This window comes from Naumannella huperziae (assembly GCF_054073625.1).
In genome coordinates, this window is sequence record NZ_JBSXPH010000001.1 from 3,397,104 (window position 1) to 3,446,886 (window position 49,783).

At 70.3% G+C, this 49,783-nt stretch carries 51 protein-coding genes, 1 tRNA gene and 1 pseudogene (1 of these 53 running past the window's edge); 28 read left to right on the plus strand and 25 right to left on the minus strand.

Annotation, left to right across the window (positions count from 1 at the left end):
• The 5 genes from ACXDC7_RS16245 to ACXDC7_RS16265 form a co-directional block, all read right to left on the minus strand.
• Window positions 1–958: the 5' portion of a hypothetical protein gene (locus tag ACXDC7_RS16245; RefSeq protein WP_459222756.1), read on the minus strand. The gene continues 497 nt to the left of window position 1, outside the view; only the first 958 of its 1,455 coding nucleotides appear in the window; it begins with the start codon at window positions 956–958; its stop codon lies beyond the left edge, outside the window.
• A gap of 230 nt (window positions 959–1,188) precedes the next feature.
• Window positions 1,189–4,614 (minus strand): pyruvate carboxylase, encoded by a 3,426-nt coding sequence (locus ACXDC7_RS16250; RefSeq protein ID WP_459222757.1) that lies wholly within the window; start codon window positions 4,612–4,614, stop codon window positions 1,189–1,191.
• A 126-nt stretch (window positions 4,615–4,740) separates the two neighbouring features.
• Window positions 4,741–6,018, minus strand: a complete 1,278-nt coding sequence (locus ACXDC7_RS16255; RefSeq protein WP_459222758.1) for an MFS transporter — start codon at window positions 6,016–6,018, stop codon at window positions 4,741–4,743.
• 7 nt (window positions 6,019–6,025) lie between these two features.
• Complete coding sequence (locus ACXDC7_RS16260) at window positions 6,026–6,481, minus strand: MarR family winged helix-turn-helix transcriptional regulator (protein WP_343045940.1); 456 nt, start codon at window positions 6,479–6,481, stop codon at window positions 6,026–6,028.
• Window positions 6,482–6,520: 39 nt separating this feature from the next.
• Window positions 6,521–6,817 (minus strand): YqeB family protein, encoded by a 297-nt coding sequence (locus ACXDC7_RS16265; RefSeq protein ID WP_459222759.1) that lies wholly within the window; start codon window positions 6,815–6,817, stop codon window positions 6,521–6,523.
• A 66-nt stretch (window positions 6,818–6,883) separates the two neighbouring features.
• Between ACXDC7_RS16265 and ACXDC7_RS16270 the strand changes: the two genes are divergently transcribed.
• Window positions 6,884–7,483 (plus strand): TetR/AcrR family transcriptional regulator, encoded by a 600-nt coding sequence (locus ACXDC7_RS16270; RefSeq protein WP_459222760.1) that lies wholly within the window; start codon window positions 6,884–6,886, stop codon window positions 7,481–7,483.
• Here the strand turns inward: ACXDC7_RS16270 and ACXDC7_RS16275 are convergent.
• Window positions 7,444–8,913, minus strand: coding sequence for an NCS2 family permease (locus ACXDC7_RS16275; protein WP_179445463.1), 1,470 nt, complete (start codon window positions 8,911–8,913; stop codon window positions 7,444–7,446). The genes ACXDC7_RS16270 and ACXDC7_RS16275 overlap by 40 nt on opposite strands.
• A 98-nt stretch (window positions 8,914–9,011) precedes the next feature.
• Between ACXDC7_RS16275 and ACXDC7_RS16280 the strand changes: the two genes are divergently transcribed.
• The gene (locus ACXDC7_RS16280) at window positions 9,012–9,233 is read left to right on the plus strand and encodes a DUF2530 domain-containing protein (RefSeq protein ID WP_179445462.1); all 222 of its coding nucleotides are present in this window, start codon (window positions 9,012–9,014) and stop codon (window positions 9,231–9,233) included.
• Window positions 9,234–9,239: 6 nt separating this feature from the next.
• Here ACXDC7_RS16280 and ACXDC7_RS16285 read toward each other — a convergent pair whose 3' ends face one another.
• The 3 genes from ACXDC7_RS16285 to ACXDC7_RS16295 form a co-directional block, all read right to left on the minus strand.
• Window positions 9,240–10,028, minus strand: a complete 789-nt coding sequence (locus ACXDC7_RS16285) for a DUF3027 domain-containing protein (protein WP_179445461.1) — start codon at window positions 10,026–10,028, stop codon at window positions 9,240–9,242.
• Entirely contained in the window at window positions 10,025–10,408 is a 384-nt protein-coding gene (locus tag ACXDC7_RS16290) for a cold shock domain-containing protein (RefSeq protein ID WP_179445460.1), read from the minus strand. Before ACXDC7_RS16290 ends, ACXDC7_RS16285 begins: the two co-directional genes overlap by 4 nt.
• 85 nt (window positions 10,409–10,493) lie before the next feature.
• Window positions 10,494–11,417 (minus strand): LysR family transcriptional regulator, encoded by a 924-nt coding sequence (locus tag ACXDC7_RS16295; RefSeq protein ID WP_179445459.1) that lies wholly within the window; start codon window positions 11,415–11,417, stop codon window positions 10,494–10,496.
• Window positions 11,418–11,574: 157 nt separating this feature from the next.
• Here ACXDC7_RS16295 and ACXDC7_RS16300 point away from each other — a divergent pair, with 157 nt between their 5' ends.
• Window positions 11,575–12,906 carry an MFS transporter gene (locus tag ACXDC7_RS16300; RefSeq protein WP_459222761.1) on the plus strand — a complete coding sequence of 444 codons (1,332 nt, stop codon included), beginning with the start codon at window positions 11,575–11,577 and terminating at the stop codon, window positions 12,904–12,906.
• 6 nt (window positions 12,907–12,912) lie between these two features.
• Here the strand turns inward: ACXDC7_RS16300 and ACXDC7_RS16305 are convergent, their stop codons facing one another.
• Together ACXDC7_RS16305 and nagB are read right to left on the minus strand one after the other, a co-directional pair.
• On the minus strand, window positions 12,913–13,542 hold the full coding sequence (locus tag ACXDC7_RS16305; RefSeq protein ID WP_459222762.1) for a DUF1345 domain-containing protein: 630 nt from the start codon (window positions 13,540–13,542) through the stop codon (window positions 12,913–12,915).
• Between the two features lie 88 nt (window positions 13,543–13,630).
• Window positions 13,631–14,425 (minus strand): glucosamine-6-phosphate deaminase, encoded by a 795-nt coding sequence (gene nagB, locus ACXDC7_RS16310; RefSeq protein ID WP_459222763.1) that lies wholly within the window; start codon window positions 14,423–14,425, stop codon window positions 13,631–13,633.
• 64 nt (window positions 14,426–14,489) lie between these two features.
• Between nagB and ACXDC7_RS16315 the strand changes: the two genes are divergently transcribed.
• The 4 genes from ACXDC7_RS16315 to ACXDC7_RS16330 are packed head-to-tail and all read left to right on the plus strand — an operon-like array spanning window position 14,490 to window position 19,771.
• Entirely contained in the window at window positions 14,490–15,335 is an 846-nt protein-coding gene (locus ACXDC7_RS16315; protein WP_179445455.1) for a YML083C domain-containing protein, read from the plus strand.
• A gap of 21 nt (window positions 15,336–15,356) precedes the next feature.
• Window positions 15,357–17,546: a helicase-associated domain-containing protein gene (locus tag ACXDC7_RS16320; protein ID WP_459222764.1), complete on the plus strand. Its 2,190-nt coding sequence runs from the start codon at window positions 15,357–15,359 to the stop codon at window positions 17,544–17,546.
• Window positions 17,543–19,180 carry a DNA repair helicase XPB gene (locus ACXDC7_RS16325; protein ID WP_179445453.1) on the plus strand — a complete coding sequence of 546 codons (1,638 nt, stop codon included), beginning with the start codon at window positions 17,543–17,545 and terminating at the stop codon, window positions 19,178–19,180. The genes ACXDC7_RS16320 and ACXDC7_RS16325 overlap by 4 nt, the downstream gene beginning before the upstream one ends.
• Before the next feature lie 18 nt (window positions 19,181–19,198).
• A complete protein-coding gene (locus ACXDC7_RS16330) occupies window positions 19,199–19,771 on the plus strand; it encodes a hypothetical protein (RefSeq protein WP_459222765.1) in 573 nt (190 codons plus the stop codon).
• Here the strand turns inward: ACXDC7_RS16330 and ACXDC7_RS16335 are convergent, their stop codons facing one another.
• A complete protein-coding gene (locus ACXDC7_RS16335; protein ID WP_459222766.1) occupies window positions 19,772–20,311 on the minus strand; it encodes an NUDIX hydrolase in 540 nt (179 codons plus the stop codon).
• A 97-nt stretch (window positions 20,312–20,408) separates the two neighbouring features.
• Here ACXDC7_RS16335 and ACXDC7_RS16340 point away from each other — a divergent pair, with 97 nt between their 5' ends.
• Both ACXDC7_RS16340 and ACXDC7_RS16345 read left to right on the plus strand, forming a co-directional pair.
• A complete protein-coding gene (locus tag ACXDC7_RS16340; RefSeq protein ID WP_459222767.1) occupies window positions 20,409–22,466 on the plus strand; it encodes a HelD family protein in 2,058 nt (685 codons plus the stop codon).
• 157 nt (window positions 22,467–22,623) lie between these two features.
• Window positions 22,624–23,658, plus strand: a complete 1,035-nt coding sequence (locus ACXDC7_RS16345) for a hypothetical protein (RefSeq protein WP_459222768.1) — start codon at window positions 22,624–22,626, stop codon at window positions 23,656–23,658.
• Between the two features lie 7 nt (window positions 23,659–23,665).
• Here ACXDC7_RS16345 and ACXDC7_RS16350 read toward each other — a convergent pair whose 3' ends face one another.
• From ACXDC7_RS16350 to groL, 3 genes are all read right to left on the minus strand, one after another.
• Complete coding sequence (locus tag ACXDC7_RS16350; RefSeq protein ID WP_459222769.1) at window positions 23,666–24,388, minus strand: copper homeostasis protein CutC; 723 nt, start codon at window positions 24,386–24,388, stop codon at window positions 23,666–23,668.
• Between the two features lie 4 nt (window positions 24,389–24,392).
• A complete protein-coding gene (locus ACXDC7_RS16355) occupies window positions 24,393–25,499 on the minus strand; it encodes a dipeptidase (protein WP_459222770.1) in 1,107 nt (368 codons plus the stop codon).
• 118 nt (window positions 25,500–25,617) lie between these two features.
• Window positions 25,618–27,249 (minus strand): chaperonin GroEL, encoded by a 1,632-nt coding sequence (gene groL, locus ACXDC7_RS16360; protein ID WP_179445447.1) that lies wholly within the window; start codon window positions 27,247–27,249, stop codon window positions 25,618–25,620.
• Between the two features lie 460 nt (window positions 27,250–27,709).
• On the opposite strand from groL, the gene ACXDC7_RS16365 reads away from it, so the two are divergent.
• Window positions 27,710–28,114: a hypothetical protein gene (locus tag ACXDC7_RS16365; protein WP_179445446.1), complete on the plus strand. Its 405-nt coding sequence runs from the start codon at window positions 27,710–27,712 to the stop codon at window positions 28,112–28,114.
• On the opposite strand, the gene ACXDC7_RS16370 is transcribed toward ACXDC7_RS16365, so the two are convergent.
• Window positions 28,111–28,410 carry a DUF3263 domain-containing protein gene (locus ACXDC7_RS16370; RefSeq protein WP_179445445.1) on the minus strand — a complete coding sequence of 100 codons (300 nt, stop codon included), beginning with the start codon at window positions 28,408–28,410 and terminating at the stop codon, window positions 28,111–28,113. The genes ACXDC7_RS16365 and ACXDC7_RS16370 overlap by 4 nt on opposite strands.
• Window positions 28,411–28,480: 70 nt before the next feature.
• On the opposite strand from ACXDC7_RS16370, the gene manA reads away from it, so the two are divergent.
• The gene (gene manA / locus ACXDC7_RS16375; protein ID WP_459222771.1) at window positions 28,481–29,629 is read left to right on the plus strand and encodes a mannose-6-phosphate isomerase, class I; all 1,149 of its coding nucleotides are present in this window, start codon (window positions 28,481–28,483) and stop codon (window positions 29,627–29,629) included.
• Between the two features lie 72 nt (window positions 29,630–29,701).
• Window positions 29,702–29,774, plus strand: a tRNA-Thr gene (locus ACXDC7_RS16380).
• A gap of 27 nt (window positions 29,775–29,801) precedes the next feature.
• On the opposite strand, the gene ACXDC7_RS16385 is transcribed toward ACXDC7_RS16380, so the two are convergent.
• Window positions 29,802–30,905: an oxidoreductase gene (locus ACXDC7_RS16385; RefSeq protein WP_459222772.1), complete on the minus strand. Its 1,104-nt coding sequence runs from the start codon at window positions 30,903–30,905 to the stop codon at window positions 29,802–29,804.
• A gap of 41 nt (window positions 30,906–30,946) precedes the next feature.
• Between ACXDC7_RS16385 and ACXDC7_RS16390 the strand changes: the two genes are divergently transcribed.
• A complete protein-coding gene (locus ACXDC7_RS16390; RefSeq protein ID WP_246292620.1) occupies window positions 30,947–31,318 on the plus strand; it encodes a MerR family transcriptional regulator in 372 nt (123 codons plus the stop codon).
• Here ACXDC7_RS16390 and ACXDC7_RS16395 read toward each other — a convergent pair.
• The gene (locus ACXDC7_RS16395) at window positions 31,315–32,013 is read right to left on the minus strand and encodes a DUF1345 domain-containing protein (protein ID WP_179445442.1); all 699 of its coding nucleotides are present in this window, start codon (window positions 32,011–32,013) and stop codon (window positions 31,315–31,317) included. The two genes, ACXDC7_RS16390 and ACXDC7_RS16395, sit on opposite strands and share 4 nt — an antisense overlap.
• A gap of 9 nt (window positions 32,014–32,022) precedes the next feature.
• Window positions 32,023–32,574, minus strand: a complete 552-nt coding sequence (locus ACXDC7_RS16400; RefSeq protein ID WP_179445441.1) for a TetR family transcriptional regulator — start codon at window positions 32,572–32,574, stop codon at window positions 32,023–32,025.
• A 77-nt stretch (window positions 32,575–32,651) separates the two neighbouring features.
• Between ACXDC7_RS16400 and ACXDC7_RS16405 the strand changes: the two genes are divergently transcribed.
• The gene (locus tag ACXDC7_RS16405; protein WP_459222773.1) at window positions 32,652–33,107 is read left to right on the plus strand and encodes a nuclear transport factor 2 family protein; all 456 of its coding nucleotides are present in this window, start codon (window positions 32,652–32,654) and stop codon (window positions 33,105–33,107) included.
• Here ACXDC7_RS16405 and ACXDC7_RS16410 read toward each other — a convergent pair whose 3' ends face one another.
• Entirely contained in the window at window positions 33,108–33,932 is an 825-nt protein-coding gene (locus tag ACXDC7_RS16410; RefSeq protein WP_459222774.1) for a DedA family protein, read from the minus strand. It lies immediately after the preceding gene.
• Window positions 33,933–33,980: 48 nt separating this feature from the next.
• Here ACXDC7_RS16410 and ACXDC7_RS16415 point away from each other — a divergent pair, with 48 nt between their 5' ends.
• Entirely contained in the window at window positions 33,981–34,523 is a 543-nt protein-coding gene (locus ACXDC7_RS16415) for an O-acetyl-ADP-ribose deacetylase (protein WP_459222775.1), read from the plus strand.
• Window positions 34,520–35,671, plus strand: coding sequence for a pyridoxal phosphate-dependent aminotransferase (locus ACXDC7_RS16420; protein ID WP_459222776.1), 1,152 nt, complete (start codon window positions 34,520–34,522; stop codon window positions 35,669–35,671). The genes ACXDC7_RS16415 and ACXDC7_RS16420 overlap by 4 nt, the downstream gene beginning before the upstream one ends.
• Window positions 35,672–35,674: 3 nt before the next feature.
• On the opposite strand, the gene ACXDC7_RS16425 is transcribed toward ACXDC7_RS16420, so the two are convergent.
• Together ACXDC7_RS16425 and ACXDC7_RS16430 are read right to left on the minus strand one after the other, a co-directional pair.
• A complete protein-coding gene (locus ACXDC7_RS16425) occupies window positions 35,675–36,847 on the minus strand; it encodes a glycine C-acetyltransferase (RefSeq protein ID WP_179445436.1) in 1,173 nt (390 codons plus the stop codon).
• Window positions 36,848–36,939: 92 nt separating this feature from the next.
• Window positions 36,940–37,836, minus strand: coding sequence for an NmrA family NAD(P)-binding protein (locus ACXDC7_RS16430; protein ID WP_179445435.1), 897 nt, complete (start codon window positions 37,834–37,836; stop codon window positions 36,940–36,942).
• 84 nt (window positions 37,837–37,920) lie between these two features.
• Between ACXDC7_RS16430 and ACXDC7_RS16435 the strand changes: the two genes are divergently transcribed.
• Window positions 37,921–38,898 (plus strand): AraC family transcriptional regulator, encoded by a 978-nt coding sequence (locus ACXDC7_RS16435; RefSeq protein ID WP_179445434.1) that lies wholly within the window; start codon window positions 37,921–37,923, stop codon window positions 38,896–38,898.
• 14 nt (window positions 38,899–38,912) lie between these two features.
• On the opposite strand, the gene ACXDC7_RS16440 is transcribed toward ACXDC7_RS16435, so the two are convergent.
• From ACXDC7_RS16440 to ACXDC7_RS16450, 3 genes are read right to left on the minus strand one after another with little or no spacing between them, the layout of a single operon-like run.
• Window positions 38,913–39,338, minus strand: coding sequence for an acyl-CoA thioesterase (locus ACXDC7_RS16440; protein WP_459222777.1), 426 nt, complete (start codon window positions 39,336–39,338; stop codon window positions 38,913–38,915).
• Window positions 39,339–39,347: 9 nt separating this feature from the next.
• Window positions 39,348–39,740: a YybH family protein gene (locus ACXDC7_RS16445; protein ID WP_179445432.1), complete on the minus strand. Its 393-nt coding sequence runs from the start codon at window positions 39,738–39,740 to the stop codon at window positions 39,348–39,350.
• Between the two features lie 35 nt (window positions 39,741–39,775).
• Window positions 39,776–41,197 (minus strand): FAD-binding protein, encoded by a 1,422-nt coding sequence (locus ACXDC7_RS16450; protein WP_459222778.1) that lies wholly within the window; start codon window positions 41,195–41,197, stop codon window positions 39,776–39,778.
• 178 nt (window positions 41,198–41,375) lie between these two features.
• Here ACXDC7_RS16450 and ACXDC7_RS16455 point away from each other — a divergent pair, with 178 nt between their 5' ends.
• From ACXDC7_RS16455 to ACXDC7_RS16505, 11 genes and pseudogenes are all read left to right on the plus strand, one after another.
• On the plus strand, window positions 41,376–42,899 hold the full coding sequence (locus ACXDC7_RS16455) for an AMP-binding protein (protein ID WP_459222779.1): 1,524 nt from the start codon (window positions 41,376–41,378) through the stop codon (window positions 42,897–42,899).
• A complete protein-coding gene (locus ACXDC7_RS16460) occupies window positions 42,896–43,156 on the plus strand; it encodes an acyl carrier protein (RefSeq protein WP_218843825.1) in 261 nt (86 codons plus the stop codon). Before ACXDC7_RS16455 ends, ACXDC7_RS16460 begins: the two co-directional genes overlap by 4 nt.
• Window positions 43,157–43,159: 3 nt before the next feature.
• A complete protein-coding gene (locus ACXDC7_RS16465; RefSeq protein WP_459222780.1) occupies window positions 43,160–44,242 on the plus strand; it encodes a hypothetical protein in 1,083 nt (360 codons plus the stop codon).
• Entirely contained in the window at window positions 44,242–45,129 is an 888-nt protein-coding gene (gene trpA / locus ACXDC7_RS16470) for a tryptophan synthase subunit alpha (protein ID WP_459222781.1), read from the plus strand. Before ACXDC7_RS16465 ends, trpA begins: the two co-directional genes overlap by 1 nt.
• On the plus strand, window positions 45,126–45,500 hold the full coding sequence (locus tag ACXDC7_RS16475; protein WP_179445428.1) for an ectoine synthase: 375 nt from the start codon (window positions 45,126–45,128) through the stop codon (window positions 45,498–45,500). The genes trpA and ACXDC7_RS16475 overlap by 4 nt, the downstream gene beginning before the upstream one ends.
• Window positions 45,501–45,503: 3 nt before the next feature.
• On the plus strand, window positions 45,504–46,643 hold the full coding sequence (locus tag ACXDC7_RS16480; protein ID WP_459222782.1) for an acyl-CoA dehydrogenase family protein: 1,140 nt from the start codon (window positions 45,504–45,506) through the stop codon (window positions 46,641–46,643).
• Between the two features lie 2 nt (window positions 46,644–46,645).
• On the plus strand, window positions 46,646–47,353 hold the full coding sequence (locus tag ACXDC7_RS16485) for a phosphoribosylanthranilate isomerase (protein ID WP_459222783.1): 708 nt from the start codon (window positions 46,646–46,648) through the stop codon (window positions 47,351–47,353).
• 174 nt (window positions 47,354–47,527) lie between these two features.
• A complete protein-coding gene (locus ACXDC7_RS16490; protein ID WP_179445426.1) occupies window positions 47,528–47,794 on the plus strand; it encodes a hypothetical protein in 267 nt (88 codons plus the stop codon).
• Entirely contained in the window at window positions 47,787–48,806 is a 1,020-nt protein-coding gene (locus ACXDC7_RS16495; RefSeq protein WP_459222859.1) for a 3-oxoacyl-ACP synthase III family protein, read from the plus strand. Before ACXDC7_RS16490 ends, ACXDC7_RS16495 begins: the two co-directional genes overlap by 8 nt.
• Window positions 48,803–49,573 carry an SDR family NAD(P)-dependent oxidoreductase gene (locus ACXDC7_RS16500; RefSeq protein ID WP_459222784.1) on the plus strand — a complete coding sequence of 257 codons (771 nt, stop codon included), beginning with the start codon at window positions 48,803–48,805 and terminating at the stop codon, window positions 49,571–49,573. The genes ACXDC7_RS16495 and ACXDC7_RS16500 overlap by 4 nt, the downstream gene beginning before the upstream one ends.
• Before the next feature lie 24 nt (window positions 49,574–49,597).
• Window positions 49,598–49,783 (plus strand): annotated as a pseudogene (locus ACXDC7_RS16505) (acyl carrier protein); the annotation flags it as partial.

Sequence of the window (49,783 nt, forward strand, 5' to 3'; positions counted from 1 at the left end):
TCAGCGTCCCGGTGCGATCCTCGCCGACCGGGCCGGTGTCGCGACCCTCCCCGCCCTCGCCGGGGCCGGGCGCGGGCTGCTGCTCGCCGCTCTGCTCGGGCGATGCGGGCGGCTCCGGCGACGGCGGGGGCGTCGCCGGCGCCTCCGGCACCTCGGTCAGCCCCTCCGGCAGCGCGGCCCGGAGGAAGTCGGCGCGCTCGCCGGCATTGCCGAGCAGGATCGATTCGCCGTCGGTGTCACGGGTGATCATCTCGCCGGCGCTCTGCCAAGGTGTCGGTCCGCTCGCCACCCGGGCACCCTCGCCGTTCAGCACGATCACCGAGGTGTAGGTGCGCAGCGCCACCCGCCCGTCGGACAAGGTGACGGCGTCGGTGACATTGGCCGGGGCGTCGCCGAGGCGTTCCAGCCGGTTCACCCCCTGCCGGGTGGGCTCGCCCGCGGTCGAGTAGATGCCGGGGTTGTCGCCCCAGGTGACGATGAAGACCCGGCCGTCCCGGACGAACATCGCCCGCGCGTCCTGGGGGCCCTCGGGATAGGAGAAGTCATAGGACCGGTAGTTGCCGCTGCCGCCCTCGGGACTGGGCTCGTTCAGGAAATAGACGGTGACGAACTCGCGCTGGCGGCTCTCGTCGCCGATGTCGCCGACGAACACCCGGCCGGCGTCGTAGGCGAGCGCGCGTACCTGTTCGGTCTGCGCGCCGAACTGCGCCGAGCCCTGGGCCTCGCCGGAGTCGTTGACGGCGATGATCTGGCCCGGCCCGGAGGCTCGCGCCATCCAGTAGCGCCGGGCGTCGGTGTCCAGGGCGGCGGCGGCCGGCGGCGCCAGGTCGGAGCTGTTCACGGTGAAGGCGACCGTGTCCTCCGCGTGCGCGGACGGCAGCCCGACCAGACACCCGAGCCCGATCAGGGCAGCGACGAGCGTCGCGACCATTGCCCCCGATCGCGGCCTGACCTGCATTGCGTCCATTTCTTCCCGGCGATCCCTGCGATCGCGCCTGCTCCTCGACTGGTGGCCGCGCCTCGTCGGCGGGCACGGCGCGGGCCAGCGTACGCGATCGGTGGACTCACCGCCCCGTGGCCGCGCCCTGCACAAATGCGCCGATGACGACGAGCAGCAGCAGGGCGACCAGAACGCCGGTCACGACGGCGCGGCGGGTCCGCGGATTCACCCGGCAACCCTAGTCGCGCTCAGTCGCCCTTGATCACCAGCACCAGGTCGCCGCCCTCGACCGACTGGACGCCGTTCAGCGCGATCCGATCGACCTTGCCGGCGATCGGCGTGGTGATCGCCGCCTCCATCTTCATCGCCTCGATCGTCGCGACGGCCTGGCCGGCCTCCACCGTGTCGCCCGGTTCCACGGCCACGCTGACCACGCCGGCGAACGGCGCGGCCACGTGACCGGGCTGGCCGGGATCGGCACGCTCCGCGCTCGGCAGGTCGACATCGATCGAGCGGTCCCGGACCCGCATCGGGCGAAGCTGGCCGTTCATCAGGCACATCACGGTACGCACACCGCGCTCGTCGGGCTCCCCGATCGCCTCGAGGGCGACGATCACCGACACGCCCCGGTCCAGGCCGATCACGTGTTCCTCGCCCGCCCGCAGGCCGTAGAGATAGTCCAGCGTCGGCAGCGTGGACAGATCGCCGTAGGTGTCGCGGTTGTTCTCGAACTCCTTGGTCGGTCCGGGGAACAGCAGCCGGTTCAGGGTCTGCCGGCGGACCGGTCCGGGTTCGGCCAGCCGCTGCGCATCCTCGGCCGGGACGTGCTCGGTGCGTACCGGCACCTTGCGTCCCTGCAGCGCCTTACTGGCAAAGGGTTCGGGGAATCCGTTCACCGGCTGGCCGAGCTCCCCGGAGAGGAAACCGATCACCGAGTCGGGGATGTCGAACCGGCTCGGGTTCTCGGCGAACTCCGCCGGGTCGGCGCCGACCGCGACCAGGTGCAGGGCAAGATCACCGACCACCTTGGAGCTCGGCGTGACCTTGGTCGGGCGGCCGAGGATCTTGTCCGCGGCGGCATAGGTGTCCTCGATCGCCTCGAACCGGTCGGCCAGCCCGAGCGCGATCGCCTGCTGGCGAAGGTTGGAAAGCTGTCCGCCGGGGATTTCATGATCATAGACGCGTCCCGTCGGGCTGGGCAGCCCGGACTCGAACGGCCGATAGACCTTGCGTACCGCCTCCCAATAGGGCTCGAGGTCCATCACCGCGCGAAGATCATTCTCGCCGTCGGGTCCGGTCAGGGTGGTGTGCCGCGGCGTGTGGTCGAGCGCGGCCACCAGCGCCGAGGCGGGCGGCTGGGAGGTGGTTGCGGCCATCGGCGCGCTCGCCACATCCACGGCATCGACGCCGGCGTCGATCGCCGCCAGCAGCGTGGCGAGCTGGCCGCCCGCGGTGTCGTGGGTGTGCAGGTGCACCGGCAGGTCGAAGCGCTCGCGCAGCGCCGTGACCAGCGTGCGCGCCGCCGGCGCGCGGAGCAGGCCCGCCATGTCCTTGATCGCCAGCACGTGGGCGCCGGCGTCGACGATCTGGTCGGCCAGCCGCAGGTAGTAGTCGAGGGTGTAGATGTCCTCGGCCGGGTCGGACAGGTCTCCGCTGTAGCACAGGGCCACCTCGGCGATGGTCGAGTCGGTCGCCCGCACGGCCTCGATCGCCGGGCGCATCTGCTCGATGTCGTTCAGCGCGTCGAAGATCCGGAAGATGTCGATGCCGGTCTCGGCCGCCTCGGCCACGAACGCGTGCGTCACCTCGGTCGGATACGGGGTGTAGCCGACGGTGTTGCGGCCGCGCAGCAGCATCTGCAGGCACAGGTTCGGCATCGCCTCGCGCAGCGCCGCGAGCCGCTCCCACGGATCCTCGGCGAGGAAGCGCAGCGCGACGTCGTAGGTCGCGCCGCCCCAGCACTCGACGGAGAACAGGCCCGGCAGCATCCGCGCCTCGTACGGCGCGACCGTGAGCAGGTCGCGCGTGCGTACCCGCGTCGCCAGCAGCGACTGGTGCGCATCGCGCATCGTGGTGTCGGTGACCTGGACCGCCTCGACCCGGCGCAGCTCGGCGGCGAACCGGTCCGGTCCCATGTCGAGCAGGCGCTGCCGCGAGCCGGCCGGCGGCTCGGCGTCGAGATCGGCCTGCGGCAGCTTGCGGGCCGGATCGAGCTGGGTCGGCGCCGGCCCGTTCGGCTCGTTGACGGTGACATCGGCCAGCCACCGCAGCAGCTTGGTGCCGCGGTCGGCGGGCGTCCGGGCGGTGAGCAGTTCCGGCCGCTCGTCGATGAAGGCCGTCGAGAGGTCGCCGGCCACGAAGTCGGGATCGGACAACACCGCCTGCAGGAACGGGATGTTGGTGGACACGCCCCGGATCCGGAACTCCGCCAGGGCCCGCTTGGCGCGGGCGACCGCCGCGGTGAAGGTCCTGGCGCGGGCGGTCAGCTTGACCAGCATCGAGTCGAAATGGGCACCGATCTGCGCGCCGGTCGCCGCGGTGCCGCCGTCGAGCCGGATGCCGGCGCCGCCGGCCGAACGGTACGCCGTGATCGTGCCGACATCGGGGCGGAAGCCGTTGGCCGGATCCTCGGTGGTGATCCGGCACTGCAGGGCCGCGCCGTTGATGCGTACCGTCTCCTGCGACAGCCCGAGGTCGGCAAGGCTCTCCCCCGACGCGATCCGCATCTGCGCCTGGACGAGATCGACATCGGTGATCTCCTCGGTGACCGTGTGCTCGACCTGGATGCGGGGGTTCATCTCGATGAACACGTGCTCGCCGGCCCGCTCGCCCTCGGTCTCGACCAGGAACTCGACGGTGCCGGCACAGGAGTAGTCCAGGGCGCGGGCGAACTTCACCGCATCCGCGCACAGCGACGCGCGCAACTCGTCGGAGATGTGCGGCGCCGGCGCGATCTCGACCACCTTCTGGTGCCGACGCTGGATGGAGCAGTCCCGCTCGAACAGGTGCATCACGCTGCCCTGGGAGTCGGCGAGGATCTGCACCTCGATGTGCCGGGGCCGGGCGACCGCCTGCTCGACGAAGACGGTGCCGTCGCCGAACGCGGCCTCGGCCTCCCGCATCGCCGCCTCGATCGACTCGCGCAGTTGCTCGGGCTCGTCGACCCGGCGCATGCCGCGACCACCGCCGCCGGCGACCGCCTTCACGAAGACGGGAAAGCCGATCTCCTCCGCGCCGGCGACGAGCGCGTCGACGTCGGTGGACGGATCGGTGGAGCGCAGCGTCGGGATGCCCGCCTCGCGCGCCTTGGCGAGGGCGCGGACCTTGTTGCCGGCCAGCTCCAGCACCGGCGCCGGCGGCCCGATGAAGGTCAGCCCGGCCTCGGCGCAGGCGCGCGCCAGGTCGGGATTCTCCGACAAGAAGCCATACCCCGGATAGACCGCATCGGCGCCGGACTCGCGGGCGACGCGGATGATCTCGTCGACATCGAGGTACGCCCGGACCGGGTGCCCCTCCTCGCCGATCAGGTACGCCTCATCGGCCTTGATCCGGTGCACCGCGTTGCGATCCTCGTAGGGGAACACCGCCACCGTGCGGGCGCCCAGCTCATAGGCCGCGCGCAACGCGCGGACCGCGATCTCGCCCCGGTTGGCCACCAGCACCTTGGAGAACATGGCGGCAATGTAGCGGGGCGAGCCGGCGTCGGCGCCCGCGTCCGTTCCACTCGGCCGGGGAGCTCGGCACGGACCGGTCGCGTTTGCCGCAGATCTCCGCATCCGCGGCGGGCGGGCACCGACTCGTCAGGCGCTCGACCGGTCGGCGACCACGAACCCCGGGCGCGGGCGCAGGTGCGCCTCGACATCGAGATGCTTGAACCGCACGACAACCCAGATGCTGACCAGCACCCCGATGATCGTCAGCGCGCCGCCGCCGAGCAGCGTGGCGCGCGGGCCGAGCTGTTGCGCCAGCGCGCCGAGCAGCGGGGCGCCGATCGGCGTACCGCCCATCAGCACCATCGTGTAGAGCGCCATCACCCGCCCGCGCATCCCGGCCGCGGTGCCCATCTGCACCGCCGCATTGGCCGCGGTCAGCGTGAGCAGCGACGCCAGACCCGCCAGCGGCAGCCCCACCGCGAACCATTCATAGGTCGGCAACAGCCCGAGCACGATCTCGACCGCGCCGAAGACGAGCGCGGTCGCCACCACCGCACGCGTCCGGGGGGCGCGGGTACGCCGGGCCGCGATCAGCGCGCCGACCAGCGAGCCGACGGCCATGAAGGAGCTGAGGATTCCGTACTGCTCGGCGGTCCGGTTGAACTCCAGCGAGGCCATCAGCGCGATGGTCATCTGGAAGTTCATCCCGAAGGTGCCGACGAAGAACGCCACCATCAGCACGAGCAGCAGGTCGGCGCGGCTGCGTACGTAGCGGATGCCCTCCAGGATCTGGCCCTTGGCGCGCTGCACGACCTCGGCCGGCCGTAGTTGCGTCGTGTCGAGCGTGGCGACCGCGAACAGGAACGCCAGATAGGTCACCGCATTCGCCGCGATCGCCCAGCCCGAGCCGAACGAGGCGATCACCAGCCCGGCGATCGCGGGCCCGATGATCCGGCCGAGGTGGAACGTCGCCGAGTTCAGCCCGATCGCATTGGTCAGGTTCTCCCGGCCGACGACCTCGGAGACGAAGGACTGCCGGGCCGGCACGTCGACCGCCGACCCGACGCCGAACAGCAGCGCGAGCACGTAGACCGTCCAGGTGCTCGCCGTCCCGGTGATCGCGAGCACGCCGAGCACCGCCGCGCACAGCGCCATCCAGCCCTGGCTGAAGAAGAGCACCTTGCGCTTGTCGAACCGGTCGGCGATCAGCCCGCCGTAGGGCGAGATGATCAAGGTCGGCAGCAACTGCAGCGCGGTCGTGACGCCGACCGCGAGCGCGGATCCGCCGGACAGCTCCAGCACCAGCCAGTCCTGGGCGACCCGCTGCATCCAGGTCCCGATGTTGGACAGGAAGGATCCCCCGAGGTACCTGCGGAAGTTCGGGTTCTGCAGCGCGCTGAAGGTGCGCGAGTCGGCGAGATTCACGGTCGCCTCACTCGGCCAGCCTCTGCAGGACCGGCTGGGCGGCGCGCAGGATCTCCCGCTCGCCGGCGGTGAGCTTGGCCACGCGCTGGGCGAGCCAGGCATCGCGGCGGCGGCGCTCGGCCAGAATGATCTCGCGGCCGGCCGCGCTCAGGCGTACCCGCTGCTGGCGGCGGTCGCTCGCACTCGCCCGGCGCTCCACCATCCCGGCCGCGACGAGCGAGGCGACGGTACGCGTCATCGACGGCGGCTGGACCTTCTCGAGCTCGGCGAGCTCGCGCATGCCGAGCTCACCGTCGCGCATCAGGACGCTCATCGTCGACAACTGGTTGGCCGACAGATCGTGTCCCTTGGCATGCACCTGGCGCAGTCGCCGGGACAGCCTCATCACCGTCAGCCGCAGCGCGGAGGCGAGCTCCGGGGTGGTACGCACGCTGGGCCGGGGCGGGGCAGGATTCGAACTCACTCCCCCGAGAGTAATACTTAGCGTGGCTAATTACAACGGCTAAGCTTTTACTTTCCAGCCCCGGGATTCCGCGGCGCCGAGGATCTCGGCAGGCGCCCCGTGGAACTCGGAGCGAAACAGCTCGACATCGGCATCGTCGCGCAGGACCAGCCGCTCGTCCTCGATCGCGACCTCGACCACCTGGGATCTCGCGAAGCGGTGGCGCGCGTCACCGGCCCGCACGATGATCTCCCGCTCGCTGATCGACAGCCGGGGCGCATGGGACACCACCAGCAGGCCGCCGAGCACCCCCGCTATCGCACCGATCGCGATCATCGCCACCAGCCCACCAGTCATAGCCATATTGGAACATGTAAGTTCCATTATGGCAAACCTCAGTTCCACCCGGGTACGCTGGGAGTCATGCCCCAGTTCGACACCCCCACCGTGCGACGCACCCGGGGTGCCCTCGTTGATGCCGCCATCGAGATTTGGTCGCGCAACGGCGCCGCCGGTCTCGGCGAGATCGCCGCGCGAGCCGGGGTCGGACGGACGACTCTGCACCGGCATTTCACCGACCGCGCCACCCTGCTGGCGGCCGTGGACGCCGAGTGCCGCGCCCGCTTCGCCGCCGCGGCCCGGCGTGCCCGCCCCCAGGAGGACACCGGCCTGGCCGCCTATGGCCGCATCCTCGGCGAGCTGCTTCCCCTGGGCGACGTGCTCGGACTGATCTTCGCCGACAACGCGCTGATCGACCCCGATACCTGGGCCGAGACCGACGATCAGGGCTATGGTTCCGTCGTCGCGCGCGGCCAGGCGGATCGGTCGATCAACCCAGCGCTGCCACCAGCATGGATATCGACGCTGTTCTGGACCACGCTGCTCGGCGGGTACCTCTATCTGCGCGACAGCCCGGCAACCGTGCGCGAGGCCACCGATCTCGCGACCGATGCGCTGACCCGGGCGATCGCCACAGACATCGATCAACCGATCAGCGCACCGATCGGCCCCTGCAGGAAGTAGACGACGAAGGCGGCCGCGACGACCCACATGATCGGATGCACCTCGCGGGCCCGGCCCAGCACCACCCGCAGCAGCACCCAGAAGATGAACCCGGCGCCGATCCCGGTGGTGATCGAGTAGGTGAACGGCATCAGGGCGAGGGTGAGGAACGCCGGCAGCCCGTCCTCCACCTTGGACCAGTCGATCTCGGTCACCTGCTGCAGCATCAGGAAGCCCACGAAGACCAGGACCGGGGTCGCTGCCTCGGACGGGACGACGTTGATCACCGGGGACAGGACGATCGCCACCGCGAACGCCAGGCCGGTGACGATCGAGGCGATGCCGGTACGCGCGCCCTCCGCGACGCCGGTCGCCGACTCGATGTAGGAGGTGTTGGACGAGACCGAGCCGAGGCCGCCCAGGGCCGCGGCGCCGGAGTCCACCAGCAGGATCGAGCGCAGATGGGGCGGGTTGCCCTCGGCGTCCAACAGGTCGCCCTCCGCGCCGACCGCGACGATCGTGCCCATGGTGTCGAAGAAGTCGGCCAGCATCAGGGTGAAGATCAACAAGGCGACGGCGAGGACCGGGAGGCTGCCGGAGGTGAACGCGCCGACCGGGTCGACGCGACCGAGCAGCGAGAGGTCCGGAGCGGCCACGAGCTGCTCGATCGACGGCACGTTCAGCGACCAGCCCGTCGGGTCGTCGGGTTTCGATCCCGCCGGGGCCACCGCCTGGATGATCACCGCGGCGATCGTGGCCAGGATGATCGCGATCAGCATTGCGCCCGGCACCTTCCGGGCGTACAGCACGCTCACCAGGACCAGCCCCAGCACGAAGACGGCCATCGGCCAGCCGGTCAGCGAGCCGTTCAGGCCGAGCTGCACCGGCACCGTGCCGTCGCCCGGGATCTTGGTCACGATCCCGGACTCGACCAGGCCGACCAGCGTCAGGAACAGACCGATGCCGACGGCGATGCCGGCCCGCAGCGAGCGCGGCACCGCCCGGAACACGGCGGTGCGGAAGCCGGTCAGGGCGAGGACACCGATCAGCACGCCCTCGATCAGGACCAGGCCCATCGCCTGCGGCCAGGTCATCTGCGGGGCGATCACGTAGGCGAGCAGCGCGTTCAGGCCGAGGCCCGTCGCCAGCGCGACCGGGTAGCGGGCGATCGCGCCCATCGCGATCGTGCAGATCGCGGCGATCAGCGCCGTCGCGGCGGCGACCATGCCGATGGTCGGCGCCACGTTCTCCGGGGTGTTCGGCAGCCCGCTGATCAGGTTGTCGTTGATATCCGGCGCCGTGCCGATGATCAGCGGATTGAGGGCGACGATGTAGGCCATCGTGAAGAACGTGACCAGACCGCCGCGTACCTCGCGGGCCATCGTCGAACCGCGCTTGCTCAACTCGAACCAGCGATCGAGCCCGGACTGGGTGGGGGTGGAGGACGCCATGGCGATGATTCAAGCGCATGCGGGCACGTGCGGGCGCGCGACCCTGGCGCGCGAAACGCAACTGTCACGTGCGCCGGGCCGGGCAATATCCTCACCGCATGGCACGCAACCCGGCCCCGGTCCGGCCGCTCGACGTCGACGGGATCGGCGCGGCGGTGGTCGGTACGCTGGCCTGGCTCGCCGCGCTCGTCGCTTGCCTGGTCTTCCGGGCCGAGCTGGCCGCGCGGGACAGCGAGTGGTGGATCGGCGTCTGCGTCGCGGGCGCCGCGCTCGGCGTGATCGGGTTCGGTTACGCGACCTGGCGCAGGCGCCGCCGCTGACCCGGGTCAGTCGAAGAGGCCCTCGTCGACATTGATCGTGTCCCAGACCGGGCTCGGCAGCTCCACACCGCGCTCGGGCTCGGTGACCAGCGAATGCGCCCCGCAGCCATGATCGATGCTGACCACCCGGGAGTCCGAGGGCGAGAACTCATTCGTGCAGGCGCCGAACAACAGCCCGAGCCGGCCCTGCAGGCGTACCAGATAGCCGCAGGTCCCGCACGGTTCCGGCGCCTGGCGGCTGAGCTCGTTGTTCGGGCCCGGATCGCCGTGCAGCCAGCGCTCGGCCGCCAGATCCCGACCTTGCAGCGACAGCACCCGCTCCCGGCCCAGCCCCAGCTCGGCGACGACGGCACGCGCGCCGCTCGCCTCCTCCGGGTCCAGATCGAGCGAGCCCGCCACATAACCCGGTTCGAGCCGGGGGTCGTTGTCGGGGGTGGCCAGCAGCATCCCCGGGCCGACATCGCCCGGGCGGATCCGCTCCTCCCACGGCACCCACTGCGGCGCCTCGACGGCCCGCGGTGCGGGCAGCAGCACCACCTCGTTGACGGTCACGGCCCGCGCCCGCGAGGCCCGGCTGAGGGTGACGGCCCAGCGCCAGCCGGGGTAGCCGGGATGCGGGCAGGCGAACCAGTGGGTGACGACCCGCTCGGCCTCGGCGTCCACGCCGAGATGCTCGCCGACGCCGAACACCCCGGCGGCGTCCTCGGCCGCGGCGCGGGCCTCGTCGACGGCGGCCGCGCCCTGGGCATCCAGCTTCGGGCGGCGGTAACGCTCGACCGCGGTGGTCACGCTCACAGCTCCAGCTCGTCCGCGACGGCGCGCAGCACGCTCGCGACCTTCCCGGCGGTACGCCCGTCCGGGTGCCGGCCGCGGCGATAGCCGCCGCCGATGCCGTCCAGCATCTTCACCAGGTCCTCGACGATCACCGCCATCTGCTCCGGCGACTTGCGGGTGGCCTTGGACAGCGACGGCGGGGCCTCGAGCAGGCGTACCGACAGCGCCTGCTCGCCCTTGCGGCCGTCGATCACGCCGAACTCGACCTTCTGGCCGGGCTTCAGGCTGTCCACGCCCGCGGGCAGCGCCGAGGAGCGGACATAGACATCCCCACCCTCGTCCTTGGTGAGGAAGCCAAAGCCCTTCTCCGCGTCGAAGAAGCGCACCTTGCCAACCGCCACGACTCATCCCCTTCTCGTCTCGGGCATGCCTCTCCTGCCAAGACATGCGGCCAGGGCGCCGATCAGCGCCCCGGACCGGTCAAGCCTACCCGTCGCCGCCACGCTTGCGCAGCCGAGAAGGCGCGAGGTTGGCGATGGCCCGGGCCAGCGCATCCGCCGGGCCGGGCGCCGCCCGGCGCCCGGTGAGCAGGACCATCTCGACATCGGGCAGCGTCGGCAGATCGGCATCGACGATCCTGAGGTCGGGTGGGATCCGGCTGGCGGCCAGCACACACAGCCCGAGCCCGGCACGAGTAGCGGCCAGGATGCCGTTCACCTCGCGGGTGTTGCAGGTGATCCGCCACGCCCGGCCCGCATTGTCCAGCGCCGCCAGCGCCGCGGACCGCGACCAGCTCGGCGCCGCGTAGGTGACGATCGGCAGCGGCTGCCCGCCGTCCACGACGGTGCCCGGCGGGGCGACCCAGACCAGCCGGTCGCGTCCGACGACCCGACCGTCGGCGGCGTCGGCACCGTCGGCCCGGTTGACGAAGATCAGGTCGAGCTGGCCGGAGTCCAGCCGGCGGCGCAGCGTGCCGCTCTGGGTGACGGTCAGCTCCAGCGACAGTTGCGGATGACTCTGCCGGAACTCGCGCAGCACGCTCGGCAGTTCCCCCAGCGCGAGCTCGTCGGCCGCGCCGAACCGCAGCCGTCCGCGCATCGCCGACCCGGAGAAGTAGCGAACCGCCTCGTCCTGCGCCGCGAGGATCGTCCGCGCGAACCCGGCCATCGCCTCGCCGTTGTCGGTCAGTCGCACCGAGCGGGTGTCGCGCACCAGGAGCTGCCGGCCGGCCGCATCCTCGAGGCGGCGTACCTGCTGGGAGACCGCCGGCTGGCTCAGCCCGAGCCGGTTCGCCGCCCGGGTGAAGCTGCGCGAGCTCGCCACCGCCAGGAAGCTGCGCAACCAGACCGGGTTGAACGCGCCCTGGTCGAGACCTTCATGATCAACATCTCCGGGCGGCGTCGGCGTCATGCGGCCAGCCTTGCACGACCCATAACGAATCACAATCACACTAAGAGGGTCGATCGGCTTGGAGAATCATTCAGCATCTTCTAAGGTTGTGGGCAACGGATCGGCGCCGATCCCTTCCCCGATTCACAGCCCACATACCAAGCCTGGTGATCTCGTCATGTCCTCGGCGGCCCGTCCTGCCCATCCGTCCCCTTCGCATCCCGCCTCCCCCGAGGCCCGCCGCTGGCCGGCGCTGCTGTCCGCACTCTCCGCCCGCGGCTACCGCCGCTATCTGTTCTCCCTGCTGATCGGCAGCATGGGCTTCTGGATCGCACGGATCGCCCAGGACTGGTTGGTCCTGGAGCTGACCGGCAGCCCCAGCGCGGTCGGCCTGACCGTGGCACTGCAGTTCGCGCCGGTGTTGATCTTCGGCCTGACGGGCGGCGTGCTTGCCGACCGCTTCCCGGCGGGCGCGCTGGTCGCCCTGAGCCAGGCCGGCGTGGCGATGATCGCCCTCACCCTCGGCCTGCTCACCCTGACCGGCACGGTGCAGGCCTGGCATGTGTACGCCGGCGCGCTCACCTTCGGCTTCCTGGCCGTGATCGAGCAACCCGCCCGGATGCGGGTGATCGCCGAGACGGCCGGCCAGCCACGGATCCGCAATGCCCTCAGCCTCAACTCGACCGGTTTCCAGAGCGCCGCACTGGTGGGCCCGCTGCTCGCCGGCCTGATCATCGCCACCCTCGGCACCGGCTGGTGCTTCATGATCAACTTTGCGACGGCGGGCATCGCGGCCTATACGCTCACCCGCCTGGGCAGCAACTCCGAGAGCCGCCGGTCCGCCCCGGGCCAGAGCCCGCTGCGCCAGCTCCGCGAGGGCCTGTCGATCGTCCGGGGCACCAGCGAGATCGCCTGGGCGATCGCCCTGGCCGCGGTGCTGGCGATCTTCGGCCTCGGGATGCCCGCACTGCTGTCGGCCATGGCGCGCAACGACTTCGGCACCGGGGTGGCCGGCTACGGCATGCTCAGCGCGGCCCTGGCGCTCGGCTCGGTCGGCGGCGCGCTGCTCAGCGCCCGCGGCACCAAGGCGCTTCGGCTGCGGCACCTGGCCGCACTGCTCTGCGCGCTCGGCCTGTTGCTGGCCCTGGCGGCCAGCATCTCCCACCAGTTGATCTTCATGGGCGTGTTGTCACTGGCCGGCGTGGTCACCCTGACCCTGCTCGTCCAGGCGCCGGTGCTGATCCAGTTGTCCTGCCCGCTGACCGTGCGGGGCCGGGTGATGAGTTGCTACCAGCTCGCGGTGATCGGCGGCCAGGCGATCGGCAACCTGCTGGTCGGCCGGCTGGTCGAGTCGATCGGCGCCCGTCCCGCACTGCTCATCTGCGCCGCGGCGATCGTGCTGTTGTCGATCGGCATCGGCGTGGCGATGGGCCGCCAGTCACGGCTGCGGCTCGCCGTCGGGCGCCCGACCTTCTGGCCGCGGGTGCGGATCGTGCCCTCGGCGCGCTGACCCCGGTCAGGTCGCCGCGCTCGTCACCAGATTGATCACGGCGCCGAGGATGAGTGCCCCGAACAGGAACGACAGCAGGCCGTGCCGGAGCACGAGCCGGCGTACCGCGTTGTCGGTCACGCTGTCGTCGGACACCGCAAAGGTCATCCCGATGGTGAACGCGAAGTAGTAGAAGTCGCTGAACATCGGCGCCGCATCGTCGTTGAAGTCCAGGCCACCGTGCGGGTCGAGATAGTAGATCCGCGCATAGCACTCGGCATACATCGCGTGCAGCATCGCCCAACTGGCGAAGACCCCGATCAACCCGACGACGGATGCGATGTGGCGGCCCGGGAGCTGGTTCAGCACCAGCAGGGCGAGAATGCCCGCAAACGAACCGATGGCGACGATCGCGATCAACAGCTCCTGCATCCCGGCATCGATCGGCTCGGCGCGCGCGACCTCCTTGGTCTGCTCCGAGTTCAGCCCCCACCGCTGCGCGAGCGACCAGATGATCATGCCGACCGACAACACCGAGACCCCGCAGAGCACCGCGACCGCGGGCGTGCGCACGATCAGCCAGCCCGCCAGGCCGACCACGATCCCGATCACCACCATGACCGCCAACCGCACCCCGAACCGCGTCGGCAGCCTCATCCCCGGCCTCGTCGCCTGTGTCATGGCCCGACCGTAGCGAACTGTGACCGGCGCCACACCGATTCCGCTCGCCCGGCGGGAGAAGGCCTCAGAACCGTTGCCAGGCCGGCTTGTCCGCATACACCTCGCGGTAGTAGTCCGCCAGCTCCAGCCGGCTGGCCGCCGCCGGGTCGATCACCACGATCGCCGCATTGTGGAACTGGAGCACCGATGCCGGGCAGTACGCCGCGACCGGGCCCTCGACCATCGCGGCGATTGCCGCCGCCTTCTGCTCGCCCTGGGCGACCAGCACGGCCCGGCGCGCGTCCATGATCGTGCCCAGGCCCTGGGTCAGGCAGTGCACCGGGACCTCGTCGGCGGAGGCGAAGAACCGCGTGTTGTCGGCCCGGGTGCGCGGGGCGAGGGTCTTGATCCGGGTCCGCGAGGCCAGCGACGAGCCCGGCTCGTTGAACCCGATGTGACCGTTGCCGCCGATCCCGAGGATCTGCACATCGATCCCACCGGCCGCCACGATCGCCGCCTCGTAGCGCTGCGCTGCCTCCGTCAGGTCGCTCGCGGCACCGTCGGGCACCGCGACCAGTGCCGGGTCCATGCCCAGCGGTTCGGTGACGGTACGCCGGATCACCTCCGCATAGCTCTGCTCGTGGCCGGGCGGCAGCCCGACGTATTCGTCGAGGGCGAATCCGCGCGCCCGGGACAGGTCCAGCTCGCCGGCCGCCACCATCCGCGCCAGTTCGGCATAGATGCTCAGCGGCGACGAGCCCGTGGCCAGGCCGAGCACCGGGTCGCCACCCCGGGCCTGTTTCGCCCGCGCGCTCTGCGCCACCGCGGCCGCCGCCACCCGGCCCACCTCGGCGTCGGTGTCGCAGATGATGACCTCCACGCAGGCAGCCTAGCCACGTTCGGCGCAGGCCGCGCCGAGCCCGCGGCCGCCTACCATGGGCGCCATGGCGACGTGGGAGGACGGGCCCGAGTACGCGCCCGCGCAGCGGCCGCGGGAGTTTGCCGCACCGCGCGTGGGGCCGTTGCAGCAGCATCCGATCGAGGCCAGCCCCGGCAGCCCCGGCGTACCGTCCGCGGCGCAGTTGCCGGCCGGCGTACCAGCCTTCTCCGATGCGCGCGGCGCCGCTCCCCTGCACGTGCTCGGACACACCCGCGAGGCCGGCCGCGACCCGCGCGAGGCCTATCGGTCGGCCTCGGCCGCCCTGACCCCCTTCGATGTCGACGGCGGGCCGCGGCGAGCCGCCGGGCCCGACCCGGCAGAGCCCGCGGCCGAACCGCCCCACGAGTTCGACCCGACGGCTCCCCTGGGACGGCCGCAGGCCGCGCCCGAGCAGGCCTTCGCCGGGCCGGCCGGTCCCGCCCCGGCGCCGCCGCCCGCATTCCCGGCGCCGGGCACCCCGCAGTGGTTCGGCCCCGGCGCCCCACCCGCGCCCCGTGCGCCCGCGCCGGGGCTGCCCCAATTGATCAGCGCCGTCACCCCCGCCGTCGCGATCATGCTCGCGCTGGCAGGCCTGATCCTGCCGCTGTCGCTCCCGCTCTACATCGTCGCGATGTTCGCCTCGACCCGGATCCGCTACCGCAAGCGGGCCGTGCGCAATGTCTTCCTCGGCGGGCTCGGGTTCACCCTGGTGCTGAGCCTGGTCCGGCTGATGGTCAGCGCCGACTCGTTCGGTTCCTGGTGGGGCGCGATGTCGCAGCTCAGCATGCTCGCGAGCTGGGGCGTGCTGATCGTTCTCGGCTTCGTGGTGGGCCGCGCCCTGCAGTCGCGCGAGCAGCCCGACCGCCCCTGAGCGGCGCGTAGGCTCGGGCCCATGCGCCCACCGCGAACCTTCGGCGAGGCCGTGCGTCGCCTCGACGAGGCCGGGCTCGCCCGGCTGCTCGCGCTGCGGCCCGATCTCGGCGTACCGGCGCCGGCCGATCTCGCCGAGCTGGCCACCCGCGCCGCCACCGCGACGTCGGTGCAGCGGGCCCTGGAGCGTCTCGACGTCGCCCAGCGACTGACCGCCGAGGCGCTCGCCGCCAGCGCCGACCCGGCCACGATCGCCGATCTCGCCGCGCTCACCGGCCGGGCGCCGGACTGGCTCGCCGCCCGCGCCGCCGAGCTCCGGGCGCGCGGCCTGCTCTGGGGCGCCGACGACGCCCTGCACCTGTTGCGCGAGGCGCGGCTCGCGTTCGGGCACTGGCCGGGCGGGCTGGCCGGGCCGTCCGAGCGACCCCTGCCCGACCCCGCCGCCGTGCTCGCCGACACCGATCCCGACGAGCGGGCCGTGCTGGAGCGCCTCGCCTGGGGCCCGCCGACCGGCGCGCTGCGCCAGGCCGACCGGCCGGTCACCCTCGCCTCGGCCCGGACGCCGGTCGAGCGGCTGCTCGCCCGCGGCCTGCTCCGCCCGCTGGACGCCGACACCGTGATCGTTCCCCGCGAGGTCGCGCTCGCCGTCCGGAGCGGCTTCGCCCGCCCGGAGGTACGCGACACCCCGCCCCCGGTCGAGGCCCCACCGGTCGAGCCCGCCCGGGCCCGCCGGGTCGACCGCGCCGCGCTCGGCGCCGCGTACGCCTGCGTGCAGGAGGTCGACGCGCTGATCGACGAGCTGGGCCGGATGCGCCCGGTGCTGCTCCGCGCGGGCGGGCTCGGCGCGTCCGACACGTCGGCGCTGGGCCGTCGGCTCGGGGTGGCGCCGGATGCGCTGGCGCGCGGGGTCGCCGTCGCCGAGCGGCTCGGGATGATCCGGGCCCACGGCGGCCGGGTCGAGGTGACCACCGCCTACGACGCGTGGCTCGCCCGGCCGGGCCGGGAGCGCTGGTTGGAGATCGTCGGCGCCTGGCGCGAGCAGGAGCGCTGGCCGCAACGCGAGCCGCGGCCGTTGCAGCACGAGCCGCATCCGCTGCACGGCCGGGCGCCGGAGCTGCGGGCGCTGGCGCTGGCCGAGCTGGTCGGCGTACCGGTCGGTGCGGAGGTCGACCGGGCCGCGCTGACCGCCCGCATCGGCTGGCAGCGGCCGGCCTGGCAGGCCCTCGGCCTGGCCGATGTCGTCGACGAGTTCGCCGCCGATGCCGCCTGGCTCGGACTGATCGCACTGGGCGGCCGGGGCCGGCTGGCCGGGGCGGCGATCGACGGACGCGTCCCGGACGACCTGGAGTTTCCCGAACCGGTGGACACGCTGATCCTGCAGGCCGACCTGACCGCCGTCGCGGCCGGGCCCGTGCAGCACGAAGTGCTGGAGGTGATCCGGTTGCTCGCCGATGTGGAGAGCCGGGGTGCCGCGACCGTCTTCCGGTTCAGCCCCGCGAGCGTGCGCCGCGGGCTGGACCGCGGCTGGTCGGCCGAACAGATCACCGACTGGCTGGCCACCCACTCCGAGACCGAGGTGCCGCAGCCGCTGCGCTATCTGATCACCGACGCCGCGCGTCGGCACGGCACGATCCGGGTCGCGAACGCCGGGAGTTGGCTGCGCGTCGACGATCCCGCCCAGGCCGCGCTGATCACCGCGCATCCGCGGGCGGCGGAGTTCGGGGTACGCCAGGTCGCGCCGGGCGTGATCATCGCCGCCGCCGAGGCCGACGAGCTGGTCGACTGGCTGCGCGATCTCGGGCTGTCGCCGGCCGCGGAAGGACCGGGTGGCACCGCGCTGCTGGCGCCCGCGCCGGTCCGCGCCCGCGCGCTCGCGGCCGCGCCCGCGCCCGCCGTGGACCCCGCACTGCTGGCCGAGCGGCTCACCGAACAGGCCGAACGCGCCGCACACGCCGAGCGCGGCGCCGCCCGGCTGCGGGAGTCGCTGAGCGCGGCCGCCCGGGCGGGCACCGGCGTGGACCTCACCTGGGTCGACGCCGGCGGGGCGCTGAGCCGGCGGACCGGCGTACCGCTGGAGCTCGCCGCGGGTCAGGTACGCGTCCGGCTGGACGAGCCGACCGACGCCGGAAGCCGGGAGATCTGGCTCGCGCTTGGCAGGATCCGTAACGTTGATGCGATCACCACCGCCCCGACCCGAGGGAGTACACATTGACCGGACCGCTGGTCGTCCAGTCCGACCGGACGCTGCTGCTCGAGGTGGACCATCCGCTCTCCGACGAGTGCCGGATCGCCATCGCGCCGTTCGCGGAGCTGGAGCGCGCGCCCGAGCACATCCACACCTATCGGCTGACGCCGCTGGGGCTGTGGAACGCGCGCGCCGCCGGGCACGACGCCGAGCAGGTCGTCGACACGCTGCTGAACTACAGCCGCTATCCGGTGCCGAGCAGCCTGCTGGTCGACGTGGCCGACACCATGGACCGCTACGGCCGGCTGCGGATCGAGAAGCACCCCGCGCACGGGCTCGTGCTCACCTCGACCGATGTGCCGGTACTGACCGAGGTGCTGCGCTCGGCGAAGCTGAAGGGACTGGTCGGCGCCAGGATCGATGAGCACACCGTCCAGGTGCACGCCTCCGAGCGCGGGCATCTCAAGCAGGTGCTGCTGACGCTCGGCTGGCCGGCCGACGATGTCGCGGGCTATGTGGACGGCGAGGCGCACCCGATCGAGCTGCGCCCCGACGGCTGGGAGCTGCGGCCCTACCAGCGCCACGCCTCGGAGGCCATCTGGCACGGCGGCTCGGGCGTGGTCGTGCTGCCCTGCGGGGCGGGCAAGACGCTGGTCGGCGCGGCGGCGATGGCGCACGCCAAGGCGACCACGCTGATCCTCGTCACCAACACGGTCTCGGCGCGGCAATGGCGCGCTGAGCTGCTGCGGCGTACCTCGCTGACGCCCGACGAGATCGGCGAGTACTCCGGGTCGCGCAAGGAGATCCGACCGGTGACCATCGCGACCTATCAGGTGGTCACGACCAAGCGCGGCGGCATCCACCCGCACCTGGAGCTGTTCGACGCCCGGGACTGGGGCCTGATCGTCTACGACGAGGTGCATCTGCTGCCGGCGCCGGTGTTCCGGATGACCGCGAGCCTGCAGGCGCGCCGACGGCTCGGGCTGACCGCGACGCTGGTCCGGGAGGACGGCCGCGAGGGGGATGTCTTCTCCCTGATCGGGCCGAAGCGCTATGACGCGCCGTGGAAGGAGATCGAGGCGCAGGGCTGGATCGCGCCGGCCGACTGTGTCGAGGTCCGGGTGACGCTGCGCTCCGACGAACGGATGGCGTACGCGATGGCCGATCCGGAGGCGCGCTACCGGCTGGCGTCCACCGCGCAGACCAAGACCGAGACCGTTGTCGATCTTGTGCAGGCCCATGCCGGGGTGCCGCGGCTGGTGATCGGCCAGTACGTTGATCAACTCACCGAGCTGGCGCAGCGGCTGGATGCCCCGTTGATCACCGGCGAGACCACGACCCGGCAGCGCGAGAAGCTGTACGAGCAGTTCCGCACCGGCGAGATCGATCTGCTGGTGGTGTCGAAGGTCGCCAACTTCTCCGTCGACCTGCCGACCGCCCAGGTGGCGATCCAGGTCTCCGGCGCGTTCGGGTCCCGGCAGGAGGAGGCGCAGCGGCTCGGCCGGCTGCTCCGGCCCAAGGAGGGCGGCACGACCGCCCGGTTCTACGCGGTGGTGGCGCGCGACACGGTGGACGCGGAGTTCGCCCAGCACCGGCAGCGCTTCCTCGCCGAGCAGGGGTACGCCTATCACGTCACCGACGCCGAGGACCTGACGAGCTGAACCGGGTTAGGGTGCCCCATGGAACGGGTGCGGACCCGACCCGGCGCGGGACTGCTGCTCGGCGGCGCCGGAGCGCTTGCCGTCCTGCTGGCGATCGCCCTCGGCGCGGGGGCGTTGTTGCCCGGCCGTCCGGTGAGCCCGCCCGTCCCGGCGCCGACGGCGACCCCGGAGCCGCTGCCGCCCGCGCCCGGTCGGGTCGGTGAGTGGGTCGCGTTCGTGGGCGATGCCGGGGAGTCCGGCGCGCTCCGGGTCAATTCCTTCCGGTGGACCCGCGACGGCGCGATCCCGCCCGGTCGCAGCTATCTGGTGGTGGACGTGTCATTGCGGGCCGCGGAACCATGGCGACCGGGCGAGCCGGCCGGTCCGCCGGTGCGCTACAACGCCTTCCGGTTCGTGGTCGACGACGGCAGCGCCACCCCGAACACGGTGGCCTTCAGCTCCGATGCCGCACCCCGGCTGACCCAGGGCACGCTGCGGGCGGGTGAGCAGGTACGCGGCTTCGTCGATTTCGACATCGAGCAGCAGCCCGTGGTGCAACTGTGGCTGGTCACCGAAGCGTGGGTACCGATCGCCGCGGTCGAGCTCTCGTGATCAGTCCGCGATCGGGACGGTGGATTCCGAGCGCACGATTCCGAGATCCAGCGGCGGTTGGCGCTGCCCGGTCTCGGCCCGGTTGATCAACTCCGCCAGCTCGCCGGGCCACACCCATTCCCCGGCGTCGGCCAGCTCGGCCCGCGGCCACCAGCGGTGGCCCTGCAGCGTGAGCTGTTCCTCGGGGGTGTGGCCAGCGATGTCGACCTCGAAGCGCGGCGTGCGTACCAGATAGAACGTCTCGGTCTGGTCGAGCACCTGGTCGCTGTAGCCGTGCTGGACGCGACGCCGCGCGAGCGGACCGACCAGGGCGTCCTCGGCGACCCGCAGGCCGGTCTCCTCGAACAGCTCCCGCACCCCCGTCTGCCGTTCGGTCTCCCCCGGATCGACGCCCCCGCCCGGGGTCACCCACCAATGCACGCCCGGGACACCCGGGTCGGTATCGGCGAACAACAACACATGATCATCATCGGTGACGACTATCACCCGGACCGCGGTCCGGGTCTTCCATGGCCGATCGGGTACGCCGGTGCTGCTCACTCCCCGCAGCGTAGCGATCGGCGGTGGACGAGCGACGGGGCGTGCGGGTAACGTCGCTCGTCTGCCCATCCACCCACCGGTCACCGGAGGTCTCGTCATGCCCGCAGCCAGCCCCGGCGATGCCGCGCACATCCTGGCCACCGAGCGGGCGCACCTGACCGCGTCGCGCGACGCCCTGGCCCGGATGCGCGAGCGCGCGGATGCGCTGTTCTCCGGGGCCGTGCTCGGCGGCGACGCCGTCTCGACGCAGTACCTGAAACAGAGCCTCTACCGGCGGATGCGATCACTGGAGGCCGATCCGGACACCCCGTTGTTCTTCGGCCGCCTGGACCGCGCGACCACCGCCGGTGCCGAGCACGACGAGTCGTTGTACATCGGACGCCGCCACGTCGCCGCCGAGTCCGGCGGCGAGCCGCTGGTGATCGACTGGCGCGCCCCGCTGTCGCTGCCCTTCTACCGGGCCCGGCCGGGCGAGCCGATGGGTGTCCGGGTACGCCGCCGCTTCGGCTTCGCCGCCGGCAGCCTGACCGCATTCGAGGACGAGGACCTGCTCGGCGGAACGCCCGGCGATGATCATTCTGCGATTCTCGAGGCCGAGATCGAACGGCCACGAACCGGCCCGATGCGCGACATCGTGGCCACCATCCAGCCCGAGCAGGACGTCCTGGTCCGCACCGATCTCGCCGCCTCGCTGTGCATCCAGGGCGCGCCCGGCACCGGCAAGACGGCCGTCGGCCTGCACCGCGCTGCGTACCTGCTGTACGCCTTCCGCGAGCAACTCGCCCGCTCCGGTGTGTTGGTGGTCGGCCCGAACGACAGCTTCTTGTCCTACATCGGCGATGTGCTGCCCGCCCTGGGTGAGATCGACGCCGGCCAGGCGACCGTGGATTCGCTGCTCGCCTCGGCCCACGACATCGCGATCACCGGTGTCGACGAGCCGGCCGCGGCGATGATCAAGACGGACCCGCGGATGGCCGAGGTGATCGAGACCGCCATCTGGTCGCGCCTCGGCGAGCCCGACGAGCCGCTCGTGGTGCCACGCGGATCGCGACAGTTCCGCGTCGGGGCGTACCTGATCGCGGAGACCGTGGCCGAATTGCGCGGGCGCGGTACCCGCTACGAGGCGGCGCGGGAGATGCTGCCGCAGCGCCTCGCCCACCAGGTTTTGTTGCGGATGGAGGCCGGCGGCGATTCCCCCGACGATCGGGTGCAGGCCGCGGTGGCCCGGTCTCGCCCGGTGAAGGAGTACGCCAAGCGCCTGTGGCCGGCCCAGCAAGCCCGGCAGGTGATCTTCGACCTGCTGGCGGATCCGACCGCATTGGCCGCTGCGGCCGAGGGGATCCTGACCCCCGAGGAGCAGCGCCTGATCTTGTGGTCCCGCCCGCCCCGCAGCGTGCGCTCGGCCCGCTGGACCGCCGCCGACCTGGCCCTGGTCGACGAGGCCGCCGACCGGCTGCACCGCACGCCGAGCCTCGGCCATCTCATCCTCGACGAGGCCCAGGACCTGTCGCCGATGCAGCTTCGCGCGGTGGGCCGGCGGGCCAGCACCGGGTCGGTCACGGTGCTCGGCGATCTTGCCCAGGCGACCACGCCATGGGCCAGCCGCGACTGGGCGAGCGCCCTTGGTCATCTCGGTCAGCCCACCGCGGCGGTCACCGAACTGGTCGCCGGTTTTCGCGTACCGGCCGCGGTGATCGACTTCGCCGCACGACTGCTGCCGACGATCGCTCCCGGGCTGCGACCGCCGCACGCGGTACGCCAGTCCGGTGGCCTGCTGCGGATCGAGCCGACCGACGACCCGGCCGGCCGGCTGGGCGGGCTGGTCGCGGAACTGGCCGAACTCCCCGGCACGATCGGCGTGATCGCCGCCGATGCCGACGCCGACGCGATCGGCGCCGCCCTGACCGCGGTCGGCATCGACCACCGCGGAGTCGGGGACGAGCGGGACTGGGAATCCCGGGTCGATCTGGTGCCGGCGGGACTGGCGAAGGGCCTCGAGTTCGACCAGGTGATCGTGATCGAACCGGCCGCGATCGTGGCCGGGGAGGCCGACCGGCCGACCGGCCTGCGCCGGCTCTACGTCACCCTCACCCGCGCCGTGTCCGCCCTGGTCGTCGTGCACAGGTTGCCATTGCCCGAGCAGTTGGTGGAGTGACGGTGAACGCGGGTGAACGGCCCTCGACCACACGTTGGCACCAATAGACATCAGACCATTGACCCATCGCGATCGGCGTCATTAGGCTCCGGAGCAAGTCAATGCTCGGGGTGTCAGGCCCCACTCGACTCCCGGGCTCCCCCTAAGAGAGGCCCACATGCGGAATCGACACATCACCGGCGCGGTAGGCGCATCGGCAGCACTGGCCGCCGCCGCCGCGACGTTCCTGATGGCACCCCCAGCCCAAGCCGCCCTCGTCACCTACTGCTCCGGCACGGCCGAGAACGTCACCGTTCCGGGCGATCTGGTCGTACGTTCCGGCCAGTCCTGCACCCTGACCGATGTCAACGTCAAGGGCACGGTGCGCGTCGCGAAGGACGCGAATCTCGTCGCCCAGGGCGGCGAGTTCACCGGCCGCGTCACCGTCCAGGCCAGCGGGTACCTCGATCTGACCGGCGCCAGCCTGGGCGAGAACGTCGTCTCGGCCGCCGGCTACGGCGTCTACCTGGACAGCACCAAGGTGGCCGGCAACTACACCGGCCGGACCGTCGACGGCGCGGCCGACCCCGGCTTCTTCTTCCTGGTGGGCTCACAGCAGTCGGGCAATGTCACCGTGTCGACCGGCGAGACCCTGATCGAGAACTCCACGGTCGGCGGCAACGTCGCCAGCAGCGACGGCGCCTACACCGATGTCTACAACTCGGTGCTGAACAAGAACCTGACCGTGACCGGCAACACCGACGGCGGTGTGGTCTGCGCCTCGGAGGTCTACGGCGATGCCCGCTACGACGGCAACGGCAAGGGCCTGCAGATCGGCGGCTCGGGCGACCTCGCCACCTGCGACGGGGCCAACTTCTTCGGCAAGAACCTGACCGTGTCCAATACTGACGGCCAGGCCGTGGTGAGCGACAACATCATCGCGGGCAAGCTGTCCGGAACCGGCAACGACCCGGCACCGGTCGGCGAGGGCAACCGCGCCCGCGGCGGCGTCGAGGGTCAGTTCGTCGACCTGGCGGCGCCCGATGCGTCGCGCGCGCCGAGCACGTCGCGGATGCTTCGCTCGGAGACCAGCGATTCCGTGGCCCAGACCGCGCCCGCGCAGACCGAGCGGTTGACCGAGGCCAAGTCGTCGGCCAAGGACCGCCGGGCCGAGGCGACCGCCGAGGCGAAGGCGGCCGGCAAGGCCTTCTGAGCAGTTCTCAACCGGACCGACCCTGGTCGGCGGCGCGGGTAACCGAGTCGTCGACCAGGGTTTTCCATGTCCTCACCAGATCGGCATCCACATAGGCCCGGTAGCTGCGGCCCGGCCGCGCCGGCGCGCCGATGTGGAACGCCTGCACCCCGGCCCGAGCCAGCCACGGCACGTGCTCCGGCGCCAGGCCGCCACCGGCCATGATCAACTTTGCGATCCGCGGGTCCGATCCGGCGAGCGCGATCAACTCGTCCAAGCCGTGCGCCACGCCGCGCGAGGACCCGGCGGTCAGCACCTGGTCCAGGTTCGGCAGGCCGAGCAGGGTACGCCAGGCACGCCGCGGATCGAGGGCCTGGTCGATCGCCCGGTGGAAGGTCCACGGCCAGTCACTGTCGGCGGTGATGGCCTCGACGACCGACGCATCGACCTCGCTGTGGCCGTTCAGGAAGCCGAGCACGAGCCCGTCGGCGCCCGCGTCCACGTAGCTGGCAGCGAGCCCGCGCAGGCGTACCGCCTCCGCGCCGTCGGTTCCGAAGCCCGGCCGCAGCCGCAACATCACCCGCAGTTGCACCCCGACCGCGTCGCGCACCTCCTCGACCAGCGACGGCTCCGGCGACATGCCGCCGTCGTCCAGGCTGCCGAGCAACTCGACCCGGTCCGCGCCGCCCTCCTCTGCCCGCCGCGCGTCGGCCGCGTGCAGGCAGATCACCTCGAGCAGCGCACCAGACATCGGATCAGCGTCCGGCCAGTTCGGTGGCGGCGCGGTAGACCCGGCGCAGGTTCCCGTGGGCGAGCTTGTTCAGGTCGGCCGCGGACCAACCCCGCTCGGCGAGCGCGGACAACAGGCGCGGGTAGCCGGACACGTCCTCGAGCCCACGCGGCAGTCGGTCCACGCCGTCGTAGTCGCCGCCCAGGCCGATGTGGTCGATCCCGGCCACCTCGCGGGCGTGTTCCAGGTGGGCGATCACATCGTCCAGCCCGGCCTCGGGCTGCGGCTCGGTCCAGGTCGCGCGGAAGGCATCCAGCGCCGACAGGTCCCGCGGGTCGACCCCGGCGGCGCGGGCGGCCTCGTTGCAGCGCAGCGACCAGGCACGGACCGTCGGCGAGATGAAGTAGGGCACGAAAGTGATCATGCACAGGCCGCCGTTGTCCGGCAGCCGGGCGAGGATCTCGTCGGGCACATTGCGCGGATGATCACAGACCGCGCGGGCCGAGGAATGGGAGAAGATCACCGGGGCGGTCGTGGCGTCGAGGGCGTCGCGCATGGTGTCGGGCGAGACGTGGGAGAGGTCGACCAACATGCCGAGGCGATTCATCTCCGCGACCACCTCGCGGCCGAAGTCGGTCAGTCCGCCGTGTGCGGGCTCGTCCGTGGCCGAATCCGCCCAGGCGGTGTTCTGGTTGTGGGTGAGGGTCAGGTAGCGCACACCGAGCCGGAACAGGTCGCGCAGCACGCCGAGCGAATTGGCGATGCTGTGGCCGCCCTCCGCGCCCATCAGCGATGCGATCGCCCCGCCGGGGCGCCAAGCGTCGATCGCGGCGTCGAGCTCGTCGGGGGTACGCACCAGCACAAGATCATCGGGATAGCGCGCTGCGAGGGCGTACACCGCGTCGATCTGTTCCAGCGTCTGGACCACCGCCTCGGGCTCGGGCAGCGTGCCCGACACGAAGACCGACCAGAACTGTGCGGCCAGGCCGCCGGCCCGGGCGCGCGGGAGATCGGTGTGCAGGTGCGGTTGCGGCCGCGAGATGTCGATCTTGTCGAGATCGTAGGAAACCTCGCGCAATTGCCACGGGAGATCGTTGTGGCCGTCGATGACCGGGTACGTCGGATCGCTCACCTGCTCATTGTGCCGCCCGGCTGGCGGCACGGCGGCACGGCCCACCGGCGGGGGTCGAGAACGCCCGAGGGCGGCCCCTGTCGGGACCGCCCTCGGTGGGATGTTCGGCAGACGGGACTCAGAAGTCCATGCCGCCCATGCCACCCATGCCGCCGTCGCCGCCGGGGGCCGCGGGGGCCTTCTCCGGCTTGTCGGCGATGACGGCCTCGGTGGTCAGGAACAGCCCGGCGATCGACGCCGCGTTCTGCAGCGCGGAGCGGGTCACCTTGGCCGGATCGATGATGCCGGCCTTGACCATGTCGACATAGGTGTCGTCGGCCGCGTTCAGGCCCTCGCCGACCGGCAGGTTGGCGACCTTGTCGGCAACCACGCCGCCCTCGAGGCCGGCATTGGCCGCGATCTGCTTGAGCGGGGCGGATGCCGCGCTCTTCACGATCGCCGCGCCGATCGCCTCGTCGCCGGTCAGGTCGGCGACGTCGACGGTCTTGGCCGCCTGCAGCAGCGCGACGCCGCCACCGGGGAGGATGCCCTCCTCGACGGCCGCCTTCGCGTTCCGGACGGCGTCCTCGATGCGGTGCTTGCGCTCCTTCAGCTCGACCTCGGTGGCCGCGCCGACCTTGATCACCGCGACGCCACCGGACAGCTTGGCCAGCCGCTCCTGCAGCTTCTCGCGGTCGTAGTCGGAGTCGCTGTTCTCGATCTCGGCGCGGATCTGGTTGACCCGGCCCTTGATCTGCTCGGCATCGCCGGCGCCGTCGATGATGGTGGTCTCGTCCTTGGTCACCACGACCTGGCGGGCGCGGCCGAGCATCTCGGTGGTCACGCCGTCCAGCTTGAGGCCGACCTCCTCGGAGATCACCTGGCCGCCGGTCAGGATGGCGATGTCGCCGAGCATGGCCTTGCGCCGGTCGCCGAAGCCCGGGGCCTTGACCGCGACGGACTTGAAGGTGCCGCGGATCTTGTTGACGATCAGGCCGGCCAGGGCCTCACCGTCGACGTCCTCGGCGATCACCAGCAGCGGCTTGGAGGTCTGCATGACGCCCTCGAGCACCGGCAGCAGGTCCTTCAGCGAGCTGACCTTGGAGTTGACGATCAGGATGTAGGGGTCGTCGAGGACGGCCTCCATGCGCTCGGGGTCGGTGACGAAGTAGGGCGAGATGTAGCCCTTGTCGAAGCGCATGCCCTCGGTGAACTCGAGCTCGAGCCCGAAGGTGTTCGACTCGTCGACCGTGATCACGCCCTCCTTGCCGACCTTGTCGATCGCCTCGGCGATCACCTCGCCGACGTGCGGGTCGCCCGCGGAGATCGAGGCGGTGGCCGCGATCTGTTCCTTGGAGTCGACCTCGATCGAATTGTCGGCCAGTTGGTCGGCGATCTTGGCGACGGCCTTGTCGATGCCGCGCTTCAGGCCGATCGGGTTGGCGCCCGCGGTGACGTTGCGCAGGCCCTCGCGCACCATGGCCTGGGCCAGCACGGTGGCGGTGGTGGTGCCGTCGCCCGCGACATCGTCGGTCTTCTTGGCGACTTCCTTGACCAGCTCGGCGCCGATCTTCTCGTAGGGGTCCTCCAGCTCGATCTCCTTGGCGATCGAGACGCCGTCGTTGGTGATGGTGGGGGCGCCCCACTTCTTCTCCAGCACGACATTGCGGCCCTTCGGGCCGAGGGTGACCTTCACCGCGTCGGCGAGGACATTCATGCCCCGCTCCAGGCCGCGGCGGGCCTCCGCGTCGAACTCAATGAGCTTTGCCATGTGTCTTCCGATTCCTCCCGGCCGAAGCCGTACGAATGGGTGTGTCAGGTTGACTGTGACAAGGCTGGTGCCCGCGACGGACGGGTCGGCGTACGCCTTCCCTCACCGGCTTGCCGGATGGCACTCTCGGTAGAGGAGTGCCAATGTCATGTTTAGCACTCGGCACCCGAGAGTGCAAACGACCTCGGGGCAGCCTCGCCCACCCCGTCCCACCCCGGCCACACCCCCGCGACTCCCGATCCGCGAACCCAACCGCCACCCACAAACTCAACCGGCACCCGCGAGCGATACTCAGCCCGCACCTGCCGATTCAGCCCGCGGATGGGAGCCAGACCCGCCCAAACGCGAACCCAACCGGCACCCGCGAGCGATACTCAGCCCGCACCTGCCGATTCAGCCCGCGGATGGGAGCCAGACCCGCCCAGGCCTGCCCATCTGGCTCTCCTGCCAGACTTCCGGCATGCACCTGTGGCAACTCCGCGAGCTGGGCAACCGGCTGAACGGCTCCACGCTGCTCGGGCTGGCGATCGCCCGGCTGGGCGGCGCGAACATGAAACGTGGGCCCCGGGGCATGTTCGTGGCGGAGGGCTACCGGCTGCCGTTCCCGCTGGCGGGAGCGTTCACGGTCGGCGATGTCGTGATCACGCCCACCGATGCCCCGACCCTCACCGGCCGGCACCGCGAGATGCTGGCGCACGAGGAGGCGCATGCGTGGCAGTGGTTCGCGCTGCTCGGCCTGCCGTTCCTCCCGGCGTACCTGCTGGCGATGGGCTGGTCGATGCTGCGCACCGGCGATCGGGCCAGCGCCAATCTGTTCGAGACGCTCGCGGGCCTGGAACGCGGCGGTTACCGCACCCGGGACTAGCTGTCCTGCGGATCGAAACCGAGCTGGCGCGCCGAGCGCGCCCGGCGACGGGACTCACGCAGCCGGCGCAGCCGCTTCACCAGCAGCGGGTCATAGGCCAGCGCCACCGGGCTGTCGATCAGGGCATTCAGCACCTGGTAGTAGCGCGTCGTCGACAACCCGAAACGGGCACGGATGCCCTCTTCCTTCGACCCCGCGAAGCTCCACCACTCGCGCTCGAAATCGAGGAGATCGCGATCGCGCTCGGACAGCGTCGGCGCCGCGACGGGGGAGGTCTGCTGGACGGGGTCGGCCATGCGGCAATGCTAGGTGCAAATCACACCGCTGTCATTACTCGCGTGTCGTGGCGTCTGTTTGACTGCGGCCATGCATCTGCTGACCGGCCGGATCCAGCACTACGCGTGGGGCACGACCGATGCGATCCCGCGCCTGCTCGGCGTACCCGACACCGGCGAGCCGCACGCCGAGTACTGGCTGGGCGCCCACACCTCGGCCCCCGCGACGCTGCCCGGCGGCGCCGGCCTGGATGCCGCGCTCGCCGAGCACCCGGACTGGCTGGGCGAGGATTCCCGGCGGGCATTCGGCGACCGGCTGCCCTACCTGCTCAAGGTGCTGTCGGCCGACCGGGCGCTGTCCCTGCAGGCGCACCCGACGCGCGAACAGGCACAGCAGGGGTACGCCGCGGAGCGCGCGGCGGGCGTCGATCCCGGCGCGCCGACGCGCAACTACGCCGACGACTGGCCGAAGCCGGAGGCGCTGATCGCGCGGACACCGTTCTCGGCGCTGTGCGGTTTCCGCACCGTCGATGACGCCCGGGACGCGCTGAACACGCTGAATGCCCCGCGCCCGCTGGTCGCCGAGCTGGACGGACCGGACCCGCTGCGCGCGGCGTTCTTCGCCGCACTCGGCGTGGCCGATTTCCAGGTACGCAAGGTGGTCGACACGGCCTGGGCCTATGCCGAGGCGGGCGGCCGACCGGGGGCGCTCGCGCGTACGGTCCTCGAACTCGACCGCGCGTTCGGCCTCGACCCCGGGATCGTGGCGTCGCTGCTGCTGAACCGGATCGAGCTCGAGCCCGACCAGGCGATCTTCCTGGGCGCCGGAAATCTGCACGCCTATCTGTCCGGCACCGGCATCGAGATCATGGCCAATTCGGACAATGTGTTGCGCGGCGGGCTGACCCGCAAGCACATCGACACTGCCGAGCTGGGCAGGATCGTCGACTTCACGCCGGGCGCGCCGACGATCATCACCGGCGTGGAGGAGGCGCCGGGACTGCTGCGTTACCCCACCCCGGCGCCCGAGTTCGCGATCTGGCGACTGGCCTCGCCCGCCGGCCTGGAGCTTCCGGCGGCCGGCGCAGCCAGGATCGTGCTGGTCGCCGACGGCGAGCTCACCCTGACCGGGGCATCGGAGTTGATCATCGACGCCGGCGCTGCGGCCTTCCTCCCCGCCGGCGAGGCGGTCACCGCGACCGGGACCGGGACCGCCTACCTGGCCGCGCCCGGCGGCTGAGCCGTCCTCCACGCGCGGGTCCGCCGTGGTCCCCCGGGAGCAGCGCACCGGCTAGACTGGCCCGCGCCCTTTGCCCCCATAGCTCAGAGGCCAGAGCAGCGCTCTTGTAAAGCGAAGGTCATCGGTTCGACTCCGATTGGGGGCTCGTCGTCCCGGTCGACCCGCTCTCCCCTCAGGCGAAGACCTCCTCCTGTTCCTTGCTGTAGTCGATCAGCGCGCCCAACTCGCCGCGGCGGACATGGTTGACCCAGCAGGGATTCGCCAGCAGCGGCCGGCCCAGCGCGAGCGCGTCGAACTCGCCCGCCTCGCGCAGCCGCGCCACCGCCGTCAGCGAGCGTTCCGGATCGGCGAGGCTGGCGGCGCTGAGCCCGAACGAGCCGACGGCGATCGCCGGCAGCCCCGTCAGGTCGCGGCCCCAGCCGGCCAGCGTGCGGGGCGATCCGTCGAACGCCGGTCGCCAGAATCGGCGCGCCGAGGCGTGCAGCAGCGTGACTCCCGCCTCGACCGCGGGCGTCAGGAGCGCGGCCAGTTCGTCCGGATGGTCGGCGATCACCGCATCGAAGTCACGCTCCTTGAACTGCGAGAAGCGCAGCCCGACCGGGAATCCCGCGCCGACCTCGGCCCGGATCGCGGCGACGATCTCGGCGACCAGCCGCGCGCGATTGCGCGGCGTACCCCCATAACGATCGGTACGCCGGTTGGTGGCCCGCCACAAGAACTCGTCCAGCAGATAGCCGTGCGCGGCGTGTACCTCGACCCCATCGAAGCCGGCTCGCCGGGCCGCGCCGGCCGCCGCCGCGTACCGGCTGATCAACTCGTCAAGATCGGCGATCGTCGCTGCCCGCCCGGCCGGCGAGCCGTCCTCGCGTACGCCCGAGGGCGTCCAGGCCACACCGCCGTCGAAGCCCTCCCGCTCACTGCCCTGGTGCCACAGTTGTGCGATGATCTTCGATCCGGCGGCATGCACCTGGTCGGCCACAATCCGCCAGCCGGCCTCGGCGGCCGGGCGCTCCAACCGCGGCGCCGCGTCCTCGGCGCCCGCGCTCGGATGATCAACCAGGATGCCCTCGGTGATGATCAAGCCGACGCCGCCTGCGGCGCGGCGCCGGTAGTAGGCCGCCACGTCCGGCCCGGGCACTCCGCCCGGGGAGCGGAAGCGGGTCATCGGCGCCATCGCGAAGGCGTTGCCGAGCGCGATTCCGGCGAGCTCGGTCGGTGCGAACAGGGCATCGACACCGGCGTCGGCGTGGGTGGGGGTTGGTTCGGTGAGCGTCATGCTGGCACGATAGAACCTGACATCAATGTCAGGGGCAAGCGATGACGACGACGAATTCGGTATCCGGGCTGCGGATCGGCGATCTGGCGGCGGCGACCGGCGCCAGCGCCCGGTCGCTGCGCTATTACGAGCAACAGGAGTTGATCACCAGCGAGCGCAGCCTCGGTGGCCAGCGCCACTACGACGACGCAACGGTCGAGCGGGTACGCCTGATCCGCCAGTTGCTCGCCGCGGGCCTCGGCACCGAGACCATCCGCGAGGTGCTGCCCTGTGTGCACGATCCAGCCGCGCGTACCCCCTGGCTGGCCGAGCGCCTCGCCGCCGAACTCGACAGGATCGACGATCGGATCGACTGCCTGCAGCGCACCCGCACGACGCTGGCCGCCGTGATCAAGGACTACCGTGCCGGCTAGGCGATACCGAGCAGCAGCGAGATGATCATGGCCACGATCACGGTGTTGAAGGCGAAGGCGAGCACGCCGTGGGTCATCGCGGCGCGTCGCATCCGGCGAGTGCGGATCTCGGCATCGGTGGTGCCGAAGGTGGTCTGGATCGCCATCGCCAGATAGAGATAGTCGTCGAAGCCGCGCTCCTCGGTGCCCGGGAAGGAGATTCCCGGCTCGCGCCGGTCCTCGCGCGCGTAGTGCAGGGCGTACGCCATCGCGACATTCACCCATGACGCAGCAATCATCACCAACGCTGCGCCGAGCAGGGCGGGCAGCGATCGCGCCCCGGGCAGGAACAGCAGCAGACACACCACGGCCAGTGCGAGCACCGACGCCTCCACCGACCACGAGGGCATCCGCCGACCCGTTCCGGCACCTCGTCGATCGGTGGCCGGGTCCGCGGCGAGCGCCTCGGCCAGCGCCGGGCCGCTGAGGCGACCGTGGGCCCGCCAGGTCAGAGCCGCGTTGATGGCAGCCAGGAAGGTCCAGGCGACGACGCAGCCGATGCCGACGGCATAGGGAAGGACCCGCCGGTCCAGCGAGATCCACACGGTGGTGATGATCGCGGTGCACACCGTCGCCGCGACCGTGCTGACCAGCGAGCGTCGCGTCTCCGACAGCAGCCACGACGGCCGCCGGATCGGCTCGCCGCTCGTGGTCATGGGCCGATCCTAGGGCGAGCGGGGTCGCCGGGGAGCCGCTTCGCCGCCGAGCAGTCGCCTGGCCGCACGGCCCGCGCGGGACGCGGCACCGACATCGCCGGTGATCCCGGCGGTCACGATCGCGCCCTCAGCCAACAGCCAGATCTCCTCGGCGATCTCGGGCCCCGCATCGGCGAACCAACCGAGCACCTGGTCGCGGAAGGCCACCTTGTGTGCCCGCACCTGCGCCAGCACCTCCGGATGATCACCGCCCAGCTCGCCGTGCACGTTCACCCACAGACAGCCGCGGAAGTCTGGCTCGGCGAACCACGCGCCGAGCCAGCCGAACAGCGCTTCCACCTTGTCCGGTGCGTCGTCGACCGCTCCCGCCAGCTCCTCCCGCCACCGCTCGTCGCGACGCGCGAGCGTGGCCGCGACCAGGCGCTGCTTGTTCGGATAGAGCCCGTAGATCCGCTTCAGCGACAATCCGGACGCCGCGCGTACCCGGTCCATGCCGACCGCCTGTACGCCGTGCGCGTTGATCAACTTCTCCACGGCATCGAGCAGCGGATCTGCGGTCACGGCGTACCCCCTTGACGTGAGAACGGTCGTTCTCTAGGTTACCGGAGAACGCTCGTTCTCCACGGACAGGACACCCGATGCCGGACCAACGCCCGCCACTGCCCCCGTTCGATGCCGATTCGGCCGCCCGCAAGGTGCTCGCCGCCGAGGCCGCGTGGAACACCCGCGATCCCGAGCGGGTCGCGCTGGCGTACACGCCGGACTCGGTGTGGCGCAATCGCGACCTGTTCCTGCAGGGCCGCGCCGAGATCATCGACTTCCTCACCGCGAAGTGGCAACGGGAGTTGGACTACGTCCTGCGCAAGAGCCTGTGGACCTTCGGCCCCGACCGGATCGCGGTGCGCTTCCAGTACGAATGGCACGACATCGGCGGCCAATGGTGGCGCAGCTACGGCAACGAGCTGTGGGAGTTCGACGCCGATGGCCTGATGTCGCGCCGCGAGGCGAGCATCAACGATGTCGCCATCACCGAGTCCGAGCGCCGGATCCGCGGCCCCCGGACCGAGACGGAGCCGGTCCTGCCGCTGCGCTGATCACTCCTTGGGTGAGGATTTGACCGTCACGTCGGCCTTGGAGGCGTTCCGGAAGGCGAAGAAGACGATCACCGCGACAAGGCCCAGGCCGATCCACAGCGACCACTTGTTCAGCTCCTCCAGGACCTCCAGCACGGGCAGTCCGATCCGGTAGCCCAGATACAGGTAGAGCGCGCGGTTGGCCAGCGAACAGAGGAAGTCGATGATCAGGAAGGTACGCAGCCGCATCCCGCCCATGCCGAGGGCACCGAAGACGATCGCCGACGGGATCGGCAGCACCGGAACATAGGTCAACAAGATCATCGGGATCGCCCAACGCTGCGCCAGCCGATGCGACCACAGTGCGATCTTGCGCCGGGTCCGGCTGAGCCAGCCCGCATTCTGCTTCGCTGCGCCGCCCAACAGCCAGTCGATCATGCCTTCGCCCCACAGTCGACCGGCCAACCAGAACAGCCAGTCGAACTTGATCGCACTCAGCGCGCCGATGATCGCCGCCAGCGGCCACCAGGTGTCGCCGATGTGGATCGCCGCACCGATGCCCACCAGGGCCGAGCCGGAACCGCTCAGCGCGACCAGCACGTAGGGCACATTCGTCAGCAGCCAGACCCGGAACGGGGTCAGCGCCAGCGAGTACACACCCGCGGCGATGATGCCGAACATGCAGATGTAGTCCAGCCGACCGGGCTTGGACCGGAACGGCAGGCCCGGATACTGCCACCACTCCAGCTCGGCCTCGGCCGCCTCGCCGGGCTCACTCCCCGCCGCGTCGGCGGCGTCGGCCGCGCTGCGTTCGGGGTCCTCGGGCTCGTCGGGGCGCTGGGTCACGCGGCCCGATGCTACGCGAGCGCGGGTCCCGCTGCGACAATGGCCGACATGACGCAGGTGACGGCAATCGAGGGCGACATCACCGCACAGACGACCGATGCGGTGGTGAACGCCGCGAGCTCCTCGCTGCTCGGCGGAGGCGGTGTCGACGGCGCGATCCACCGCCGCGGCGGACCCGCGATCCTGGCCGCCACGAAGGAACTTCGCGCCACCCACCTGCCGGACGGCCTGCCGGCCGGGGAGGCCGTCGCGACCACGGCCGGCGACCTGCCGGCGCGTTGGGTGATCCACACGGTCGGCCCGGTCTGGGCGAAATCCCACGACCGCACGGCGGTGCTGGCCTCGTGTTATCGCCGCAGCCTCGAGGTGGCCCGCGATCTGGGCGCGCGGTCGATCGCCTTCCCCGCGATCTCGGCCGGCGTCTACGGCTGGCCGATGGATGACGCGGCGCGGATCGCGGTGGGGACGGTACGCGAGGAGATCGCGGCCGGCCGCACCGGCGGCATCGACGAGGTGCGCTTCGTGCTGTTCTCCCCCGACGCCCACGCCGCCTTCGCCGCGCAACTCGGTACGGGCGGGACCGAGGCATGAGACGGGTCGCGAAGCGGGCGGACGTGCCGCCGTTCCGGGTGATGGAGGTGCTGGCGGCCGCGGCGGCGCGACAGCGTACCCACGGCGACGCGATCATGCTCTGCGCCGGGCAACCCTCGACGCCGGCACCGCTCGCGGCGCGCGAGGCCGCGGTGGCGGCGATCGACGGCGGCGTGCTCGGCTACACCGAGGCGACCGGCATCCTCGCGCTGCGGGAGGCCGTCGCGAGCTACCACCGCGACCGGATCGGCGCCGAGGTGGACGCCGATGAGGTGGTCATCACGACCGGGTCCTCGGGCGGCTTCGACGCGCTGTTCCTCGCCGCATTCGACCCCGGAGACGTGATCGCGATGGCCAGGCCGGGCTATCCGGCGTACCGGAACACGCTGCACGCGCTGGGGTGCGAGGTGCTCGACCTCCCGTGCGGCCCCGACACGCGATTCCAACCCACGCTGGAGATGCTGACCGCGCTGCCCGTACCGCCGGCCGGGCTGATCATCGCCTCGCCGTCGAATCCGACCGGAACGATCATCGACGCCGACGAGCTGGAGCGGATCGCTGCGTGGTGTGTCGATCATGACTGCTTGTTGATCAGCGATGAGATCTATCACGGCATCACGTTCGGCCGGGAGGCCGCGAGCGCGTGGCGGTTCACCCGCGATGCGGTGGTGGTCGGCTCGGTCAGCAAGTACTTCTCGATGACCGGCTGGCGGCTCGGTTGGATGCTGCTGCCCCGGTGGCTGCGGCGACCGGTGGACGTGCTCAGCGGCAACCTGTCGATCTGTCCGCCGGTGCCGTCGCAGTACGCCGCGATCGGTGCGCTGTCGTCGGCGGCGGCGCCGGAGCTGGCCGGGCATGTCCAGCGGTACGCCGAGAACCGCGAGTTGTTGATCAACCGGCTGCCGGAGCTCGGGATCACCAGCTACGCCCCGCCGGACGGCGCGTTCTATGCCTGGTGCGATGTCTCCCACCTGACCGACGACTCCGCTCGTTGGTGCGCCGAGATGCTGGCGGCCACGGGCGTCGCGATGACCCCGGGCGCCGACTTCGACCCCGTGCACGGGCATCGCTTCGTCCGGCTGTGCTTTGCCGGCTCCGCGCAGGAGTTGAACACCGCCATCGACCGGCTGCTCGCGCAGCTCGGTTGACGCTCAACCGCGGGCGCGTTCGAAGGCGGCGATGGCGGCGTCGAGGTCGTCGCGGCTGTGGGCGGCAGACATCTGCGTGCGGATCCGCGCCTTGTCGCGCGGCACCACCGGGTAGGAGAAAGCCCGCACATAGATCCCGTCGGCCAGCAGCCGGTCGGCCATCGCGGCCGCCTGCGCCGCATCGCCGATCATCACCGGCACGATCGGATGATCGGACTCGGGGATCTCGAAGCCGCGGGCGACCATCTGCTCGCGGAAGTACGCCGTGTTCTCCCGCAGGCGAGCGAGCAGCTCCGCCGAACCCGCCAGCAGGTCGAGGGTTGCGAGCGCAGCCGCGACGATGGCCGGCGCGACCGAATTGGAGAACAGATAGGGGCGCGAGCGCTGCCGCAGGAGCTCCACGATCTCGGACCGCGCCGCGGTGTAGCCACCCGAAGCCCCGCCGAGAGCCTTGCCCAGCGTCCCGGTGATCACATCGACCCGATCCTGAACGCCGAACAGTTCCGGCGTACCGGCGCCGTGCTCGCCGACGAAACCCACCGCATGCGAGTCATCGACCATCACCAGCGCGTCGTGAGCCTCGGCAAGATCACAGATGTCGTCCAGCGGAGCGACATAGCCGTCCATCGAGAACACGCCGTCGGTCGCGATCATCCGCGTGCGGGCATCCTTCGCGGCGATCAGTTGTGCCTCCAGGTCGGCCATGTCGCGGTTGCGATAGCGGAATCGCCGCGCCTTGCACAGGCGTACCCCGTCGATGATCGATGCGTGATTGAGCTCGTCGGAGATGATCGCGTCCTCGGGCCCGAGCAGCGTCTCGAAGAGCCCGGCATTGGCGTCGAAGCACGAGCCGTAGAGGATCGCCGCCTGCTGCCCGAGGAACTCGGCGAGGCGGGCCTCCAGGTCGGTGTGCAGCGTCGTGGTGCCGCAGATGAACCGCACCGACGCCATCCCGAAGCCCCAGCGATCAAGCCCCTCCTTGGCCGCGGTGATCATCTTCGGATGATCGGCCAGGCCGAGGTAGTTGTTGGCGCACAGGTTGATCACCCGCCGCCCGTCGGCGACCTCGATCTCGCCGGCCTGCGGAGAGGTCAGCGGCTCCTCGAACTTGTAGAGCCCCTCACCGCGGAGCTGGTCGAGTTCGTCGGTGAGGCGCTGCCGCGTGGATCCGTACATGGCACTGACCCTACGGCCAACGCCCGCCTTCGCCCGTCCCCGCACCCGGGCGGTCGGCATTGACCGGCCCGGGACGGGGTGCGGGGCAAGGATCAGACGGTGGCGGGCTTCGCGTTCCAGACGCCGGTGCGGGCGACCTCTTCGACCCAGTCGGCGAAATCGCGCGGCTTGCGGCCGAGCGCCCGCTCGACATCGTTAGTCAGGTAGCTGTTGCGCCCGTCGAAGAACTCCGCCAGCAGCGGCGAGAGGGTGTCGGCGAACTCGCGTGGTGCGCCCTCCGCGGCGACCGCATCGGCGAACTCCTGGGTGGTGATGGGGCGGTACTCGAGCTCGCGCCCGCTCTGCTTGCCGATCTCGGCAACGGCCTCGGCGAAGGTGAGCAGCCGCGGGCCGGTGAGCTCGTAGCGCTCACCCACGTGGCCGGGCTCGGTCAACGCCGCCGTGACCACGTCGGCGATGTCCTCGACGTCGATGAAGGGATCGGCGTTGTCACCGAACGGGAGCGCGAGGACGCCCTCACGGATCGGATCGAGGAAGACACCCTCGTCGAAGTTCTGGTTGAACGAGGAGGGGGCGACGATGGTCCATTCGACCGGGAGCCTGGTGACGGCCTCCTCGCAGCGCACGGCTTCGTCCTGACCGCGGGCCGAGAGCAGGACGAGCCGCTGGACCCCGGCGTCGACCGCGAGCTGGGCGACGGTGCCGATCGCCTTCGCCGCGCCCGGCCACTCGACCTCCGGGTAGTACATGAGGTACGCGGCCGAGACCCCGGTGAAGGCACCGGCCCAGGTCGAGGAGTCTTCCCAGTCGAACGGCGGGTCGTTGTGGCGAGAGCCGATGCGGACGTTGACGTCGCGTGCCTTCAGGCGCTCGGCGACCCGGCGGCCGATCCGGCCGGTGCCGCCCAGGACCAACGTCGCCTGACCCTTGTCGGCGGGCGGGTTGTCGGTGGTGGAGGAATTGATCGAGGAAGTGCTGTCTGTGTTCATGACTCGATCCTTGACGACATCGGCCAACCGTTCCATAGCCGATGTCGCGATTTACATGTCTGATCTTACGATAGGCTCATGCGCATGGACGCATTGGCCGCTCTTCTCGAAGGGCCCCGCGCCAGTGGCGCGTTCTTGTTGCGGATAGCGCTGGATCCGCCATGGTCGATTCGGGTTCAGGACCGCGCGCCCCTGTGTGTTGCCGTGATGCTGCAGGGCCGCGCCTGCATCGAGGCAACGGACCATGAGCCGGTATGGCTGCAGGCCGGGGATGTCGCCATCGTTCGTGGGCCCGAGCCGTATCACCTGAGCAGCGACCCGGCCATTCCTCCACAGGTGATCGTCCATCCCGGGCAGCGGTGCAAGACACCGGACGGGGTGGACCTGCGCGAACAGATGACGCTGGGTGTCCGGACCTGGGGAAGCAACCCCGACGGTTCCATGCAGATACTGCTGGGCGTGTACGAGGAGGTCGGGGCGGTCGGCCAGCGGCTGCTCGACGTGCTCCCGCCGGTCGTCACGATCGCCGGCCACACCTGGAACTCGAGCCTGATCCCCGTGCTGGCGCACGAGGCCACTCGCCAGGGCCCCGCCCAGGGCGTGGTCCTCGACCGCCTGCTCGACCTGATGCTGATCGCGATCCTCCGGGCCTGGTTCGACCGGTCCGGGACCGACGCGCCGCCGTGGTACCGGGCCTTCGCCCACCCCGTGGCCGGCGAGGCCCTCCGGCTCTTCCACGAGGAGCCCGCCAAGCCGTGGACACTGGCCAAGGTCGCCGCCGAACTGAAGGTCTCCCCCGCGACCCTGGCCCAGACCTTCCGGGCACATGTGGGAACTCCGCCGATGACCTACCTGACCGAGTGGCGCCTGGCGCTCGCGGCCGACCTGCTCCGGCAATCGGATGCGACGCTCAACACCGTCGCCAGGTTGGTCGGCTACGGCAGCGGCTTCGCCCTGAGCGTGGCGTTCAAGCGCGTCTACGGGATACGCCCGAACGAGCACCGGAAACTGGCTCTGCGCGAGTCCGACGCGGCCGAGCTGGTGCGGCCGGCCCAAGGTTGACCGGCCGCAGACGATCAGCTCCCGGTGAGCACCTCGGGTGAGCTGGCCAGCTCGCGCAGGGTGGTACGCGGATCGCTGACCAGCGCGCGCGTGGTGAGGTCGATGACGCCGACAACGGCATCGACCCGCGCAACCGACACCCCGGCCGGCGTCCGGAAGTTCTGCGTGAGTTCGATGAACCTGCCTCGCCCGCCGGTGATGACGCAGGAGACGTTCACCTCGTCGCCCACGCGCAGTTCGCGTTGGAAACGTGCGGATGACCGCAGGACGACCGGCCCGATTCCCGCTTCGCCGAGCTTGTCGCGGGTGAGTCCGGCAGCCTGGAAGTACTTCCATCGCGCATGCTCGGCGTACTGCAGGTAGACGGACTGATTGAGGTGTCCCTGCCCGTCGAGTTCGTAGCCTCGGACCTCGATCTGGATCTGGAATGAGTCGCTCATCGGGTCTCCTCAGACGCCGACCGGGTCGTCGAAGACGATCCGCCAGGTCGCATCGGGCTGCAACCGCGACACCACCGTGCCGCGCCCGGCAAGCTCGACCGGCGTGCCGTCGGCATCGACACCCTGCAGTTTCCAGTCTGCGTGAGTCATGGCCAGATCGCCGGACCGGACCGCGCTGGTCATCTCGATGTCGGCACTACGGATGACCTGGAACATCGCCATCAGCTCGTTCGTCACCGCCGCGATGCCGGCCACCGGCTTGCCGGAGGGAGGCGTGATCAACACTCCCGTCGGCTCGAACAGATCCAGCATCGCCTGCGGATCATTGGTATTGAATGCTTGTGCGATCATGCCGGGAATTTCTTCGGGACTACTGGCTGGCATTGTCTGGGTTCTCCTCATGCGGGACGTAAGGGACGTGGCCGGCGCGATGCCGGTCAGCGGAAGATTCTTTGGCCGGGGGTCAGAATCGAGGCGGGGTCATAGCGCCGCTTCATCCGTGTCAGGTCGGGCCATCGATCGCCGAAATGGGCCCGCCAGTCGGACCGCGTTGTCGACGGGACGGCGCCGACGAGGTACCGCTTCCCACCCAGACCGACGGCCCGGTCATAGAACCTGCGATTCTGCTCCAACAGACTCTCGGTGTCTGTGAAGTCGGGCGCCGGCACGCGGATCAGACTGATCTCGAAGAACTCGTCGGTGCGCCGGGCCGGCAGAACCAGGTTGGGTGTGCTCAGGGTCCGCGAGGTCATCGGCGAGATGCGAACCTGCCCGGCCCCCATCTGGTTCACGGTGAGCTCGCCGAGCACGGTGTCGAGGTAGGCCCGGCTGTTCTCGGTGCTGACGAACATCATCAGCCAGGGCTTCTTGGTCGTCCAGAAACCGGCTTCCTTCAGGGCCGCCCAGTTCGGTTCGAAACGCAGCAGCCACTCCCGCATCGACAGGTCGGCCGTCGACTCGAGCCGCGCCTGTGCCGACAGGACCTGCCGCACGGTGGCAACATCCGGCTGCGCCGCCCCGGTGTAGAACACGCCTACCGCGAGCCGGTACGCCCAGTCGCCGGACGGCTGCGGCACCGCGTAACCGTTCTGGTCGTTCACGACGCCCGACCGCATGATCGCCAACGAGTCACGCAGGAACGCCTCACGATCGGTGTAGCTGAACTCGAACGACCGAACCGATTGCGCGGCGGGGACGAGCCGGGCACCAACCCGGACGATGATGCCGAACTGGCCCGCGCCAACGAGAACCGCCTCGAACAGCTCGCGATGCCGCGTCCGCGAGCAGGTGATCAACTCCCCTGTTCCGGTGACCACCTGGAGCCAATCGATGTTGTCTGCCTGGGCCCCGAAGTGCTGGCTCGCTCCTCCGAGACCGCCGACGCTGAGCGTGCCGCCGATCGACAGGTGCGCGTAATCGTTGTAGACGGGCGGCATCTGACCCGTCTCCAACGCCCGCAGCGCGAGCGTCGACCACACCGCTCCGGCGCCGATGTCGGCCCGCCCGCGCTCCAGGCGTCTGATGTCGCTCAGGGTGGTCAGGTCGATGGCCACACCACCATCGACGAGTGCCTGACCGTAGTGGGAGTGCGACTCGCGTTCGGTACCGCTGCCGCTCTGGCCGTTCACGGCCACCGCGATCTGGTAACGAGCGCAGTAGCGAACGATCTTCTGCACGTCGGTGACCGAGCGTGGCCTGAGCACCGCCAGCGGTTTCCGGTGCACGATTCGACCGAAATCCTCGGTGAAGCCCTCGGTGGCAAGAGTCAGCGTCCCGTCCAGGTTCGGGATCTTCTTGATCAGATCTGCGCCAGCGCCCCCGCTGGCCCACACGCGCGTCTCGGTGTTCCAGCCGATCACGGCGGCGCCGGCAGTGGCAGCAAGGCCCGAGAGTACTGCGCGGCGCGAAACTAGCTTTGTCATGGCGTCTGTCTACGGCCCCGGGTGCAAGCCGAGCGCAACAGCGTCGAGTCGCGCGCCCGGCCGTCACTGATCTTGTTGCGGACCGTTTGCAGGCATTGGCCCAGTGTTGACGGCGATGACTACCACCGAACTCTGGACATCGTTCGCCGCGCGCGCCGACGCCCACCCCGAGGTCACTGCCCTCGTCGCGGGCGATCGGTTCGTCTCCTATGGCGAGTTGACCGACATGGCCCTGCGCGCCATTCCCCGATTGCGGAGTCTTGACCTTCTCCCGGGTGAACCGGTTGCGGTGGAGGCTGCGAAGACACCGGAAACCATCGCTGTCGTCCTCGCCGGGATGGCCTGCCGAACACCTGTGGTGCTGCCGTCGTTGACCCTGCCCCCGACGACCAGAACGATCTTGTTGGATCGGGCCGGCGCCCGTCATCTGGTGAGCGAGACCGGCACCGCTCCCGCCGATCCGCCTCCGCCGCTCGATGCCGGCCACTCCCAACCACGCCCGCCCGGGCGCCTGGACACGGCGATCATCCTGACCACGTCCGGGTCGACCGGGATCCCTAAGCTGGTCCCGATCGCGACCGGGGCCATCGAACGGTTCGCCGACTGGGCGGCCGCTCGGTTCGACATCACCTCGGGCGCAGTCGTGTTGAACTACGCGCCCCTCAACTTCGATCTCTGTCTGCTGGACGTCTGGACGACACTGCATCACGGAGGCACCGTCGTGCTGGTCGACACCATCACGGCAACCCACGGTGATCGACTGCTGGACCTGCTCGACACCCAAGGGGTGACGGTGCTGCAAGCGGTCCCGATGGCCCATCAACTCATGATCAGAGCAGCTCGGGGCAGCGGGCGAAGCATCCCCTCTGTTCGACACGTGATGTTCACCGGTGATCATCTGCCCCCGCATCTCCTGCCGGACCTGCAGTCCCTGTTTCCCGCCGGCCGCCGCTACAACCTCTACGGCTGTACCGAGACCAACAACAGCTTCATTCACGAGCTACCCGCGGGCGCCACACCCTCCCAGATTCCGTTGGGAGAGCCCCTGCCCGATGTCGATGCGATCATCGTCGACGAATCCGGCCAGGTGCTCGCCGGCGAGGGCCGTGGCGAGCTCGTTGTGTCGACGCCCTACCAGACGGCCGGTTACCTCGGTTCGACCACGGCGGGTGCCGGGCCGTTCATCGAGGCTGATCCCTCCTGGCCGACCGCCGGCACCCGGCCGCTCTACCGCACCGGCGACATCGTGCGCCGCGACCATCTCGGCGCGCTCCATCTCGAGGGTCGCAATGACGCGCAGGTGAAGGTCCGGGGTACGCGGGTGAACATGGCGGCGGTCGAGCGCGCACTGCTTGATCATGACGACGTCGCCGAGGTCGCGGTGGTGGCCACTCCGGACTCCGTGGCGGGCCACGTGCTGAACGCGGTGCTCCGGCCAGGACCGGACGCCACGATCAACACCCTCGACCTCCGCCGACACTGCGCCGGAACCCTGCCGACGGCGGCGATCCCCGCTTGCTGGCAGGTCACCGACGGCCCGCTACCGAGGACGTCGACCGGAAAGATCGATCGCGAATCCCTACGCCACACCATCGAACGCGCTCAGGCCGGAACTGGCTTGATCGGAGAGGAAGCATGATGCGCACTCAGGACACCATCAAGGACTACATCGTCACCGAGTTCCTGCCCGGAGCCGCGGCAACCGACCTCACCTCCGACTACGACCTGCTCACCAACGGAGTCATCGACAGCCTTGGCCTGCTCAAGCTCATCGCCTGGGTCGAGACCGAGTTCGACGTGACCGTCGACGAGGCGGCCCTGGACCCGGACAACTTCCGCAGCGTCGACGCCATCGACGCCCTCGTGAACCGGCCGGCACCCGTCAGGACCAACTGAGTCATGACAGACGCGCTCACCACCCTTGCCGCCGGCCGTCCCCTCGACGAGGCGACCTGGCAGTCGTTCTGGGACGATCTGCTTGCGGATCGCCTGGCCGCCGACGTCCTGCTCGGCGTCCTGGACGCGATCAACACAGCAGGCGTCCATCGCGACGACCAAGGTCACCAGCAGACCATGATCAACCTCGCGCTGACGTTGCGCGCCCGTAACCCGGTCCCGGCGCACTCGTACGCGGGAACGGTGAACGTTGTCGGGGTCGGGGGCGGCCCGTCGACCTTCAACATCTCCACCGCCGCCGCGTTCGTGGCCGCAGCGCTCGACGTGCGGGTGGTCAAGACCGGCTCCCGGGCGTACTCGAGTCGGTACGGTTCGATCGATCTGCTCGACCGGCTCGGCATCCGATTGACGAAGTCCCACCAGGACACCGCGGCGGCCGTCGAACGACATGGCATCGCCTTCGTGGGCCCGTTCGTCTATCCCCGGGAACTGACCGTGCTCGCTCGCCGGATCATGCCGGTGCCCCTACGAAACTACGGCCGGATCCTCAACTTCATCGGGCCGTTCCTCCCGCGGCTGCGCGGGGCCAGCCAACTCACCGGCCTGGCCTCGCCGACGCAATTGCCTGTTGCCACCGCCGTCGCGGCGGCGATCGACGATCAGGACATCTGGTTCTCGGCCAACGCCGTCGGCGCCGACGAGCTGATCAGCACCGCCGACAATGCCCTGCATCACCACGGTGGACGAACGATCAAGATCGCTCGGGCCACGCCCGGATCCGGAGATTCGTTCGCCGGCCTCGCTCCCGTGGACGACCCGACTCGACTGGTCGACCACTTCCTGGAGGTGGTGTCCGGCCTCGGTGGAGAGGACGCGACCCACACGGTCTCCCTGAACGCCGCCGCACTGATGATCATCGGTGGGCTCGAAACCTATTGGCCGGCCGCGGTCGATGCCGCACGGGCCGTCATTCAGGAAGGCGTGGTGCGGGAACTGGTGGAGTCGATGCGGGCCGGTACGCCGGTCCGGCCGTCCGCGGAGAGCGGTCGCGACGGCAGCCCGGCACTCTCCGAAGCGAGGATCTGATGACCGAGATGTTCACTCGCCCGATGGGGACGGCCGTCTTCCTCAACGCCGGCGACCCGCCCTTCGAGGTGCTCGACGACGTGGCCGACGTGCTCGACGACCGTGGTGTGGATGTCCTGGAGCTGGGCGTCCCCTTTCCGGACTCGATCAGCGACGGGCCGGTGATCCGCCGCTCCGCGGACCGGGCGCTGGCTGCCGGAACGGACCTGGCGCAGGCATTGGCATTCGTCGCCGGGGCGCACGATCGACACCGTCATCTGAAGATCGTTCTGCTGGCGGACTGGGCCCATACGGTCAGGCCGCGATCGTTGACCTCGGTGATCGGGGCGGTGGCGGAGTCCGGGGCGGCGGGATTCCTGTTGCACGGTGCGCCGCCTCGGGTCCGGCCGAAGTTCTACGACCACGCGCACGCGGCCGGGCTGCCGATCGTCACCACGTGTTATGCCGGGTCGCCCCCGGCGGTCGTCGCCGAGGCAGCCGACCACGCATCGGCCTATGTGTACCTGGTCGCCCATTACGGGCGCAGCGGGTCGGGACCCAGCCCCGACCCCGAAGCGATCCGCCCCCAGCTTGCGTCGCTGCGCGCGCACACCGAGGCACCGATCGCCGTCGGCTTCGGCATCCGGACCGGTGCCGACGTGGCGAACATGGCCGCGGTCGGCGCAGACGCTGCCGTGATCGGCAGCGCGATGGTCGGGCGCGCGGAGGCCGCCCACCTGGCCGGTCGCGATGTCGCGACCGAGATCGGCGCGTTCGTCGACGAACTCGACATCGGCCATGCATCACTGCGCGCCGGTCCCGCGGACACCATCGCCTGCACCACGACCACTCCAACACCCGATCCCGTCAACCATGCCACGGCAACTATTGAAGGAGACCAGAAATGATCGTACGCCAACTGAAGGACGTCACCACCATCGCCTGGGGCAACGGCCTCAGCCGGAGATTCCTGCTCGATTCCGACGGGCTCGGATACACCGTGACCGATACCATCGTCCTCGCCGGAACGCGCTCCCTGCTCGAGTATCGCAACCATCTGGAGGCCTGCTACTGCATCGAGGGCAGCGGTGAGGTGATCACCGTCGAGGGGACGAGTCATCGCATCACCCCGGGCACGTTGTATGCCCTCGACCAGCACGACGCGCACTACCTGGTCGCTGATCCGGACTCCGACCTGCGGCTGGTCTGCGTCTTCTCTCCTGCCCTGAAGGGCACCGAAGCACACAGCCTCGACCGCGCCGCGGCGTCCGCGTACTAGGTCATGCGAGCGTGGGACGACCAGCAGCAGTCGTTGCGGGACGGCATGTTGCGGTGGTGCGCCAAACTCCCGTCCGCCTCCCTCGACGGCCGTGGGCACGCCGATTTCCCCTGGCAGGACTGGCAACTCATCACAGCCACCGGGGTCCTCGGCCTGCCGTTCGAGTCGAAGTATGGCGGCGCCGGCACCGATCTGCTGACGACGATGTACGTGTTGGAGGCGCTCGGAGAAGCGTGCCGGGATGGAGGACTGAGCTTCTCGGTGGCGACCGCCATGTGCAGCGTCGGGGTTGCGCTGGCGGCATTCGGAACCGAGGAGCAGCGGCAGCGCTACCTGCCTTCGGTGGTCGACGGTTCGATGGCTGGAGCGCACGCGATCAGCGAACCCGACTCCGGTTCCGATGCGCTCAACATGCGGACGACCGCGACCCCCGACGGCCAGGACTACATCCTCAACGGAAGCAAGGCCTTCGTCACCAACGGGCCCATCGCCGAGGTGGTCGTCGTCTACGCGAAGACGCGTCCCGAAGGCGGTCCCCTCGGTATCACCGCTTTCCTGGTCCACGCCGACGACCCGGGCTTCACCGCCGGTCGGCCGGTCCAGAAGATGGGGCTCTCGACCTCGCCCATGGCGGAGCTCTTCTTCGATGACTGCCGCATTCCCGGTGCCCGGATTGTCGGCGGCCTCGGCAGGGGATACATGGTGCTCGCCCATGTCATGAAGTGGGAGGTGCTGTGCTCGTTCATCATCAACATCGGCGAGATGCAGCATCGCCTCGACAGATGTGTCGAGTACGCCAAACAGCGAAGGCAATTCGGACACCATATCGGCAGCTACCAGGCGATCGCGCACCGGCTGGTCGATATGCGCATACGACTGGAGACCGCGCGACGATGGCTGTACGACACGGCAGAAAGACTGACCAGCGGTCACGACGTCACCGAAGATGTCGCCATCTCCAAATTACTGGCCAGTGAGGCCAATGTCGCATCCGCACTGTCGGCGATTCAGATCTTTGGCGGGAACGGCTATATGTCTGAATTCGGTCTCGACCGCGAGCTGGCGAATGCCGTCGGCGGCACCATCTACTCCGGGACGACCGAGATCCAGTACAACCGGATCTCCTCCCTCATGGGACTGTAGCGATGACCACGCAGCACGACCGAATACAACAATCCCGCGTGATGCTGAAGGTCTGCGGCGCCACCCAGGACGCAGATGTCGACATCCTGGCGGCCAGCGGCGCCGACCTGGTCGGGCTGTGGCACGGCGTCTCCGGCGGCGCCCACGAGCTGTCCCTCGGGCAGCTCGCCAGGCTGGCCGCGCTCGCGCGCGCCGGACGAACGCGGTTCGTCGAGCCGGTCCTGGTCTCGTTCCATCGCGACCCGGGCACGATCGTCACCGCGGCCAGCACCGCCCGCATCAACCTGGTTCAGTTGCACGGCTACCAGCCGCCGGGCCTGGTCCGGGTGCTGAAGCGCGAACTTCCGACCCTGGTCGTCGTCAAGGTGCTGCATGTGTCCGGAGCGGACTGCGTCGAGCGCGGCCTGCTCGACTCCTACCAACGCGCCGGCACCGACATCTTCCTGCTCGACGCGACCGGCCCGCGCGGGCGGGTGGGGAGTACCGGGACCACCATCGAGTCGCGGGTAGTGGCGGAACTGGCGGAAACCTTCGACATCCCATTCATTCTCGCCGGCGGGATCTCGGCACACAACCGGTGCGAGTTCGACGACATCGCGGCGCACGACAGATTTGTCGGGGTGGACGTCGACACCGCAGCAAGGAATGAGCGCGGAGAATTTTGCACAACCCGGATCCGCCAAATCAGGAAGGGCTGGCAACAGGGCTGACTGCGTGACCCTCGTCGGCGCGATGGCTCGGCCGACCGACGGCTCACCACCCACTTTGCAGATCGTTTGCAGCGCGGTAAGTACGATCAAACAAGATGGTGGCCAATCGCGCAGCGCCGCGGCTTGCCGACCGACTGGCGAAGATATCCGCAGGAGCACTAGAAGGAGTTCAGCATGAAGATGCCCAGTCTCGAAGAATCCGTCAACCGTCTGATGGCGGTCAGCGGGGTCGAGGAATTTGACCCGGACACGCCGCTGACCTCGTCGGCCGTCGACTCCCTCGATCTCACCGAGTGGGTCTATCACATGCAGGAGCAGTACCCCGAGCTCGCGCTGGACGAGTCCATCGTCGGCGAGATCAACGACTCGATGACCTTCCGGGACCTGCACAAGAAGATCCAGGAAGACCGTGTGGTCGGCGCGGTTGCCAACGATGGCTGAGGCAACGACCGTCCCGGGGATCAGGATTGCCGGTTGGGGCCACCACGTGCCCGCGGGAACGCTGGTCAACGCCGAGCTGAGCAATCGGTTCGGAATCGACGACGACTGGATCGTCCAGCGAACCGGCATTCGCGAACGGCGGGTAGTGGGCGCCGGCGAGACCACGGCCTCCCTCGCGGCCGAGGCCGGGCGGGCCGCGCTGGCCAGTGCCGGTCTGGGCCCGGACCAGATCTCCCATCTGATCGTCGCCTCCGGCACTCCGGAGCAGCCCTCGCCGGCGACGTCGGCATTCGTTCAGCGAGAGCTGGGAACCGCCGGCGGAGCCCACGACGTAGGTGCCGAGTGCGCCAGCTTCGCCTATGGCCTGGTCGTCGCGGCCGGCCTGATGGCAATCGATCCCCGGCCGATCCTGCTGATCGGCGCCGACACTCGCTCGCGTTGTGTGAACCCGGAAGATCGGGACCTGAGTGTCCTGATGGGCGATGGAGCAGGCGCGGTTGTGCTCACGCCCTCGAGCCGAAGCTGGCTTCGTCACTGGGACACCGGATGTGACGGCTCGAAGGTGGAGAGCCTGAAGATCACGGCGGGCGGGAGCCGCCTGCCCACCAGCACGGACACCGTTCGCGACAATCTGCACTTCGCCAAGATCAAGGGCAACGAGATCTACCTCAATGCGGTCCGGTTCACCGTGGGTTCGGTGCGGCGTACGCTCGACTCGGCCGGCCTGGACGTCGATGGCATCGACCACCTCCTGCCCCACCAGGCAAACATCCGCATCATCGAGTCGATCATGGAACATGCGGGCGTACCGCAGGACCGTTTGATCACCAACATCGAGCGGTACGGCAATACCGGTGCCGCATCGATACCGATCGCCCTGTCCGAGGCGTTGGCCGCCGGCCGCATCCAACCCGGCGACAAGCTGCTACTCGCCGCCTTCGGCGCGGGCATGGTGTGGGTCACCGCCCTACTCGAGTGGGGTGCGGGCGAGCCGATGGAGTGGCAGTCATGACCGCCGCAACGGCACCCGCCCCGCGGGGCGTCGGCGAGCGCCCCGAGTCGCCGGTCGCGCTGGTCACCGGGGCGTCGGGCGGATTCGGCGCCGCGGTTGCCGAGTTCCTGGACCGTGCCGGATGCCGCATCGTCCTGCACTACAACCGATCGGCCGAACAGGCCCGGCAGGTGAGCTCGCGTCTGTCCAACAACTCGCTGGTGGCTCAGGCCGACATCACCGACTGGGATTCCGTGCAGGGGTTGCATGATCGGATCACCGCCGAACTGGGTGGGGTCGACATCCTGATCAACAACGCAGCGATGCGCAGCGACGCGCTGATGATGAATCAGGCGCCGGACGTGTGGAGCACCGTCATCCAGACCAACCTCCTGGGGACCTTCCACATGAGTCGCGCGGTGCTGCCGGGGATGGTTCGACGCCGCTGGGGGCGGATCGTCAACGTGGTCTCCCCGTCGGCCCTGGTGGCGACCGCGGGCCAGACGGCCTACGCCGCCTCCAAGTCCGGCGTGATCGCACTCACCCGCACCCTGGCGACCGAGTGCGGTCGGCGGGGCGTCACCGTCAATGCCGTCTCACCCGGGTTCATGGAGACCCGAATGACCGCGGACGCGACCGAGAAGTTCCGTCGTGATCTCGCCGCCAAGCTGCCGATTCCACGGCTCACGACACCGCTCGAGGCCGCGCCGGCGATCAAGGTATTCCTCGACAACGACTACATCACCGGCCAGGTGCTGAGCGTTGACGGCGGAGTATCTCTCACCTGAACACGACCGACAGAACGGGAAGACATGACCACTCAGGACACCATCAAGGACTACATCGTCACCGAGTTCCTGCCCGGAGCCGTGGCAACCGACCTCACCTCCGACTACGACCTGCTCACCAACGGAGTCATCGACAGCCTTGGCCTGCTCAAGCTCATCGCCTGGGTCGAGACCGAGTTCGACGTGACCGTCGACGAGGCGGCCCTGGAC

Excerpts from the sequence above, each read along its gene's own strand:
- ACXDC7_RS16250 (WP_459222757.1), bottom strand. The coding sequence starts at position 4,614 with ATGTTCTCCAAGGTGCTGGTGGCCAACCGGGGCGAGATCGCGGTCCGC.
- ACXDC7_RS16265 (WP_459222759.1), bottom strand. The coding sequence starts at position 6,817 with ATGACTGGTGGGCTGGTGGCGATGATCGCGATCGGTGCGATAGCGGGG.
- ACXDC7_RS16270 (WP_459222760.1), top strand. The coding sequence starts at position 6,884 with ATGCCCCAGTTCGACACCCCCACCGTGCGACGCACCCGGGGTGCCCTC.
- ACXDC7_RS16275 (WP_179445463.1), bottom strand. The coding sequence starts at position 8,913 with ATGGCGTCCTCCACCCCCACCCAGTCCGGGCTCGATCGCTGGTTCGAG.
- ACXDC7_RS16280 (WP_179445462.1), top strand. The coding sequence starts at position 9,012 with ATGGCACGCAACCCGGCCCCGGTCCGGCCGCTCGACGTCGACGGGATC.
- ACXDC7_RS16295 (WP_179445459.1), bottom strand. The coding sequence starts at position 11,417 with ATGACGCCGACGCCGCCCGGAGATGTTGATCATGAAGGTCTCGACCAG.
- ACXDC7_RS16300 (WP_459222761.1), top strand. The coding sequence starts at position 11,575 with ATGTCCTCGGCGGCCCGTCCTGCCCATCCGTCCCCTTCGCATCCCGCC.
- ACXDC7_RS16305 (WP_459222762.1), bottom strand. The coding sequence starts at position 13,542 with ATGAGGCTGCCGACGCGGTTCGGGGTGCGGTTGGCGGTCATGGTGGTG.
- ACXDC7_RS16315 (WP_179445455.1), top strand. The coding sequence starts at position 14,490 with ATGGCGACGTGGGAGGACGGGCCCGAGTACGCGCCCGCGCAGCGGCCG.
- ACXDC7_RS16320 (WP_459222764.1), top strand. The coding sequence starts at position 15,357 with ATGCGCCCACCGCGAACCTTCGGCGAGGCCGTGCGTCGCCTCGACGAG.
- ACXDC7_RS16330 (WP_459222765.1), top strand. The coding sequence starts at position 19,199 with ATGGAACGGGTGCGGACCCGACCCGGCGCGGGACTGCTGCTCGGCGGC.
- ACXDC7_RS16340 (WP_459222767.1), top strand. The coding sequence starts at position 20,409 with ATGCCCGCAGCCAGCCCCGGCGATGCCGCGCACATCCTGGCCACCGAG.
- ACXDC7_RS16345 (WP_459222768.1), top strand. The coding sequence starts at position 22,624 with ATGCGGAATCGACACATCACCGGCGCGGTAGGCGCATCGGCAGCACTG.
- ACXDC7_RS16350 (WP_459222769.1), bottom strand. The coding sequence starts at position 24,388 with ATGTCTGGTGCGCTGCTCGAGGTGATCTGCCTGCACGCGGCCGACGCG.
- groL (WP_179445447.1), bottom strand. The coding sequence starts at position 27,249 with ATGGCAAAGCTCATTGAGTTCGACGCGGAGGCCCGCCGCGGCCTGGAG.
- ACXDC7_RS16365 (WP_179445446.1), top strand. The coding sequence starts at position 27,710 with ATGCACCTGTGGCAACTCCGCGAGCTGGGCAACCGGCTGAACGGCTCC.
- ACXDC7_RS16370 (WP_179445445.1), bottom strand. The coding sequence starts at position 28,410 with ATGGCCGACCCCGTCCAGCAGACCTCCCCCGTCGCGGCGCCGACGCTG.
- manA (WP_459222771.1), top strand. The coding sequence starts at position 28,481 with ATGCATCTGCTGACCGGCCGGATCCAGCACTACGCGTGGGGCACGACC.
- ACXDC7_RS16385 (WP_459222772.1), bottom strand. The coding sequence starts at position 30,905 with ATGACGCTCACCGAACCAACCCCCACCCACGCCGACGCCGGTGTCGAT.
- ACXDC7_RS16390 (WP_246292620.1), top strand. The coding sequence starts at position 30,947 with ATGACGACGACGAATTCGGTATCCGGGCTGCGGATCGGCGATCTGGCG.
- ACXDC7_RS16395 (WP_179445442.1), bottom strand. The coding sequence starts at position 32,013 with ATGACCACGAGCGGCGAGCCGATCCGGCGGCCGTCGTGGCTGCTGTCG.
- ACXDC7_RS16405 (WP_459222773.1), top strand. The coding sequence starts at position 32,652 with ATGCCGGACCAACGCCCGCCACTGCCCCCGTTCGATGCCGATTCGGCC.
- ACXDC7_RS16415 (WP_459222775.1), top strand. The coding sequence starts at position 33,981 with ATGACGCAGGTGACGGCAATCGAGGGCGACATCACCGCACAGACGACC.
- ACXDC7_RS16420 (WP_459222776.1), top strand. The coding sequence starts at position 34,520 with ATGAGACGGGTCGCGAAGCGGGCGGACGTGCCGCCGTTCCGGGTGATG.
- ACXDC7_RS16425 (WP_179445436.1), bottom strand. The coding sequence starts at position 36,847 with ATGTACGGATCCACGCGGCAGCGCCTCACCGACGAACTCGACCAGCTC.
- ACXDC7_RS16430 (WP_179445435.1), bottom strand. The coding sequence starts at position 37,836 with ATGAACACAGACAGCACTTCCTCGATCAATTCCTCCACCACCGACAAC.
- ACXDC7_RS16435 (WP_179445434.1), top strand. The coding sequence starts at position 37,921 with ATGGACGCATTGGCCGCTCTTCTCGAAGGGCCCCGCGCCAGTGGCGCG.
- ACXDC7_RS16440 (WP_459222777.1), bottom strand. The coding sequence starts at position 39,338 with ATGAGCGACTCATTCCAGATCCAGATCGAGGTCCGAGGCTACGAACTC.
- ACXDC7_RS16445 (WP_179445432.1), bottom strand. The coding sequence starts at position 39,740 with ATGAGGAGAACCCAGACAATGCCAGCCAGTAGTCCCGAAGAAATTCCC.
- ACXDC7_RS16455 (WP_459222779.1), top strand. The coding sequence starts at position 41,376 with ATGACTACCACCGAACTCTGGACATCGTTCGCCGCGCGCGCCGACGCC.
- ACXDC7_RS16460 (WP_218843825.1), top strand. The coding sequence starts at position 42,896 with ATGATGCGCACTCAGGACACCATCAAGGACTACATCGTCACCGAGTTC.
- ACXDC7_RS16465 (WP_459222780.1), top strand. The coding sequence starts at position 43,160 with ATGACAGACGCGCTCACCACCCTTGCCGCCGGCCGTCCCCTCGACGAG.
- trpA (WP_459222781.1), top strand. The coding sequence starts at position 44,242 with ATGACCGAGATGTTCACTCGCCCGATGGGGACGGCCGTCTTCCTCAAC.
- ACXDC7_RS16475 (WP_179445428.1), top strand. The coding sequence starts at position 45,126 with ATGATCGTACGCCAACTGAAGGACGTCACCACCATCGCCTGGGGCAAC.
- ACXDC7_RS16480 (WP_459222782.1), top strand. The coding sequence starts at position 45,504 with ATGCGAGCGTGGGACGACCAGCAGCAGTCGTTGCGGGACGGCATGTTG.
- ACXDC7_RS16485 (WP_459222783.1), top strand. The coding sequence starts at position 46,646 with ATGACCACGCAGCACGACCGAATACAACAATCCCGCGTGATGCTGAAG.
- ACXDC7_RS16490 (WP_179445426.1), top strand. The coding sequence starts at position 47,528 with ATGAAGATGCCCAGTCTCGAAGAATCCGTCAACCGTCTGATGGCGGTC.
- ACXDC7_RS16495 (WP_459222859.1), top strand. The coding sequence starts at position 47,787 with ATGGCTGAGGCAACGACCGTCCCGGGGATCAGGATTGCCGGTTGGGGC.
- ACXDC7_RS16500 (WP_459222784.1), top strand. The coding sequence starts at position 48,803 with ATGACCGCCGCAACGGCACCCGCCCCGCGGGGCGTCGGCGAGCGCCCC.